Genomic DNA, 57,671 nt, shown 5'->3' on the forward strand with positions numbered 1-57,671 from the left:
TATTTTTTATACTCAGTGCGCATGTCATCATTTTCTTTTTCCGATGCCCTACTGGCTTGGTTTGATGTATACGGTCGTCATGATTTACCGTGGCAAGTGACCGATAATCCCTATCAGGTTTGGGTATCTGAAATCATGTTGCAGCAAACCCAAGTGAAAACAGTATTGCAATATTTTGAACGCTTTATTGCTCGATTTCCTACAGTAGAAGATTTGGGTCAGGCCAGTTGGGACGATGTTGCACCGTATTGGGCAGGACTTGGCTATTACGCACGTGCACGTAATTTACATAAAGCAGCGGGCATAGTGACACAACAAGGGCATTTCCCCACAACCTTGGCACAATGGATTGAACTCCCTGGGATTGGCCCGTCAACTGCAGGGGCGTTAATGTCATTGGGATTACGTCAATATGGCGTCATTATGGATGGTAATGTCAAACGTGTTTTAGCGCGTTTCTTTGCCATTGAAGATGACTTGTCCAAACCTGTGCATGAGCGTGCCATGTGGCAAATTGCAGAAAAACTTTGTCCCGTTGAACGTAATCATGACTACACCCAAGCCATTATGGACTTAGGGGCGACGGTATGTACCCCAAAAAAACCCTTGTGTTTATATTGTCCAATGCAATCGCACTGCAAAGCACATCAACAGGGACTAGAAACTGAATTACCCTTTAAAAAACCCAAAAAAGCTGTCCCTGTAAAATCTGCTCAGGTTGTCGTCATACAATGTGCTGAACAATGGTTGTGGCTACAGCGCCCGCATAGTGGTTTATGGGGGGGGTTGTGGTGTTTACCCATTATTGAAAATCCAGCTGAACTCGAACCATTATGTCAGTCTTTGGGCCTCAAGCACGTTGTGCATCATGTTGAAATTAGTCACAGTTTTACTCATTTTACTTGGCAGCTTGCAGCCATTTGCTTTGAAGTAGAACCTGACCAGCAAGAACATCTTGCCATTGAACTCAATGGAACGTGGTTAACGACACAGCTTGCAACAGAAATGGGGATTCCCACTGCCATGAAAAAATTGATCTCAGCTATAACTTTATGACATAGTCAGACACGGGAATACGGAACACTTTTAGGCTCTAAAAACAAAAAGGATGATTCGTGCGACGTTTAATTTATATTTTATTCTTGAGTTTTAGCATTTTATGGCTTGCAGCATGTACTTCTAGCCCAAAAAAACCTGTATCTGTCGTTTTACCTGCATCTCAAGTACAAAAACTTAAAAATATGCAGCTTAAACCTTCCCTGCCTATTCCAGTACAGCATATAAAAGCCAAACAATTACGTGATACTTGGGCAGCCTCACGTAGTCATGGTCGTCTTCATGAAGGCATTGATATTATGGCTCCACGTGGAACAAAAGTAATGAGTGCCACAGAAGGGCTAATTGCTGACTTACGCAATAACAATTTGGGTGGTAAAGTCATTTGGATCATGGGACCGGGTGGCAGTTGGCATTATTACGCTCATCTTGATGAACATAAACGTGGCTTAGCGGTCGGAGATTATATCAAAAAAGGTGAGCTGATTGGTTATGTTGGCAACACTGGCAATGCACGACATACTGCGCCACACTTACACTATGGCATTTACTTAAATGGTAAAGGTCGTGGTGCGGTCAATCCCTATCCTTTTTTACGTTAAATTTTAGGAACTATTCATGTCAGAAGCATTAATCAACCGTCTTGTTGAGTTTGCCGAATCGGGTAATCAGCAGAAAATTGTCTTGGCTGGACAAAGCCATCAAGGTTGGGTGATGGAAATTACTGAAGAAGCACTTTTAATCAGTACTGGTTTTGCTGAAAAAACGGGCGAAGATAAATGGATCCAATTTAGCCAACTTCCGCAAGCCGAGCTTTACTATTGGGATAATCAACACGACCAATGGGCCGAATTTAAACTTTAAAACAATTTCAGGAGCAGCAAACATGTCAATTCAACGTTGTGGTTGGTGCTCCAACGATCCGCTTTATCTCGATTATCATGACCATGAATGGGGCAAACCCAGTCGTGATGAAGCACATTTATTTGAAATGTTGTGTTTAGAAGGACAGCAGGCAGGCCTCTCTTGGATTACGGTACTGAAAAAACGTGCGTGCTATCGGCAACACTTTTTTCAATATCCAATTGCAGAATTGGCTCTATTGAAAGATGATCAACTCGAACTTAAACTACAAGATGCTGGCCTGATTCGACATAGAGCTAAACTCAAAGCCATTCGTGACAATGCCCAAGCATGGCAAAAATTAAAGCAAGATCATAATGTGGTTGAATGGCTATGGAACTTTGTTGAACAATATCCCTTACGTAACGATGTAGCGGACTATCGCCATGCACCTGCTCAAACCCCAACCAGCGTCGCACTGTCAAAAGCCTTAAAGAAACATGGTTTTAAATTCATCGGTCCAACCACTTGTTATGCTTTTATGCAAGCCGTGGGCATGGTCGATGATCATGAAAACCATTGTGCATTTAAAACGGTGACATAATTTACAACGATAATAAAAGGATTCTCTTATGAGTAATAATATCATTCATGCCTACGCAGCCATGCAAGCAGGTGCAGAACTCGAGCCTTATCAATTTGATGCAGGAGAACTACAGCCGCATCAAGTCGAGCTCAAAGTTGAATATTGTGGATTATGTCATTCGGATGTTTCCGTTATTAATAATGAATGGAATTCTTCGGTTTATCCTGTGGTGGCAGGCCATGAAATTATCGGTACAATTACTCAACTGGGGAGCGAAGCAAAAGGCTTAACAGTGGGTCAACGTGTTGGCCTAGGTTGGACGGCAGAAAGTTGCCAAGCTTGTGATCCCTGTGTTTCAGGGCAACAAGTGCTGTGTACCGGTGGTTCTACGGCAACTATTGTAGGTCATGCAGGTGGTTTTGCAGATAAAGTTCGCGCTGGCTGGCAATGGATTATCCCCCTACCAGAAAATTTAGATCCAGAGAGTGCTGGTCCATTACTGTGCGGTGGAATTACTGTATTTGATCCGCTTTTACAACATCAAATTCAGGCTACACATCATGTTGGTGTGATTGGAATTGGTGGTTTAGGCCATATGGCGATTAAGTTATTAAAAGCATGGGGCTGTGAGATTACCGCTTTTACTTCCAGTTTAGATAAAAGTGATGAACTCAAGGCAATGGGAGCTGACCATATCGTCAATAGTCGTGATACTGATGCGATTAAAGCACAATATGGAAAATTTGATTTATTGCTCAGTACAGTCAACGTAACGTTGAATTGGGCCTCGTTTATTCAGACCCTTGCACCGCACGGCACCCTTCATATGTTGGGCTTAGTACTTGAACCTTTAAAAATTAATACAGGCAGCTTAATTGGCGGTTCTAAATCGGTCACGGGTTCGCCTACAGGTTCACCTGCTGCATTACGCCAATTATTAAAATTTGCAGCTCGTAAAAATATTGCACCGCAAATTGAAGTGTTTCCAATGTCGCAATTGAATCAAGCCCTTCTACATTTACACTCAGGCAAAGCGCGTTACCGTATTGTACTCAAAGCTGATTTTGCTTAAATTTTCACTTCTTCAATTTAAAAATTTTTTAACTGCCAAACGACTCTTCGTTTGGCAGAGTTTTTAAAGATGAAGTATTTAAATCACTTAAAGATATTTGGACAATTTCTGGGTCATAAATTCGATAAATAACCGTACACGTTTGGGTAAATGTTCTTGTCGATAATAAACAGCATGGATATGTTGATAATCAATACGAATCTGCTCTTCAAATAAAGCTACCAAACGCCCTGCACGTAAATCGTCTTCGACCAGAAAACGTGATAAGCAAGTCATTCCCACACCTTGTAAAGCCAACTGGCGAACAGTTTCACCATTGGAAGCTTTAATTTTCGGATGGGCGATAAAATCTTCGCCCTTAAACTCAAGTGGCCAAGTATTTAAGTGCGTCGGTTGGCTAAAACCCAATAATGTATGGCTGTATAACTCTGCTGAAGAATGTGGCGTTCCATATTGTGCCAAGTAATCAGGACTCGCCACGATATATAGGCGGCTCCGACACAGCAATTTGGCATGTAAACTAGAATCATGTAACTCACCGAAACGAATCGCTAAGTCAGTTTTATATTCAAGTAAATCAATTACCTGATCATGATTGTTGAGTTCAATTTCAATATTAGGATAGAGCTGTATAAACTCATGCATCAACGGCACAATCACATGCAGCACAAAAGGTGTGGCAGAATCAATTCGTATTAGACCTGAAGTATCCGCATCCGCTTTTAATAACCCATCTTCAGCTTCAGTTAAATCGTTTAAAATTTTACGGGCTTTTGCAAGAAACAACTGCCCTTCTTGGGTAAGTTTGAGTTTTCTGGTGGTGCGCTCAAGCAAAGTGACATCTAATTTATTTTCAAGACGCTTTAAGGCACGACTTACGCCTGAAGTGGTTTGCTCTAAACGTTCCGCCGCCATCACAATAGAACCAGTATCGACAATGGTAACAAACGCATGTAACTCTTCAATTGTCGACTTCATCTTTATCCCATATATCAACGTCTAACCGATTATATTTTATGTAAATTCAGAGATTTTTTTAATCACCCCACAATGATCTAAAGCATTTTTTATGCAAATACATACTTTTAAAATTGTTAAACTGAATATCAAAAATTTAGCAAAAAAACTGATATCTATCCAATTGTAAAGCCTAAAAAATGAGAGATGAAGTGCTATCTTTCCCGAGTATGACAATTTTAAAAAGCCTACCTTTGCAAACTTTTCGGGCGCAATCTAACGTAAGGCTTCCGGTAAAACAGGAACACTTGAACTTTTGCCAAGCTCTGTCTTCATTTTTTGCAACATCTGATAAGGCTGCTGTTCCACAAACAAATTAACGAATTTTAAGGGAATAGAGCCTTCTGGATTGGCATAACCATAAGTCGAAACTTTGACTTTATTATTGGCTAATTTCTGAAAAGTCCAATCGCCTTGATAATCGTTCAAACGAACATAATTCGGATTTTTTGCATAGCCTTTATCAATCGCTTTATTTTTAATGCTAATGATGCCTTGGGCATTTTTTTGTATTTTACCTTGCACCACTAAATCACGATCTTTGAGCGGAAAAGGAAAATCTAGCACCATATAGAGCAAAAATTCACCTTTTTTATCATCCCGATAAAGTACTTTCACACTGCCCATGTAGGGTACCCATTTGACAGCATTCTCTACATCTAAAACCAAACTGACGGCTTTTTCTATAGACGTGTCATATACCGTTTCAGCTCTGTAAGAAAACACTGGGTTTTGACTGTTTTGATAAGTCCAAACTTTGATATTATTTTTATTAATACTCAAGGTCTGCTCAGCAGTTTTTGCCTGTGCTGTAGCAAACATAGCTACGGCACAGACCATCAAGATCACTTTTTTCATTCCATTGAACTTCTTATTTTAATTGGGTGGAGGCGTTATCCATTCTATTTAACTATTTTAAAGCTGAATATCATTAAATCCCAGTACATCTTTCATGTCATATTTTCCTGCGTCTCGTCCAACCACCCAAGCCGCAGCACGCACCGCACCTGATGCAAAATTCATGCGATTGGTGGCTTTATGGGTAATTTCAACACGTTCGCCATCACCAATAAACATAGCAGTATGCTCACCCACAATATCGCCACCACGAATGGTTTGAAAACCAATCGTTTGACGATCACGCGGTCCAGTATGACCTTCACGGCTATATACAGCCACCTCTTTTAAATCGCGTCCCAAAGTATCTGCAATGGCATCACCCATCATCAATGCGGTGCCCGATGGTGCATCTACTTTATGACGGTGATGGGCTTCAATCACTTCGATATCGACTGTATCACCAAAAACTTTAGCCGCCAGCTCTAACAGCTTAATAGACACATTTACCCCAACAGAATAGTTAGCTGCATAAACAACTGGCGTTTGTGCCGCGCTTTCATTTAAAAAAGCTTTTTGTTCGTCGTTCATGCCAGTCGTACCAATGACAATCGCAACGCCAGCTTCACGGCATAATTTTAAATGCTGCTGGGTCGCTACAGGCGCAGTAAAATCAATAATGACATCACAATCTTTTAATATGTCTTGCAAGCTCCCCACAACCTTGACACCAACAGCTCCAATCCCTGCAATTTCTCCCGCATCAGCACCAATTAAGCTACTTTCAGGACGCTCAACGGCAGCCGCAAGCTGATAACCCGCTTCTTGAACGGCTTGAATGAGGATGCGTCCCATACGACCGCCTGCACCCAATACACCAATGCGTGGAGCTGCTGACATAACATATTCCTAATGTTGATTCTAAATTGTGCTTACTATAGCAAAACTCTGTAGCGAGACTAAGTTTCTACTTGAAAAAAGTTTAACGAAAAACTGTATTTTGTGGCTTTATCATAGGCGATCAGGGGCAAATATGCGCATGATGAAGCGCTCTTAAAACTAAAGTCATCCTAGAAAACAAAACATTAAAAAATAATGCTGGAAGAGGATCTATTTTCATATCTCTGTAAACATCACTGCGCAAACTACGCAACACCAATTCAAAAAATCATGATCAGGGAATCAACATGCATCTTCACAAATTCTTAATGGGTCTTTTCACTGTAGCTTTCATGACGAGTGTCTGGGCAGAACCTGCATTACAAACAGGCGATACCTTGGAAAGTTTATCTAAGGTTCAGATTCGTACCACAGTTACGCCGTCCACCACGATGATGCTTGAAAACAAACCGCTTCAACAAACTATGCCAAGTTCGACTGAACAGCCAACTGAACCTGAAAATAATGTAGTCGATGTAAAAGAAATTGATGCACCGATCTTTGAGTAAACAGACATGAAGTACTGATTCTTCAAGATCATTCTTATAGTGCTATTTAAAATATAAGAATAAATTTAAAAAATAAGCATAAAAAAAGGGCGGTCTTTAGACCACCCTTTTTACATCTCGCAGTTTGAATTAATCAAACAAACCAAAAAATGATTTTTTCTTCGGTGATGATTTGCTGTCTTCACCATCCATCGTTTCTTGCAACTCTTTCAGCAACTCACGTTGACGGGCAGTTAAATGCACGGGTGTTTCAACTACAACGCGGCAGAGTAAATCACCTTGCATACTGGTACGCACAGGTTTAACACCTTTACCTCGTAAGCGGAACATTTTACCCGTTTGAGTCCCTTCAGGAATTTTTAAACTGACACGACCATCTAAGGTTGGAATCTGAATTTCTTTACCCAAAGCAGCATCGGCAATGCTGACAGGCACATCCATATAGAGATCCGCACCATCACGCTGGAAGATTTCGTGTTCACGTACCACGACTTCAACATACAAATCGCCTGACTGACCACCACCAATGGCTTCGCCTTTGCCCGTTAAACGAACACGATCACCATTGTCTACGCCTGCAGGAATAGTTACTTCAAGCGTTTGCTGACGGTCTTTTACACCTGAACCATGACATGTATTACATGGGTTCTTAATGATTTTACCTTGCCCACGACAAGTGCTACAGGTTTGCTGTACCGAAAAGAAACCTTGCTGCATACGCACTTGACCTGCGCCATGGCAAGTTTTACAGGTTTGGACATCATTTGGTGTTTTTGAACCTTTGCCATCACAGCTATCGCACGGTGCTGGTGCCGTAAAGGTAATGGTTTTTTTAATGCCTTTGACCGCTTCTTCAAGCGTTAATTCCATAACATAGCGAAGGTCTGATCCACGACGCGCACGTTGTTGACCGCGTCCACCGCCCCCACCGAAAGCGCCACCGAAAATATCACCAAACTGGCTAAAGATATCTTCTGCACTAAAACCACCGCCAAAGCCGCCACCGCCGCCCATACCACCTTCAAAGGCGCTATGCCCCATTCGATCATACATGCTGCGTTTTTCGCTATCCGATAAAATTTCATAAGCTTCGGCAGCTTGCTTAAATTTATCTTCAGCTTCTGGGTTGTCTGGGTTACGATCTGGATGATATTTCATCGCCAACTTACGGTAGGCTTTTTTAATTTCATCATCACTAGCGGTTTTAGCGACGCCCAAAACCTCATAATAATCACGTTTAGCCATGTCTGGCGATGCTCCTCACGGAATTTTGATAATACTTAACTGTGGTCTGAAATTGGGGGTCAAACCAAATTTTTCAAGGGCAGTTAAGAAAAAAAGTGCAGTTCTTTTAAAAAACAGCTTTGTTTTTAAAAAAACGAGAGAGGCCTTTCAGCCAAGCATTGAGTAAAAACAAAAAGGCAATCAGAGTAAATACCACACCCATCACCATACAAGCAGTGACCCAGAGCGCGCTATTCCAGTAGAAAAAAATCAATGGAATAAACCAAAGTGCAGCAAAACAGATCAAAATAGAATAAATAGCCACATTTCGCATAATCCATAAAGCTTGGGCTTGTAACCATACTTCGGCATTCTCTGTTTGCGTGATTTTTCGTGCATACCAATAAGCAAATGCACCACCAATCACAGTAAACAAAGCTAGAAACATGAAGACATAGGAAATCGCAATGGAACGGCGAAGTCGGATTAAGTTGTCTTGCTTCATGTGCATCTAAACCCCATTTACTACATGGTTAGTTTTTTAATATGTAGTAAATTACTTTATAGAAATGTATAAAAATATAAGATGCTACTATATTGAAATTTTCAATATTTCGCACCTTTTATTGATAAAAAATTATACTGGATGCGTATTTTTTTTCACTTTAAACCATTGTGCATATAAAGCGGGCAAGAAGAACAGGGTTAATAGCGTTGCCACAATTAATCCCCCCATAATCGCCACGGCCATCGGCCCAAAGAAAATACTTCGTGATAATGGAATCATGGCGAGAACCGCAGCCAATGCAGTCAGTACAATTGGACGACAACGACGCGTTGTCGCATCAATAATGGCTGACCACGAATCCTGACCAGCTTGAATATCTTGTTCAATCTGATCGATTAAAATCAATGAATTACGCATGATCATGCCCGAAAGTGCAATAGTACCGAGCATTGCTACAAAACCAAAGGGTTTATTGAACAATAATAAAAAGAGCACGACTCCAATTAAGCCCAAGGGTGCAGTTAATAAAACAATCGTGGCACGTGACATACTCTTTAATTGAATCATTAATAATGTCATGACCACCGCCAAAAAGAACGGCATGCCTGCATTAACCGAGTTTTGTCCACGTGCAGACTCTTCCACTGTTCCGCCCACCTCGACCAAATATCCACTCGGCAATGTCTCGCGTAGTTGCTGTATTTTTTCATCCAGCTCACCGACCACGCTCGCAGGCTGTAATTTGCTGCGAATATCTGCCCGAACCGTAATAGTCGGCAAACGATTACGATGCCAAATTAAACCATCCTCAAAACCATATTCAATCTGGGCAATTTGTGCCAACGGTACAGATTTACCATTTGCGGTAGGTACGGCTAAACTCGACAATGACGCCACTTCCAAACGCTCAGTTTGGTCACCGCGTAGACGAATTTCAATGAGTTCACGTTTTTCACGATACTGATTGATGGTTGCGCCACTAATCGAACTATTTAAAAAATTGGCTAAATCTACACTCGATACCCCTAATTGACGGGCACGATCCTGATCAATTTTCAAACGAATGACTTTGCTTGGTTCACCCCAATCTAAATGCACATTGCTGGTATTGGGATTATCCCCCACCACCGCAGCCACTTTTTGTGCCCACTCGCGGACAGAATGTAAGTCTTCACCTGAAATACGATATTGCAGTGGATAACCCACAGGCGGACCATTTTCTAACAGTGAGACGCGTGTACGTACATCAGGCAATAATTGACGAATTTGCTGATCTAAAGAATGACTAATTTCATCACGCTCATCTAAGGATGAAGCCAAAACCACAAATTGAGCAAAACTGGCTTGAGGCAATTGCTGATCGAGTGGCAGATAAAAACGGGTTGAACCTGTACCTACATAGGCCACATAATTTTCAATACCTTCTTGGGTTGATAAAAATTTCTCCACTTTTTTTACCGCATTTTCAGTCGAGGTTAACGATGCACCTTCTTCCAGTTTTAAATCGACCAAAATTTCTGCACGGTTTGACGGAGGAAAAAACTGTTGCGGTACCAGTTTAAACATGAGAACCGACAACACAAAAATACCTATCGTAGTCCCAATCACAGTCTTACGATAGGTCAAACAAAAATCGACCCAACTGCTAAATTTTCGATAAAACGGCGTTTGATACGGGTCATGGGCTTCGCCTGCATGATGCACAACAGGTTGCGGAGCAGGCTGTTTTCGTAAACGCGCCCAAAGCCTTTGATACCAAGGGGCTTTTTGGGACAAGTTGTTAAAATCGGGCAGCAATTTATCCCCAAGATAAGGTACAAACAGCACCGCTGCAAACCATGACACAATCAGTGCGATAGTCACCACTTGGAAAATAGAACGGGTATATTCCCCTGTACTAGAAGCTGCCGTAGCAATTGGTAAAAATCCAGCAGCGGTAATTAAGGTTCCCGTCAACATGGGAAATGCGGTGGTCTTCCATGCAAAACCAGCAGCTTCTAAGCGGCTATAACCCTGTTCCATTTTAATCGCCATCATTTCAATGGCAATAATCGCATCATCGACCAGTAGGCCTAAGGCTAAAATGAGTGCACCCAAGGAAATTTTATGCAGCCCCACATCAAACAGATGCATGCCTGCAAAAGTCATGGCGAGCACCAGTGGAATTGAAAATGCCACCACCAATCCAGTACGAAAACCTAAAGAAAAAAAGCTGACCAGTAAAACGATAATGACGGCTTCAGCCAAAACCTTCATAAACTCATTGACACTACGTTTCACAGCCACAGGCTGATCAGATACTTTTTTCAGCTGCATGCCTAAAGGTAAAGACTGTTGTAATTGTGCAAATTCGGTTTCGAGGTTTTTACCTAAGGCCAGAATATCGCCACCTTTACGCATGGAAACTGCAATACCAATACCATTTTCACCCATAAAACGCATACGGGGTTGAGCCGGTTCACTAAAGCCACGATAAATTTCAGCAACATCGCCCAATTGAATGGTTTTGCCTGCCACCAAAAGTGGCAATTGCTTTAGTTCATCGACACTTTTAAGCTGTCCACTGACCCGCATTTGTATACGGTCCGTACCTGTTTCAAAGAAACCTGCGCTGGCCACAGTATTTTGTTGTTGCAGCGCTTGTTGGATGGCCGTTACAGGAATACCCAATTGCGCAGCTTTGGTATTAGACAGTTCAATCCAGATTTTTTGGTCTTGTAACCCGACCAAATTGACCTTACCAACATCTTTTACCCGTTGAAGTTGGAGTTGTAAACGGTCTGCATATTCCTTTAAAACATCGTAGCTAAAATCATGTCCAGTCAGCACATAAATATTACCGAAAGTATCGCCAAATTCATCGTTGAAAAATGGACCTTGAACACCTGTAGGCAATTGCTGCTGAATATCACCGACTTTTTTTCGGACTTGATACCAGACATCCGGAATTTGACTCGCAGATAAAGAATCTTTGGCAACAAAAGTAACCATCGACTCACCTGGACGCGAGTAGGCCATAATCCGTTCATATTTGCCCGTGCTCATCAGTTCTTTTTCAATACGATCAGTGACCTGTAATGAAACCTCTTCAGCCGTTGCACCAGGCCAATATGTTTGAATCACCATGACTTTAAAAGTAAATGGCGGATCTTCACTTTGCGCCAATTTGGAATAGGATACGATACCGACAATGCCTAGAAGCAACATGAAATAAAGGACCAAACCTTTATTTTTAAGTGCCCACTCAGATACGTTAAAATTCATGGCCGATTTAATAGTTGGCTTCATGAAGGTGCTCCTGCCTGAATGTTTACGGCACGATTTTCTCGGTCAATTGGCTGAATTTTTTGTTTTTCACGCAATAAATGCACGCCACCAATCACCACATAATCTGTCGCTTTTAAGCCGGATAACACAGGCACACTGTCACGGCCATAAGCACCTAAACTGACAAAAACTTTATGAATACTTTGATCAGGTTTAACCACCCAAACATAGGCCTGTTTTTCTATTGCAGATACACTGGATAAAGGTACGCTCAACACGTTCTGTTCAGTATGATTAAAAAACACTCGCGCACTTTGTCCTAGTTGAATGGCAGAATTTCCTTCACGTAAGGCAACTTTTACACTGAAGGTGCGCGACTGATCTGCTGCAGGTGAGATTTCACGCACATAAGCGGAAAATTTGTCTTGCGGTTTGCTCCATAAAGTCACCCATGCAGTTTGCCCCACTTTAATGTCTGCAATGGCTTGTTCAGGTACCCCAATGACCACCTCACGATCACCGGCAATCGCAATTTGATACGCTGCCTGTCCAGCAGCAACCACCTGCCCCACTTCAATATTACGTGCAGTAATGACCCCATTCTTATTGGCCAGCAATTGGTTATAACCCGTCTGGTTTCGGCTAACGTCATAATTGGATTGTGCTTGTTTTAAGCCTGACATTGCCGATTTATATTGGTTTTCAACTGCATCATATTGCGAACGACTCACCGCATTCATGGGCAATAATTGTTTAAAACGTTTCAGCTCTGCTTCAGCATTTTTAGATGTAGATTGTGCACTTTCCAGTTGAGCCTGAGCAGCATTAAGCTGTAACTGTGCATCTTTTACATCGAGTTTCGCTAAAACTTGTCCCACTTTAACTTGATCACCGACATCAACGTAACGTTCAATAATTTGTCCACCGACCCGAAATGCCAAAGCCGTCTGTTGACGTGCCTGTACATCACCTGCATAACTTTTTTGTTCATTGTGCGTGGTCTCAGGTTGAGCGACCATGACAAAGGGAATATGTTCCGTTTCAGCTACATCTTTGCTGCATCCTGTTAAGGTTATACTGCAAATGATCACCATGCTGGTCACGAGAGTCTGAATTGTGCTCATGAAGTTCGCTCTTATTTAAAAATGATTTTTAAGGCAAAATAAGATGTATCTTAAATTGTTTATTTTTTAATTAATATACCTATTGGTACATTAATTATAATTCTAGGGTCAAATCAATGACCTTTTTCATTTTTTTGGAAAAAATTGTGCAAACACAACTCGGTCGTCCGAAAGATTTAGAAAAACGTCAGCAAATTTTAACTGCGGCAAAATGTATTTTTTTAAAATGTGGGTATCACGGTTCAAGCATGAATCAGATTGCTCAAGAAGCAGCTGTGACTAAACTGACCATTTATAATCATTTTCAAGATAAAGCCAATTTGTTTGTCTGTGCGATTGAACAAACCTGTGAAGAATCCATCCGAGCACGCACCTTAAAACTAGATGCAAATAGTGATTTTAAAAAAGAATTTATACAGGCCTGTGAATTGGCTCTAAATGTTATAAATTTACCAGAGGCCATAAAATTAGAATTATTATTACTAGAGCTGGCGGCTGAACAAAGTCCATTGGCCGAACAATTTTACAATGCCTCACATCTGCGAATGAATGCAGTTTGGGAAAACTTTTTTCAGCAAGCGATTGATCTTGGCTTTATTCGGGATGAAAATTTAAAAACGCTAAACTTGCTGATTTTATCTTTGTTACTCGGTATGCGTCACCATGAAGTACTGCTTGGAATTCGTGCGGTTCCAAATCAAGAGGAAAAGCGACAAATTGTTTTAGACAGTATCGATCTATTCCTGATGAAATATAGTCCTCTCTCCCGCTATTAAGATTCTAAATAATGCATTGCTCAAGCTTCAGGCATACTTCATAGAGATCTGATTGCTGTTTAATTCGGCAAAACTTTACATACTTTTGTATGCCCCTACTAGGAATGTAGATATTTCGCGATATAGTCGAAATAACAAGAATGGGAGAGTAAAAAAATGATTCAACAAATTGATGCTCCACTGCGTGAAGACGTGCGTCTACTCGGAAACTTATTGGGTGAAACCCTAAAGGAGCATGCAGGACAAGATTTGTTTAATCAGGTTGAACAGATTCGTGCCCTTTCTAAAGGCGCGCGCGATGGTCAAATCGAAGCAGAAAAACAACTTGAACAATTATTTTTAACCCTTGAAGATGATGAAATTCTGCCATTAACGCGTGCATTTACCCATTTTCTGAACTTTGCCAACATTGCTGAACAGTACAATGTGGTACGCAGTCGTCGCAAAAGTGAGTTTGATGGACAGGTACCGTCCCCTAATCCACTCGATCATCTTTTTCAAAAATTTAAAGACCATGATATCTCAGCCAATACCTTATTCCAGCAAATTTGTGAACTGAATATTGAGCTGGTTCTGACTGCACATCCAACCGAAGTCAGCCGTCGTACCTTAATTCAAAAATATGATGATATTAATGACTGTCTGTTTAAAGCCGATCAACAAAAACTGACACCGCGTGAACGCAAAACAATTTTGCAAGAATTAAAACAACTGGTTTGTTCTGCTTGGCAAACGGACGAGATTCGTCAACACCGCCCAACGCCTGTCGATGAAGCCAAATGGGGCTTTACCACTATAGAACAAACCCTTTGGAATGCCGTACCCAAATTCATCCGCGAACTCAATGAAATGGTCGAAGATCATTGTGGTCAGCGGTTACCCTTAAGCATTGCGCCAGTACGTTTTGCCTCATGGATGGGCGGTGACCGTGATGGCAACCCGAATGTCACCCATAGTATTACCCAAGAAGTACTGTGGTTGTCACGGTGGAAAGCAGCAGATTTGTACTTACGAGATATCGAAGATTTACGCTGGGAATTGTCGATTCAAAATTGTAGTCAAGAACTGACGGATGCGCTTGGACATGCACATGCTGAACCTTATCGTGAATATTTACGTGATACTCGTGAGCGTTTAAAAGCCACACGACATTGGCTAACCCAAAAACTACAAGGGCTCGATGCCGATGACAGTGCGGTCATCAAAAGCAAAGATGAATTATTACAGCCTTTGTTGTTGTGTTATCGCTCGCTCATCGCTTGTCATTTAACCGACATTGCCAATGGCAAACTGCTCGATTTCATCCATCGGGTCAATTGCTTTGGGATTGAATTGCTCAAACTGGATATTCGTCAGGAATCGGGTCGTCATCGCCAAGCCATTTCCGCGATCACTGAATATTTGGGCTTAGGCAACTTTGAAACATGGACTGAACAAGCACGCCAAAACTTCTTATTGCAGGAACTACAAAGCAAACGTCCATTGCTACCGAAACATTTGAATGAACCAAAACAAAGTCTGATTGAACATCCCGATGTACAAGAAGTGTTCGCAACCATGCGTACTTTGGCCGAACAGCCGAAAGAAAGCTTGGGGGCCTATATTATTTCCATGGCGGAGTATCCAAGTGATGTTCTGGCTGTTTTACTGTTGCAAAAAGAAGCAGGCATTCAACATGCTTTGCGTGTGGTTCCATTATTTGAAACCCTGAAAGATTTAGATGGTGCAGCTGACACCATGAATACCTTGTTCAATATGCATTGGTATAAACAGCATATTCAGGCCAAACATGAAGTGATGATTGGTTATTCTGACTCGGCAAAAGATGCAGGCTTTATGTCGGCCAACTGGGCGCAATATCGTGCACAGGAAGAACTGACTGCTGTGGCAAAAAAACATGCGGTGCAATTGACGTTGTTTCATGGTCGTGGCGGTTCAATTAGCCGTGGTGGTGCACCCACCCAACAAGCGTTATTCTCGCAACCCCCAGGTTCTATTTCGGGTGCTATTCGAGTGACTGAACAAGGCGAAATGATTCGCTTTAAATTCGGACTTGAAGGTATTGCAATGCAAAACTTAGAAATTTATACCGCAGCCACTTTAGAGGCGACCTTGTTGCCGCCACCTGTACCAAAAGATGAATGGCGTCAGCTCATGCACAGCATGACCGATTTATCAGTACAGGTGTATCGTCAAACCGTGCGTGAAAATCCACATTTTGTGAAATATTTACGTACCGTCACGCCTGAACTTGAATTACAAATGTTACCGTTAGGTTCACGTCCCGCAAAACGTAAAGTGAGCGGTGGGATTGAGTCTTTACGTGCAATTCCTTGGGTATTTGCTTGGACACAAATTCGTTTAATGCTACCTGCATGGCTCGGGACTGGAGCCGCGATTAATCAAATGCTGGATCAAGGACAAAAGCCTTTATTGGATGAAATGTTGCAACAATGGCCATATTTCCAAACCTTAATTGATATGTTGGAAATGGTACTCTCAAAATCAGATAGTCATGTGGCCTTATATTACGAATCACATTTAACCGATGATGAAGATTTAAAAATATTGGGTGAACAACTGCGTCAACGCTTAAAAGATGCCGTACAAACCTTATTGGCTTTAAAAGGTGAATCGCAATTGCTCAGTAGTAATGAGGTCTTGGATCAGTCCATGAAAGTGCGTAAACCCTACTTGTTGCCGCTGCATTTATTACAAGCTGAACTGATGAAACGTCGTCGACGCTATTTGGCAGAATGTCAGGCAGAGCATACCCCTGTCGATCATGCCTTAATGGTCAGTATTGCCGGCATCGCAGCAGGACTTCGTAATACGGGTTAGCTTTTTGAATGTTTGTTCAAAAGAGCATATGTAAATATGCTCTTTTTTTGTTCTAACTCGTAAGCTCAATAGACTATTATTTATCATTAAAATAAAAAATGGTTATGAATGCCAAACCTAGTTTAACTTCACATTAATAGGCTGATTTCACATCCATTTTAAATCATTAAATTTTTACCAATCGGTAAAATAATAAATAAATTCATACTATTAATTTGAATAAAATTAAATTGATCTAGATTAAATTTTCTAAAAACAGGAGTATGATGTGCACAATTTATGATTTGAGTGCTCATTTTATGTCCAGTTGGTTTCCGAAATGGCGCCCCTATGAAGGCAGTATTGACGCACGTCCTGTAGGTACAAACGAATATCTTCCGCCTGCCCAAAGTGTGGTTTTGGGGATACAACATGCATTTGCCATGTTTGGTGCAACTGTCCTTGCCCCTTTCTTAATGGGTTTCGATCCCAATCTGGCTATTTTAATGTCAGGGATTTGTACCATTTTATTTTTCCTGATCACAGGTGGCCGTGTCCCGAGTTATTTAGGTTCGAGTTTTGCCTTTATTGGTGTGGTAATTGCGGCCACAGGTTACGCAGCTTCTGGCACAGGTGCGCCGAATGCCAATCTGGCTTTGGCAGCAGGCGGTATTATGGCTTGTGGTGTGCTGTATGCCATCTTTGGTTTTATTGTCATGGCGACAGGGACAAACTGGATTGAAAAACTCATGCCACCAGTCGTCACTGGCGCAGTGGTGATGATTATTGGTTTAAATCTTGCCCCTGTCACCGTCAAAGGAGTCGCTGGCAATAACTTTAATATGTGGATGTCACTGGTTACAGTGATGTGTATGGGTTCGATTGCGGTCTTTACCAAAGGTTTACTGCAACGACTGTTGTTATTGGTGGGCCTATTATTGGCTTATCTCATCTATTACATCGTTTCAAATGTAATGGGTTATGGAACGGCCATTAATTTCACCCCCATTCAACAAGCTGCTTGGTTAGGCTTACCGACTTTTCATTCGCCTGTATTTGATTTTAATGCTATGTTAATTATTGCACCGATTGCGCTCATTTTAGTGGCAGAAAATTTGGGTCATATCAAAGCAGTTAGTGCCATGACAGGTGAAAATTTGGATCCACAGATTGGTAAAGCTTTTGTTGCAGATGGTATTGCCACGACTTTATCAGGTGGTGTCGGTGCACCAGGCATGACCACCTATGGTGAAAATATTGGTGTCATGGCAGTAACACGCGTCTATTCTACAATTATTTTTGTCTTTGCTGGTGTCTTCGCAATTTTTCTGGGTTTGTCGCCTAAGTTTGGCGCGATTATCCACACCATTCCCACTGCAATTTTAACCGGTGCATCGATTGTGGTGTTTGGCTTAATTACCATTGCTGGAGCAAAAATTTGGATCGAAAATAAAGTCGATTTTTCAAAAAATAAAAATTTAATGGTGGCTGCGGTAACCATTATTTTAGGTACAGGTGACTTTGCTTTGCAATTTGGAGGCTTTAATTTGGGTGGAATTGGCACTGCAACTTTTGCTGCGCTCATTCTTAATTGGTTCTTTAGTCTGGCCGATCCATCATAAATATAAACGTCATTTTTAAGCAGCCGACTGGCTGCTTTTTTTTTTGGCTTATATTTAAAAAATTTTAGTATGATGAAAGACATTTTATGGCAATGATATCTTCCATGCGTCTCGACTTTTTTGATCTGCAACTGTTCTTAAATATTGTCGATACTGGCAGTTTGACCAAAGGTGCTGAACGCTCTGCCATTTCTTTACAGGCTGCCAGTGAACGAATCAAGAAACTCGAACATCAGTTTGCCGTGACTTTATTTATCCGTCATTCTGCTGGGGTTAAACTGAGTATTGCAGGACAAACTTTTGCAGAACAAGCCTTAGCTTTGATTCAACAAGGTCATCAATTGCAACAGGTGATGGCAGTTTATCAAAAAGGACTGCATTCAAAGGTAACACTGTGGTGCAATTCATCTGCACAAAGTGAATATCTACCTTTTTTATTGCCTCAATATTTACTTGAAAACCCTCACGTACAGATAGATTTAAAAGAAGCAGAAAGCAATGACATTATTCAGGCTTTAGATAAAGGCACAGCACAACTGGGCATGATTTCAAGTTTTTTTAATTCTGATCATTTACACACTTTGCCTTTTTTAGATGACCCTTTGATGCTGATTAGTCCAATCGATCATGAACTTAAACATCAGTCTGCACTGCAATTGGTCGATATTTTGCATTATCCATTTGTCGGTTTAATGCAATATCACTCTTTACAACAATCAATTGAAACTCAAGCCAAAATATTAGGTTGCAATATCAATTACCGTTTACGTTTACCCAATTTTGCAGCCATTGCCCAAGTCGTGGCCAATGGCGTTGGTATTGCGATTATGCCCAAACGCGCAGCTACACGTTTGAGTTCTGATTATCCCTTGCACCATATTGAATTAACAGGTGCATGGGCAAACCGTAAGCTGTTATTAGCAGCCAAAAATTTTAATGATTTGCCTGTTTCTTATCAGCATTTTAGTCAGTTCTTACTTTCAAAAAAGTCTAAATTATCATTTTGAATTTAAGCGCACTTGCTCAATTTAAGCTTTAAATGATCCCAAACTGATGGATTAACATATAACTGCCGAAAACAACCAGACCGAAAAAGAAAACTTTGCGAAATTTTTGTTCAGAAATACGATAACGAATTTTAGTTCCAAGCCACATCCCAAGCAGGGCTGGGAATAAGGCAATCAATGACATTTTATAGTCAACAGAAATATTTCCAATTGGATTTTGCTGTAGAAATACCGCCAGACACAGCGTTGAAACAGTAAAAGCCAAACCTAAGGATTGTACCAATTCATCACGTTTTAGATGTAATGATTGTAAGAAAGGCACCACTGGAATCACCACCACGCCTGTTGCAACGGTTAAAGCACCCCCTAAATATCCCACTATGGGCGATAACCATTTTTCATAGGCGCCCAAATTAGGCATATTTTGAGCGAATAAACCGTAGAGTCCATATAGTGCAAGCATAGCACCCAGTAATGCTTCACTTTTAAATTCACCATGATCCAAAGTTGGAAAAATACTCCAGACCGAACCAACAATAATCCCCAATAATAACGGCCAAAAACGACGCACTAATTTCAACACATGCCCTTCGGCAAAGAGTTGCCAAATATTGGTCACCATTGAAGGTACGATGAGTAAGGTGGCTGCTTGAAATGGCGTGATAAAAATGGTCAACAAGCCCATAGAGACTGCAGGCAGACCCAGTCCAATCGTACCTTTAATCATCCCTGCCAGCGCAAATACGCCCATTATAAAACCAATCATCGACTACACTCGTTCAACTATGAAACTCATGCTAGGTCAAGTATGTAGATTATAAAATCATTGTTTTCCGAACTGAGCCTCAATCAAAAATTGAGGCTGGTTTAAAAAAATTGATTTATGCTTTTTCTCAAAAATGGTTTCATTTAAATGAAAACACTTACTGCGCACATCGACGAAAGAATAAAATGATGAGGCGCTTTTTAATCTCTTTTAATCAGATATTTTTAAAGTGTTTTTTTATCATTTTGAGTGCCTGATCAATACGCATTAAGGTCTAATTTCTTTTAATTCACGTTGAATAAACTGCTGAATCATTGCACGGTATAATTGTTCGACCAAATCTGGATCTATCCCTAATTCAAGCGCTTGTGCACGAACTTTTTGAATGATTTGCTCAACACGCTCTGGAGATTGTACATCTTGTATACTTTTCTTAAAACGCACTACCTGATCGACGTAAAATTGACGTGTTGCGATCATTTCAATCAGTGCAGTATCAATCGCATCAATCTTTTCACGTGCTTGCTCTAAAGACTCACATTTTTCTTTGTTCATTGTGGTTATCATCATTTTCACTTTTATATTGTTCTTCTAACACATTAGAAAAAATACTTTCAATCATCCAAACTCGATACAAGCTATTGAAGACATAACTTTGACCATCAATCCGAAGCTCAAGCACGGGAAAATCAGGTTGTGATTTCATTTCACAGAGTATGTCATTTTGTTTGAGTTTGGCAGCAATATCTTCAGTCATTAATGTATCAATATTTAAATTTTGTTTGATTTGATTAAAATGTGATTGAAAGGAAAGATCCTTTCCTTGTGTCCAAACAGCCTGCAAAATGTCATGCATAGTCTCAATTCTTTGTGCTTTCGGCACGCTGTAAAACAAGGTCGCCATTGCATGAGTCGCCTGCTGCGTAGGGCGGCAGAATGGGGTAAATTTGACTTGTGTCCGTTTTGATAACCGTGTCGCCAAGCCCCAATCAAAAAGATCACGTCCTTGGTAGGACAAAGGATAAACATTCAGCTGAATATTATAATAATTCGCCAGCTCTTCTTTAATATAAGCCAACAGCAACCATGAAACGGGGTCTTCAAGTGCAATATATAAATCTAGCTCTGGATCAAGCGCTTGAATTTTATTGAGTTCTTCGGCATCACTGATTAAATGCTCGCGCCAATCAATATGATTAATTAAAAAAATTGGATTTCCGGTCAGTAATTTTTGCTGTTTTAAACGGCGGGTCAAACGTAATAAGTCATCAACAGCCTGATATTTACGCTCGCCAAATTCAAAATAGCTCGCCAATATCGCGTCATCATTAAAAATACGTTCTGGAAAATTTTGCACATGATGATGCCGACTGGCCATGGCGTGTAAAGTCCGTAATTTGCCATACTGCTTTTGCCACAGCATATGAAACACGTCTTCTAACAAATACAAAAAATCTTGCCCACGCAAAGGGGTATGACGCAAAACAATTTCAGCTTGTTGTATCGCTTCTAAGGGGGGTTGTTCTGGCGTTTCATGAAAGCTAAAGCGGTGCTGTTTAGATAAAATTTTTGCATCATTTAAACAATAATGTTGCCACTCAAGCGCAGTCATATGATTTGGCGGTTCGGCTGTTTGGCTTGAAATAATCACTTTTAATGGTTTCAGCTCATCACTTAAAATTTCTTCAAGCTCAGGTAACTGCTGCGCTGCCAAATAGCTGTAGACATCATCTAAACGTAAATGAATACTTAAACCCTGTTCCGTAGATAGTACCGCTTGACGACTCGGTTTTTGATAAAACCAACGCGATCGAAGGGGGTCAAACCAACGGCGTAACAGTGACATGAGATTGGCCTCGAAAAAAACCCTTGTAGTGCTACAAGGGTTTATAACAATTTGTTAGAGAATGATCAATTATACATCTAAATTTAGGTCTGTAACCGCCCCTTTTTCGGCCCCTGTGGTCAATTTAGCAAACTTTGCCAACGCGCCATAGCGATAATTAGGCTGTGGTTTAATCCAAACCGCTTTACGTGCAGCCATATCTTGATCAGAGATATGTAAGGTCATTTCGCGGGTTTCGGCATTAATGGAAATTTTATCGCCATTTTTCACTAAACCAATTGGCCCGCCTTCATACGCTTCTGGGGTGACATGACCGATCACAAAACCATGACTACCGCCAGAGAAACGGCCATCTGTTAACAATGCGACCGATTTACCCAAACCCTTCCCAATAATGGCAGAAGTGGGTTTCAGCATTTCTGGCATACCTGGCCCGCCTTTCGGACCTTCACCGCGAATCACAACGACATCACCTTCTTGTACTTCTCCATCCAATATCCCACGCATGGCAGCAATTTCGCCTTCAAATACACGAGCTGGACCTTCAAAATACAAACCTTCTTTACCCGTAATTTTAGCGACAGCACCTGTAGGGGATAAATTGCCTTTTAGTATCACCAGATGCGAATCTTTTTTAATCGGGGCATTAAAAGGCAGAATAATTTGCTGACCTTCAGGATAATCTTCAACATCGGCCAAGTTTTCTGCCAGCGTTTTACCGGTCACGGTTAAACATGAACCATCCAACATACCCGCATTTAACATACGTTTCATGAGCGGTTGAATACCACCAATAGCAATCAATTCTGACATGAGATATTGACCTGATGGGCGTACATCTGCCACTACGGGAATGTCCTGACCAATTCGCACAAAATCATCCAATGACAGTTCAACGCCTGCGGTATGTGCCATCGCGAGCATATGCAGTACACCATTGGTCGAACCACCCAGTGCAATCAGCACTTTAATCGAGTTCTCAAAAGCCGCTTTGGTCATAATGTCGCGTGGTTTAATATCTAAACGCAACAAATTCATGACTGCTTCACCCGCACGATTACAATCGAGTAACTTCTCGTCAGACACCGCTTCTTGCGCCGATGAACCCGGTAAGCTCATACCAAGTGCTTCTATCGCAGATGCCATTGAATTTGCAGTATACATTCCCCCACAAGATCCAGGACCCGGTAATGCCACTTCTTCAATTTGCTTGACTTGAATGGCGCTGATTTCACCTTTGGCATGCTGACCGACAGCTTCAAACACAGAGATCATATCGGTATGGCCTGCGCCCGGTTTAATGGTTCCACCATAAATAAATAAACCTGGACGGTTTAAACGTGCCAAGCCCATAATGCAACCTGGCATGTTTTTATCACAACCGCCAATCGCAATCACCCCATCATAAGCCTGACAGCCCACCACGGCTTCAATGGAATCAGCAATGATTTCACGTGACACCAGTGAATATTTCATGCCCTCTGTGCCGTTGGAAATTCCATCAGAAATGGTAATGGTGTTAAAGATAATGCCTTTACCGCCGGCTGCATTCACGCCTTTCTCAGTTTCACGTGCCAAGCCATCAATATGCATATTGCAAGGCGTGACATTGGCCCATGTCGAAGCAATGCCAATAAAGGCGCGTTCAAAATCAGCATCTTTAAACCCAGTGGCGCGCATCATAGAACGTGCTGGAGCATTTTCTATGCCTTCATAAACAGGCGCTGAATGTTCGCGGATATTGTCTTTACTCATTATTTTCTTCCTTGGCGATGCTGAGGATTTAAACCCTACATCTTGGCAATTTATTCATATTTTGATTGTATAGAAAGCAGTTGATATGTAAACGTCTAACGCAGCTTAAGTAAATTTATCTTTTAGACCTATTTCACTGAAATTTAATCACATGATCTAGCGATATGGATGTCGCTGTTGCCCTCATGCAGCAAGGACGCTGCATGAGGGCAACGAAAGATTTGTGTTACTTTTGCTCTCTCAAAAGTCAAAGATCATCTACGCATTGCCATTTTAAAATTTCAAAGCAAAATGTGGTCGTGATATTTTCTAAAAATATTAAAAAAGCACCCCAAATGGAGTAATGCCAGTCAGTTAAGCAGACATTAGAGAAATGTAGTAAAAATGAGTGTATGTAAATACGCTTATTTTTTTATGACTTTATCTCAGAATTTAGATTTAACCCTTCAGCAATCCATGCCATCACTCACTAATTTTAGCGAGTTGATTGATTTCAACTGGATTGAAGAGAGCCTGCGTCAAACAGGTAAGGCTTCTATCAGGAGAAGAAAATTACCTGCCGAACATGTGGTATGGCTAGTGATTGGGCTTGCCCTGTTTCGAGATCAACCGATCAGGTATGTTGTAGAGCAACTAAAACTTGTGTTTGGTACAACAGAGTATTGCGTTCCCAGTGCAGCAGTACAAGCACGACAACGCTTAGGGCGGGAGCCCTTAAATACCTTATTCTCTCTGCTCAGCCAAGCTTGGTTTGAAGAATCGCAACAGCAATATTCAAACTTTCATGGTCTCAGTGTGTGTGCTGTTGATGGGGTGGTTTGGTCTATGCCACAGACCGATGATAACTTTAATCACTTTGGCTCATCTAAAGGTAAAACAGCTGCACCCCCTTATCCGCAAGTGAGAGCGACCTGTCTGGTAAATACCAACACTCATGAAATGATTGATGCCCAAATAGGCAGTATGGATCAAGGTGAACTTACACTGGCAAATCAATTATGCCCTCCATCGCATAGTATTACTCTGTTTGATCGAGCCTATTTCTCTGCTGACTTTCTAATGGGTTGGCAAACACGTGCAGAGGCAAGTCATTGGTTGATGCGAGCAAAAGACAACTTACGTTATGAGGTGGTTAAGCATCATTCCCCGCATGACTTTCATATCAGAATGCCAATATCAGCAAGAGCTAAGAAGCTTAATCCGACATTGGGAGATTATTGGGAGGCGCGTTTGATTGAGGTTGAGCATGCAGGAAAAATGAGGCGTTATATCACGTCATTAACGGATTCAAAGAGATATCCACTCACTGCCTTAGCGAAGCTTTATGCTCAGCGTTGGGAAATAGAAATGTGTTATCGGGAAATCAAAAGTGATTTACAGGATGGAAAACATTTAAGGAGTAAGCAACCTGATTTAGTTTATCAAGAATTATGGGGGGTATTGATTGCGTATAATGTCCTAAGAAGACAAATGAAGTACATGGCTCAGCGAGTAAAAGTGAGTCCTTTGAGAATCAGCTTTCATCTTGCATCCATTAGTATCCTCAATATCTTAAGATTCACCTCTTTAGATTCAGCAGGCAATTTACCTAAACATTTAGAAAGCTTACTAGGGAAAGCCAAGATGTATATCTTACCTGAGAGGAGGAAAAGAAATTGTCCTCGGGTTGTGAAGATAAAACCACAGAAATATCCAAGAAAATGCCAGTCAATTTCTTAACTGACTGGCATTACCCCAAATGGAGTGCTTTTTTTTATCTATCAAAGAAAAGATACATTAAAGTTCACGTACCGCACCTTTTGAAGCACTGGTGGTGTGCATGGCATAGGCTTTTAAGGCTTTAGAAACCTTACGTGGACGTACTTCCGCAGGCTGCCAACCTTTGGCTTCTTGCACTGCACGACGTGCTACCATCGTTGCTTCATCAACCGCCAAATGAATAGTACGGTTCGGAATATCAATTTCGATGAGATCTCCATCTTCAACCAAACCAATTGCACCACCTTCCGCAGCTTCTGGTGATACATGACCAATCGATAAGCCTGATGAACCGCCTGAGAAACGACCATCGGTGAGTAATGCACAATCTTTACCTAAACCTTTCGATTTTAAGTAACTGGTTGGATAAAGCATTTCTTGCATGCCTGGCCCGCCGCGTGGACCTTCATAACGAATCACCACCACATCACCCGCTTGAATACCACCACCTAAAATACTCTCTACCGCAGCATCTTGGCTTTCAAATACACGTGCTGTGCCGTTGAATTTTAAAATAGAATCATCCACACCCGCAGTTTTTACAATACAACCTTCGAGAGCAATGTTGCCGTAAAGTACAGCCAAACCACCATCTTGCGAAAAGGCATTGGCGACATTACGAATCACGCCACTCTCACGATCGCCATCTAGTCGGGCATAGTAACGGTCTTGTGAGAAAGCTGTCTGGGTGGGTACACCGCCGGGTGCTGAACGGAAAAATTGATAAACTTCTTCATCTTCCGTGCGGATGATATCCCATTTATCTAAGGCATCTTTGAGTGTTTTTTCATGTACGGTCGGTACAGAAGTATCGAGCAAGCCTGCACGATCAAGCTCACCTAAAATGGACATAATTCCCCCAGCACGGTGGATATCTTCCATATGTACATCTTGTTTTGCAGGTGCAACTTTACACAATACTGGCACTTGACGAGACAGACGGTCAATATCAGTCATGGTGAAATCAACTTCTGCTTCATGTGCAGCTGCCAATAAATGTAAAACAGTATTAGTTGAACCACCCATTGAAATATCCAAAGTCATGGCATTTTCAAAGGCTGCTTTGGTGGCAATTGAACGTGGTAAAACGCTGTAATCGTTTTGTTCATAATGACGTTTTGTAAGTTCAACAATCAATTGTCCCGCACGCTCAAACAATTTCTTACGGTTAGCATGCGTTGCCAAAGTGGAACCATTGCCTGGCAGTGATAAGCCTAAAGCTTCAGTCAAACAGTTCATTGAATTTGCAGTAAACATGCCTGAACATGAACCACAGGTTGGACAGGCTGAACGCTCATATTCAGCCACTTCTTCATCGCTAAAACTATCATCTGCAGCCACAATCATAGCATCAACCAAATCGATGGCTTTTTCATTGCCTCCGATTTTGACTTTACCTGCTTCCATTGGACCGCCAGAAACAAACACTACGGGAATATTCAGGCGCATAGCGGTCATTAACATGCCTGGAGTAATTTTGTCACAGTTAGAAATGCATACCATCGCATCGGCACAATGCGCATTCACCATGTATTCAACCGAGTCGGCAATCAGGTCACGTGAAGGCAATGAATACAGCATCCCGTCATGACCCATTGCAATCCCATCATCGACCGCAATCGTATTAAATTCTTTAGCTACACCGCCTGATGCTTCAATTTTTCTTGCGACCAGTTGACCCAAGTCTTTTAAATGCACATGACCGGGTACGAACTGTGTGAATGAATTGACCACGGCAATAATGGGCTTACCAAAATCTTCATCTTTCATTCCTGTTGCACGCCATAAGCCGCGTGCACCAGCCATATTTCTTCCGTGTGTCGATGTTTTTGAACGATAGTCAGGCATTGTGTATTTCCAACAAAGTATGTGCTTGAAATGAATTCTAGGATTCATTCTGGCTGAATATGACGGATAGATAAGACTAAAGCAGTCGAAAATAATTCATCTTACTCGAGCTTGGGTATTGAATCAGCTACGTTGTCTAATCAGCTCAGTAAGGTCTATTCAGATTTCGACTGGTGTCATAAAAAATGAAATTGGAAACTAATATAACGCTATCCCATCAAATTAAATACAAAACTTTCATGAATAATTTTTTAATTTTGCATTACTTTATTTTATTATTTTAGAAATTAATCTCTATAAAAAATTCCTTAAAAATCCAATCCTTTTTTAATTTCAGTTGCTTATCAGTTTGCTTACAGCATCGTAGGTCTCTGTGTACTTTTGGCTTATAATAACTTAAGTTTATTTGGAATTTCATTTTTGAAAATCATCTTTGCAGGCACGCCTAAATTTGCTGCAGTTGCTTTAGAGGCGCTGTTAAAAACTGAACATGAAATTGTAGCGGTATATACTCAACCTGACCGCAAAGCAGGTCGGGGGCAAAAACTTCACGCATCCGCGGTTAAACAGTTGGCTTTAGCGCACAATATTGCAGTTTATCAACCCTTACATTTTAAATCCTCGACTGAGGAAGGAGTTGTAGCACAACAAGAATTGGCAGCCCTTGCTGCAGATGTTATGGTCGTTGCAGCTTATGGTTTAATTTTACCGCAAGTGATTTTAGATACTCCTCAATATGGCTGTTTAAATATTCATGGTTCACTGCTTCCACGCTGGCGCGGCGCGGCGCCCATCCAACGCGCGCTTGCTACAGGTGATATCGAAACGGGTGTAACCATTATGAAGATGGCTGCAGGTTTAGATACAGGCGACATGATGTATAAAACCCGGTGTCCGATTGAAGCAAATGATACTTCTGCACGCTTACATGACAAATTAGCCCTTCAAGGTGCAAGCGCAATTGTGACCGTTTTAGAGTCTGAACAAACGCTGCTCAATTATTTGGCAAAACGTGAAGTTCAAGATGAAACCCTGACTGTTTATGCACATAAATTATCTAAAGCCGAAGCTCAAATTGACTGGTCTATCGAGGCCGTGCAAATAGACCGTAATATTCGTGCGTTTAATCCTTGGCCAGTGGCTTTTATTGTTCTCGATGCGCAAAATAATTTAAGAGTTTGGAATTCTGAGTTATCCAATCAAAGAGCAGCAAATGCTCAAATTGGCGAAATTATCGCGATTGATCAACATGGAGTACATGTGGCCTGTGCAAATCAAAGCATCATTATACTAACTGCATTACAATGGCCAGGCGGCAAACCACTGAATGCTGTACAAATTTTACAAACCCAAAAATTGACTATTGGACAAATTTTATAATGAAGCAATCTCCCCACGCCTCAGGTAAAAACCTCAACTTACGTGCTCAGGTTGTGAAAACGTTATTGGCTGTCCAAAATGGTCAATCTCTGGCATCAGTTCTTCAACAGCATATGTCTATTGTTTCTGATAAAGACCGTGCGTTGTATCATGAATTAGTGCTGGGTTGTTTGCGCCAATGGCATGCGCTTAAACAACTAACCTTACCTTTACTGGCTAAACCATTGGAAAATCAAGTGGTTGAAACTTGTTTATATGTTGGGTTATACCAATTATTATGTACTCGTGTTGCCGCTCATGCCGCTATTTCTGAAACAGTTGAAGCCGCAAAACAATTGGGCATGGAAAGCTTAAGTGGTGTGGTCAATGCCATTTTGCGCCGCGCAACACGTGAAACTGAGCAGTTCTATGATGTGCTTGAACAAGCCTCAAATTTACCAAGTTGGTTATCAAAACGCTTAAAAAAGGATTGGGGTGAAAACTTTGAGGCGTTAAGTTATGAACTTAAACAAGTCGCGCCACTCACTTTGCGCGTAAATACCCGTCAAGTCAGCCGAGATGAATATCTCGACATTTTAGAAGATGAAGGCATCGACGCACATCGTTGCGACATTTCTGACGTCGGCATTGTGATGGATGAAAGTCTGCATATTCCAAGCCTTCCTGGTTTTGAAGCGGGTGGTTTTTCGGTACAAGATGAGCATGCTCAGCTTTGCGCAACTTTATTGCCTAATCTGAATGGCAAATTTGTAATTGATGCCTGTGCAGCGCCAGGCGGTAAAACTGCACATATTTTAGAAAAATATCAACCCAAAAAATTGATTGCACTCGACCAAGATGAAAAACGCCTAAAACGTGTGTCTGAAAACTTGGAACGTTTGGTACTCGATGGTAAACATGTAGAAATTGTCACAGCAGATGCGGTGAAATGGAGTTCATCTGAACTTGCAGATTGTATTGTCTTGGATGCCCCTTGCTCAGCCATTGGTGTGATCCGTCGTCATCCAGATATTCGTTTACTACGTCAGTCAGGTGATATTGCCAAAACGGTTCAGTTGCAAAAACAAATTTTGGATAATATGTGGCAACAACTCAAAGTGGGTGGCACTCTGCTTTACGTGACGTGTTCAATTTTAAAAGCTGAAAATGAGCAGCAAATGGTCGATTTCTTTGCCCAACATGCCGATGCTCAGGAACAAAAAATTGAGGCTGATTGGGGCATTGAACAAATTCATGGTCGTCAATTGTTACCACAAGTGGGTCAAGGCGATGGTTTCTATTATTGTCGAATCGAAAAAATAGCTTAAGTGATCAAGTATTGACTGTATAAATTTAGGCCTTAACTTCGGATGAGGCCTTTTTATTTACCTGATGATCAACGTCATAAGAATAAAGTATTATTTGTAAAGCCGTTATACATTTTAGAAAACGAAACAATTATAGTACCAACTTAAAAATCACTAAACTTAAAGCTAAAGACGCCATTCCAACCACTAATCCATAGACTGTTTCATGCCCTTGAGCATAACGTTTTGCCGTTGGCAATAATTCATCTAAAGCCAAAAATACCATCACGCCGCCAATGATGCCAAATACAGCGCCATAAATACTAAAATTCATAAAGGGTGCCAAGATAAAATAGCCAAGCGCAGCGCCAAATGGCTCAGCCAAAGCAGAAATGAAACTAGCACCCAAAGCTAAATCTTTACGTCCAGTCGCCATGTACACAGGTAAAGCGATAGCAATACCTTCAGGAATATTATGAATAGCAATCGCGATGGCCAAAGGTGCACCTAAAGTCGGACTTTCTAGCGTGGCAAAAAATGTCGCCAAGCCTTCAGGTAAATTATGAGCAGTAATCGCAAACAGCGTCATTAAAGCGGTGCGCTTTAATTGCTGTTTTTCAATTTCAGCAGCATATTTCGGTTCAAGGGTTTGATGTGGATTAGGAATAAAACGATCCAATAACAACACCAAAATCATCCCAAGTAAAAAAGCAAAAGTACCCAAAGCAAAACCATATTTGGGTTCAAAAGCTTGACTGAATGAAGCAATCGATTTATTCAGAATTTCAGTCAATGAAATATAGATCATTGCACCAGCGGCGAAAGCCAAGCCGAAAGACAATACACGATAACTCGGCTGTTTAAAAAATAGAACCAATGCACCCCCAATGACGGTAGACAATCCAGCAAGGAAGGTCACTGCAAATGCAATCAAAACCTGATGGGATAAAATGATCTGCATGGACATGCCCCATTTTAAAAACAAGAAAGTCATTATCATAAATGATAATGACTTTCATTTGCATATTTTATTAGAACGACCGAGATCGTTTTTGGATTTACAGCGTATGCTGATCTTTTACATCTTCTAACACATCATCCAATTCTTCTGGGTTTTTCATTAAATGTAGAATAGATAAAGCCAATCCACCCCACAAAAACACCATCGAGATCACCATCATTACGATTGCAGAAGTATTCATCTTTTTCTCTCCTAGCGGTCTTTAACACGAGATAAAATAAAGGCTACTACTGCACAGAACATCACACAGCCCCAACCAAATAACCACTGTAGACTTAAACTATAATCGCCATAACCTTTTAACAATAAGTTATAAATGGTCATGCCCAAAGTAATCAATAAAATCAACGATGTAATAACGGTTAGAGTGAAATCCCAACCTTTGCCCAATTGCACAGTTGAAATCGCATTGACATGATTTCTAATTTCAATCAGTGCTGAACGCTTAAACCACGCAATACTGATAATTGAAAGCAATGCGCCGCCGATAATCCCGATGTTATTAATGAAATGGTCAATAATATCGACCAATTTAATCGAGTTAACACTGGAAAAGAGTACGATTGACACCAAGGCACTACCACCACCGATAATTGAAACAGCTTTTTTACGGCTCCACTTCAGTTTATCCATCATGGCAGAAATTGGAACTTCCAAAATACTGACCATGGATGAAATACCGGCAACAAACAAGGAGGTAAAGAACAAGATACCGAATAAATCTGCTCCTGCACCCAAGCTCGAAATAATTTTAGGAAAGGCAATAAAGGCCAAGCCAATACCGCCACTCACAACATCTTCAACATTAGTATTCGCAGCATAAGCCATAAAGCCCAGTGCAGCAAAAATACCAATACCCGCTAAAATTTCAGTTGATGCATTGGCAAAACCGACAATTAAGCCTGAACCGGTTAAATTGGTTTTTGGTTTTAAATAAGAAGCATAAGTCACCATAATCCCGAAGCCCACTGAAAGCGAGAAAAAGGTATGCCCATAAGCTGCCAACCACACTTTATAGTTCATCATGGCGGACCAGTTTGGCGTAAAGAAGGCATTTAAACCTTGTACCGCACCAGGTAAGCGAAGTGCCTGAATCACCAAAAGAATAAATAAAACAAACAACAACGGCATGAATATCTTATTGGAAAGCTCGACCCCTTTTTTCACACCACCATACAAAATAATTAAAGTCAGTGCCCAAATACCCGCCAGTGGCCAAAAAATATGGCTGACAAATTTCGGATCAAAACCTGATGCTTCTGAGGTTTGTAAATAAGTTTTAAAGAAGAATGCTTCTGGATCATTGCCCCACATTTGACCCACTGAGAAGTACACATAGCTTCCCGCCCAAGTCAAAACGCTGGCATAGTACAATCCAATGATAATACACACGCATACTTGCCACCATCCAAGTGTTTCACCACCTTTGAAAATGGCACGGTAGGCTTTAGGTGGAGAACGATTACTTTTATGGCCTACTGCATAATCTAAAAATAAAAGCGGTAATCCTGCAGTAATTAAAGCAATCAAATACGGAATTAAAAATGCCCCACCACCATTTTCATAGGCGACATAAGGAAAGCGCCAAATATTACCTAAACCAACTGCAGACCCAATCGCGGCAATAATAAAGCCCGATCGTGACGTCCAGTTTTCACGAGAATCTGTCATAAAATACCTAAACCTTCGGTTTTTTTCTTGCCGCTTGTTATTGATTATGTCGCGAGCAAAAAAATTCCCATTCAAAAATTAATCTTGTTATGTCTGAAGTTTAGCTTTAGCCTTTTGAGCATGATTTTCTAAATTACAAACAGGTTATCATCACAAAATCTTGCTTAAAGCCTTTTATGAGTTTTACCTTTTAATAGGTGAACAATACCCACTTTTCGGGCTTTTATCTGTAGTTTTTGCGGAAATTCTTCGCTTTTCTACGGCTAATGATCTGATTTGATCAAAATGTGACGCTTCAAGCACCTTAATTAAATAATCATGATTTATAAATATGAATAATCACGTTTTATTGGATTTAAAATAAGCCATGACTGTAGATAAAAATAATCCCATTTATATCTGTTGTGTAGCCCCATAAGCTCAAAAGTTCGATATGATGGCCTCAAAATTGAGCGCTCTCACATGTACTCAAATAAATCGAACAACTAAAACGTCACCACTTAGGTTAAGGACTTATGAAATTATTAAAAATGACATTACTCACCACAGCTTTGGGACTAAGCACTGTGGCGCAAGCAGATTTTATTGGCTTAAAAGGCGATATCAGTTATTGGATTACTGATGGTAACGTAGATATTACCCAACCTTATGCAGTACACGATAAACTTGACCGTGATGGCGCAGTTCAACTTTCTTTAGCATTTGAACATCCTGTTCCTTTCCTACCCAATGCCAAAATTAAATATGTCGATTTAGACAGTACTACACAGAATCAACTTTACAATACTGATGCCTCATTAAAAAACACCGATTACATTTTATATTACGAAATTTTGGACAATATCATCAGTATTGATTTGGGTCTCGGTCTCGCAAACTTAGACGGAGACGTGAAACAATACAACTCTCTGGATGAAATTAAATATACCATTAATGGAAATGGGGTAATCGGCTATGTCAATGTGGGCGCTAAATTACCATTCACAGGTTTAAGTGCTTCAACTGAGGCGATCTATAGCAGTTTCTCTGACGGAAAATTTACCGATCTTCAAGCCGAATTTCAATATGATTTTATCAATAACATTGCTTTGGATATCGGGGCTAAAGTGGGTTATCGTTATATGAAAGTAGACTTTGATCAATTAAAAGATCAAGATTTAAAAATCGAATTTAAAGGACCATATATAGGCTTGAATGCGCATTTTTAAAACACAGTATTTTTAATTTATTTTTTTGTAAGAAACCACTTACCTGAAAAGCGAATATTTACTTATATCAGCCTCTAACTAAATTTTATACTCTAGATTTATCAGGAATAGGGATTTCTCGAACACTAAAAAATAAGTTTGAGCGTCAGAATGTAAAATTCGCTAGGATTCAAATCTAAGCTGCATCTATAGAACAGCCCAATCAGGATGATAGGGCTATTCTAATTTTACTTCATACCTTGTAAGCTTTTTAAATACATCACAATTTCTTCATTCCCTGCCATTTCAGCCAGTTCTAAAGCGTTATAAGTCCCTCGATAAGCAATATCTACCCCCTTACTGACCAATAACTTCACCACATCTAAGTGATTATTTTCAGCTGCGGCCTGTAATGCACTATAGCCTTCTTCATCCGTTTGATTTGGATTAATTCCTTGCAAAAGTAACTCTTCGAGCTGTTCTAAATCACCTAAAGATGACCAATACACCAACTCAGGAAGATGTAATTCATCATCATCTTCAGGCATGGGGGAAAATGAGTTGAGTTTCATAATATATATCCTGTAAATTATTTTTTAACTAATGGGCTCTATCTTGCCATAAGTTCTTCCTCTGAGCGTCCTAAAATAATTGATTGTTTTTTAATTAGATAAAAGGATTATTTTTTAAAATACTGAATTTCAATGATTAAATTAAAAATAAGGACTGGCTGTTTTTATTGGTAACCAAATTGAATGCGGGTATTTTTTAAATTTATTTATTTCACTTTTTACTTTTTAAATTATGTATAGAAAAACCCCCCTCAGTCTTAAGACTGAGGGGGGTTTAGAATAATGAGCTGGCGATGACTTACTCTCACATGGGTAACCCCACACTACCATCAGCGCGAAGAGGTTTCACTTCTGAGTTCGGGAAGGGATCAGGTGGTTCACTCTTGCTATTGTCGCCAGCACAACTGTTTATGGACTTGTTCGGGTCTTATTTACGGGATTTATTTCGTAAGCCTTACTTTGTACCAAAAGAGTTATTAACAGACATTAAATTTGAGTTGAGATTTTAGTTTGTAGCGTTAACTAAATCAAGGGTATATTGCTTGGTTTTGAATCACTTAGATGATGCAATACAACTGTTTGGGTGTTGTATAGTCAAGCCTCACGAGCAATTAGTATTGGTCAGCTTCACATATCACTATGCTTCCACATCCAACCTATCAACGTCGTAGTCTTCAACGGCTCTTTAGGTGACATAAAGTCACAGGGAAATCTAATCTTGAGGTAGGCTTCCCGCTTAGATGCTTTCAGCGGTTATCCCTTCCGAACATAGCTACCCGGCGATGCAACTGGCGTTACAACCGGTACACCAGAGGTTCGTCCACTCTGGTCCTCTCGTACTAGGAGCAGATCCTCTCAAATTTCCAACGCCCACGGTAGATAGGGACCGAACTGTCTCACGACGTTCTAAACCCAGCTCGCGTACCTCTTTAAATGGCGAACAGCCATACCCTTGGGACCTGCTTCAGCCCCAGGATGAGATGAGCCGACATCGAGGTGCCAAACACCGCCGTCGATATGAACTCTTGGGCGGTATCAGCCTGTTATCCCCAGAGTACCTTTTATCCGTTGAGCGATGGCCCTTCCATACAGAACCACCGGATCACTAAGACCTACTTTCGTACCTGCTCGACTTGTGGGTCTCGCAGTTAAGCGCGCTTTTGCCTTTATACTCTACGCGTGATTTCCGACCACGCTGAGCGCACCTTCGTACTCCTCCGTTACTCTTTAGGAGGAGACCGCCCCAGTCAAACTACCCACCAGACATGGTCCTCGCTCCAGATTATGGAGCAGAGTTAGAACCTCAATATTACCAGGGTGGTATTTCAAGATTGGCTCCACCGAAACTAGCGTCTCGGTTTCAAAGCCTCCCACCTATCCTACACAAGTAAGATCAAAGTTCAATGTCAAGCTGCAGTAAAGGTTCACGGGGTCTTTCCGTCTAGCCGCGGGTACACCGCATCTTCACGGCGAATTCGATTTCACTGAGTCTCTGCTGGAGACAGCGCCCCCATCATTATGCCATTCGTGCAGGTCGGAACTTACCCGACAAGGAATTTCGCTACCTTAGGACCGTTATAGTTACGGCCGCCGTTTACTGGGGCTTCGATCAAGAGCTTCGCTTACGCTAACCCCATCAATTAACCTTCCAGCACCGGGCAGGCATCACACCCTATACGTCCACTTTCGTGTTTGCAGAGTGCTATGTTTTTAATAAACAGTTGCAGGGGCCTGGTTTCTGTGGCTGTCAACCGCTCAGGGAGTAAATCCCATCACCGTCGACAGCGTACCTTCTCCCGAAGTTACGGTACCATTTTGCCTAGTTCCTTCAGCAGAGTTCTCTCAAGCGCTTTGGTCTACTCGACCTGACCACCTGTGTCGGTTTCGGGTACGATTCCTGTGTAACTGAAGCTTAGAGACTTTTCCTGGAAGCATGGTATCAGCCACTTCACTGTACAAGTACAGCTTGCTATCAGTTCTCAGCATAGAGCACCCCGGATTTGCCTAAGATGCATGCCTACAACCTTTCACCTGGACAACCAACGCCAGGCTGACTTAACCTTCTCCGTCCTCTCATCGCATTACACAGAAGTATTGGAATATTAACCAATTTCCCATCGACTACGCCTCTCGGCCTCGCCTTAGGGGTCGACTCACCCAGCCCCGATTAACGTTGGACTGGAACCCTTGGTCTTTCAGCGTGCGAGTTTTTCACTCGCATTGTCGTTACTCACGTCAGCATTCGCACTTCTGATACCTCCAGCAGACTTCTCAATCCACCTTCATCGGCTTACAGAACGCTCCCCTACCACTTGCAATAAATTGCAAATCCGCAGCTTCGGCATATAGTTTTAGCCCCGTTACATCTTCCGCGCAGGCCGACTCGACTAGTGAGCTATTACGCTTTCTTTAAAGGGTGGCTGCTTCTAAGCCAACCTCCTAGCTGTCTATGCCTTCCCACATCGTTTCCCACTTAACTATAATTTTGGGGCCTTAGCTGGCGGTCTGGATTGTTTTCCTCTTGACTACGGACGTTAGCACCCGCAGTCTGTCTCCCGGATAGTACTCATTGGTATTCGGAGTTTGCATCGGTTTGGTAAGTCGGGATGACCCCCTAGCCGAAACAGTGCTCTACCCCCAATGGTATTCGTCCGAGGCGCTACCTAAATAGCTTTCGGGGAGAACCAGCTATCACCGAGTTTGATTAGCCTTTCACCCCTATCCACAAGTCATCCCCCGGCTTTTCAACGACGGTGGGTTCGGTCCTCCAGTTAGTGTTACCCAACCTTCAACCTGCTCATGGATAGATCACCCGGTTTCGGGTCTACACCCAGCAACTAAACGCCCTATTAAGACTCGATTTCTCTACGGCTCCCCTATGCGGTTAACCTTGCTACTGAATGTAAGTCGCTGACCCATTATACAAAAGGTACGCAGTCACCGAACAAGTCGGCTCCCACTGCTTGTATGCATGCGGTTTCAGGATCTATTTCACTCCCCTCACAGGGGTTCTTTTCGCCTTTCCCTCACGGTACTGGTTCACTATCGGTCAGTCAGGAGTATTTAGCCTTGGAGGATGGTCCCCCCATATTCAGACAAGGTTTCACGTGCCCCGCCCTACTCGTCATCATTATCTAAGCCCTTTCGTGTACAGGACTATCACCCACTACGGTTGCACTTCCCAGAGCATTCCACTAAAACTTAGATAACTTAATGGGCTGATCCCCGTTCGCTCGCCGCTACTAAGGGAATCTCAATTGATTTCTTTTCCTAAGGGTACTGAGATGTTTCACTTCCCCTCGTTCGCCTTGCATGACTATGTATTCATCATGCAATACCTACCTTATGGTAAGTGGGTTTCCCCATTCAGAAATCTCCGGATCACAGGATATTTGCCGCCTCCCCGGAGCTTATCGCAGGCTATTACGTCTTTCATCGCCTCTGACTGCCAAGGCATCCACCACATGCACTTAATTACTTGACTATACAACCCCAAACAGTCGTTAACACCCTACAAGTGATGTAACAACAGAGTCAGCCTTACGACCTTCTCATACAGTTTGTGGTCTGTAGATTTAACTACAGTACAGCTTCAATCTAAATTCATCTACCAAAACGCTTGATTCAGTTAATTTCGCTAGTTCTCAGTTCTTCTTCGTCATTGAAATGAAATACTTGCGTATTACAGTCAATGCTGAATTAGTTCTGAGTTCAAACAATTATTTCAACTCAAATTCTCAATCTGTTAATGATTAACTACGTCTTCGTCAGACCGTAGGTAACTGTGATAAATCACAGAACTTAATAAATTAAAAAATCATTTAATCATGATCTTATTTATTAAATTCTATAATCTAACTTCTTAGCTTATATATTGAAGAACAATATATGGTGGAGACTAACGGAGTCGAACCGTTGACCTCCTGCGTGCAAAGCAGGCGCTCTACCAACTAAGCTAAGTCCCCAGCTTATCACTTATTAGCTTTATGTATCTCTCGTTTGTAACTCAACTCCAAGACTCTCATCTCTTCATTATTTCAGTTAGTAGACTTGGTGGGTCTGACAAGACTTGAACTTGTGACCCCACGCTTATCAAGCGTGTGCTCTAACCAACTGAGCTACAGACCCATCGATACATCATGAAGAACAACTTGTTGTGGATTCTTACCAATCGTCAATCTTTCGTTAAGGAGGTGATCCAGCCGCAGGTTCCCCTACGGCTACCTTGTTACGACTTCACCCCAGTCATCGGCCACACCGTGGTAAGCGTCCTCCTTGCGGTTAGACTACCTACTTCTGGTGCAACAAACTCCCATGGTGTGACGGGCGGTGTGTACAAGGCCCGGGAACGTATTCACCGCGGCATTCTGATCCGCGATTACTAGCGATTCCGACTTCATGGAGTCGAGTTGCAGACTCCAATCCGGACTACGATCGGCTTTTTGAGATTAGCATCCTATCGCTAGGTAGCAACCCTTTGTACCGACCATTGTAGCACGTGTGTAGCCCTGGTCGTAAGGGCCATGATGACTTGACGTCGTCCCCGCCTTCCTCCAGTTTGTCACTGGCAGTATCCTTAAAGTTCCCGGCTTAACCCGCTGGCAAATAAGGAAAAGGGTTGCGCTCGTTGCGGGACTTAACCCAACATCTCACGACACGAGCTGACGACAGCCATGCAGCACCTGTATGTAAGCTCCCGAAGGCACCAATCCATCTCTGGAAAGTTCTTACTATGTCAAGACCAGGTAAGGTTCTTCGCGTTGCATCGAATTAAACCACATGCTCCACCGCTTGTGCGGGCCCCCGTCAATTCATTTGAGTTTTAGTCTTGCGACCGTACTCCCCAGGCGGTCTACTTATCGCGTTAGCTGCGCCACTAAAGTCTCAAAGACCCCAACGGCTAGTAGACATCGTTTACGGCATGGACTACCAGGGTATCTAATCCTGTTTGCTCCCCATGCTTTCGTACCTCAGTGTCAGTATTAGGCCAGATGGCTGCCTTCGCCATCGGTATTCCTCCAGATCTCTACGCATTTCACCGCTACACCTGGAATTCTACCATCCTCTCCCATACTCTAGCCAACCAGTATCGAATGCAATTCCCAAGTTAAGCTCGGGGATTTCACATTTGACTTAATTGGCCACCTACGCACGCTTTACGCCCAGTAAATCCGATTAACGCTCGCACCCTCTGTATTACCGCGGCTGCTGGCACAGAGTTAGCCGGTGCTTATTCTGCGAGTAACGTCCACTATCCCTAGGTATTAACTAGAGTAGCCTCCTCCTCGCTTAAAGTGCTTTACAACCAAAAGGCCTTCTTCACACACGCGGCATGGCTGGATCAGGGTTCCCCCCATTGTCCAATATTCCCCACTGCTGCCTCCCGTAGGAGTCTGGGCCGTGTCTCAGTCCCAGTGTGGCGGATCATCCTCTCAGACCCGCTACAGATCGTCGCCTTGGTAGGCCTTTACCCCACCAACTAGCTAATCCGACTTAGGCTCATCTATTAGCGCAAGGTCACAAGTGATCCCCTGCTTTCTCCCGTAGGACGTATGCGGTATTAGCATTCCTTTCGAAATGTTGTCCCCCACTAATAGGCAGATTCCTAAGTATTACTCACCCGTCCGCCGCTAAGTTAAGTAGCAAGCTACTTTTCCCCGCTCGACTTGCATGTGTTAAGCCTGCCGCCAGCGTTCAATCTGAGCCATGATCAAACTCTTCAGTTTAATATTGCTTAGTACCTATAGGGCACCAATCTTGGCTCATCAATTTTCTGACAAATATTTCTCAAATAAACTTCGAGTAATTTCTACCATTAATCAATGAAAATAATTTCGATCAATCAATCAGTAAAAATCCACACAAGTTGTTCTTCATAAGCTCTTAATGATCTCTCTTATTCCTCGTCAGAATAAGTCGCTCAACAACATAAACCTAAAAACTCAGCATCTAGCGCTTCGTACTTTCCGTCTATCTCGTCGGGATGCAGCGTATTCTATACACTTTATAACAGCACGCAACCCCTAAAATGATTTATTTTTCACGTATGCTTATTTTTTCTACCAAATCTCTCAAAAACTCTATTTTTAAGCTATTTTTTATACTTTTATTGAGTAGGAAGTTGATTTTTTCTTAGTTGAATTCGATTTTTTCTAGATAGAAATACTTCTAGTTCTTTAAAAAAAGAACTTTAGCTGTGAAGCTCTTCGACTTTTTCACATAATTGTAAGCCATAAAATAAGCTTATCGCCAAAGTGGTTATTTTAAGCTTTTAAAAAGAAAGCGATCAATCCACTCTTCTTTCGAAATCATGTGATTTATTTGTGAAATTCATCCCAGCCTATAAACCGTTTAGAGAAAAACAAGGGAGCTTACTTTTATTCTTTTACTAATTGATTTGAAAATATCCGCGCAAACCCAGATTAGTTTTTTAATTGCATAAGCTCTGTCTTGATTATTTCAAAAAGAAGAGATCAATCACCTGAGAATATGGCTTTATTATGCCAAAAACTGGCTTAAAATAAGCTGAGTTAAAATTTACTCAATTTTAAATAGAAAAAAAGAAAGAGATCTCTCCCAAAACCTCTCCCTCGGAGTTAGACCATTAACCGATCCATGCTGTCATTATTATAGTTATCTACAAAACTTAAAAATATAGAGTGTTTCACACATAACTTATATCCACGCTGCGTGGCGAATAAATCTTATCTAGAAACAAATAACATTACAAGCTTTTTGGGAAAATTTAATCTTTGTTTTTATACGACTTTTTCTGAATTTACTTATTCATAATCCAGATATATAAATAAAAAATAAAAGCAGACCGAGGTCTGCTTTTATTTCAACAATTTGACGCTTTTTTAGTCAATGAAAATAACCTTCGCAATCGCTTTTTTGCCTGCTTGAATAATATAAGTTTTATTCTCAGCAACTGAAAAGTTTGCATCCACCACTTCCCAATCTACCTTTACAGCGCCACGAGCCACGGCATCTTTGGCTTGTGCTGCATTTTTGGTTAAGCCAGCCGTACGTAAAATAGAAGCAATAAACATTTCACCGCCAAATTCTGACCGTGAAATAACCACTTCTGGCGTACCTTCAGGAAGTTCACCTTCAGTAATCAGATTCCCAGCACCTTTGTGTGCATTGGCAGCCGCATGTGTGCCATGAAAACGCTCCACCAACTCCAGTGCCAGAATCTTCTTCACTTCTTGTGGGTTACGCCCTTCTGCGACTTCTTTTAATAACACCTCAATCTCTTCAACAGATTTGAAGCTGAGCAAATCGAAATAACGCTCAATTAAGGTATCTGGCATTGAAAGGACTTTTTGGTACATTGCACCCGGTGCATCAAAGACACCAATATAGTTACCCAAAGATTTAGACATCTTGTTGACGCCATCCAAACCTTCGAGAATGGGTACTGTAATACAAACTTGCGCTTCTTGATCATAACGACCTTGTAGCGTACGACCCATCAATAAGTTGAAGGTTTGGTCTGTACCACCAAGCTCTACATCAGCCTCTAATGCAATTGAGTCATACCCTTGAACCAATGGATACAAGAATTCGTGAATCGCAATCGGCTGATGACTGTTATAACGCTTGGTAAAGTCATCACGCTCAAGCATACGGGCAACCGTTTGCTGTGAAGCCAATTGAATCAGATCAGCAGCCGTTTTTTCGGCAAACCATTCAGAGTTAAAACGCACTTTGGTTTTATTTGGATCAAGAATTTTAAAGACTTGTTCTTGATAGGTTTTGGCATTTCCCAACACTTGTTCACGCGACAAGGGTGGACGCGTTGCACTTTTACCTGTTGGATCACCAATCATGGCGGTGTAATCACCAATCAAGAACGTCACTTCATGTCCCAAATCTTGGAACACTTTTAGCTTATTAATCAGTACAGTGTGACCTAAATGCAGGTCAGGTGCTGTTGGATCAAAGCCCGCTTTAATTTTTAAGGGGCGATTTTCTTTAAGTTTCTTTAACAGATCCTCTTCAGAAATAATTTCATGAGTGCCTCGTTGAATGAGGGCAAGTTGTTCTTCAGCCGGCAGGAAATTTGACATCACAAAACCCAATACATCTGTTATACAATTTGTGCGATATACTAACACTTTTTCAGCACAATGCAGGCTTAACTATCATCATGACAGCGATCTATATTGGGGTAATGACCGGCACCAGCATGGATGGCGTTGACATCGTGGCTGCTTCCTTTGATCCTTTGCAGCTTCACGCCACTCTGACCTTGTCCTTTGATTTAGATTTACGTGATGAATTAATGGCGCTCACTTTGCCAGATGACAATGAAATTGATCGTATGGGTAAAGCAGATGTTGCTTTGGCTCAAATGATTGGGCATGGGATTAATGAGCTGATTGAAAAGAATTACTTAGATCGTAACCATATTAAAGCGATTGGTTCGCATGGACAAACCATTCGTCACCGCCCTGAACATGGCTTTACCCTTCAAATTGGCGACCCCAATATCATTACCGAAATCACTCAAATTCCTGTGATTTCAGATTTTAGACGTCGCGACATGGCTGCGGGTGGTCAAGGTGCACCTTTAGTGCCTGCATTTCATCAAGCCTTATTTCAACATTCCAGCATTCATCGCGTCATTTTAAATCTGGGTGGTATTGCCAATGTCAGTATGTTGCCTGCAAACCATCCTGAAGGTGTATTTGGTTTTGATACCGGGCCTGCCAATATTTTAATGGATGCTTGGTGCCATCGTTATACTGGACAACCTTATGATGAAAATGGCAATTGGGCTGCCTATGGTCAACCTATTCGCAGCTTACTTGACCGCTTACAATCTCATGAATATTTCTCCAAAGAACCTCCAAAAAGTACAGGTCGTGAAGACTTCAATTTAGAATGGCTCGATGAACAAATAGCTGACTGGCATAATGATACTGAATATAACGAATTAGAAGATACACCTGAAAATGTTCAGGCAACACTCTTAAAACTCACCACACGCGCCATAAAAAAAGCGATTTACCGCTCAAATATGGATACAGGTGAAGTCTATGTATGTGGAGGTGGTGCCTATAATTCATATTTACTTGAACAATTACGTTGGCGCTTACGCAAACACAATTGGTCAGTACAAACCACCTCTGTCTTAGGTTTAGCACCAATTTGGGTAGAAGCGACCGCATTTGCATGGTTGGCCATGCGTTTTATCACCCAACAGAGCGGTAACTTGCCTACGGTGACAGGTGCATCTGGATATCGTATTTTGGGAACAATGACTGCTGTATAAGAATAAATTAGTCAAAATAAAAAGGTCAGCTTCAAGCTGACCTTTTTAATGATCAAAAATTTATTGCATCATATTTTTAGCATTTTCATTGCGAATAACACTTAAAATTTGTTGTCCTGCACGTCCTGTCGAACTTAAACCCAAACGGGTTTGCTCTTGACGAATAGCTTGACGACTTTTATCACCAATTAAACCATCCACTGCACCAATGTCATAACCACGATTAATTAAAAATTGCTGAATTTCACGGCGCTCTGCTCTTGAGGTTCCCGCATCTGCTGTCGGCCAAGACTTACTAAAACCCGCTTTGCCTTGTAAACGATCAGATAAATGTGCAATCGCTAAAGCATAACTTTCCGCAGCGTTATAACTATATATAGCATCGAAATTTTTAAACACCAAGAATACAGGACCATTTGCACCCGCAGGTGCCATTAATCCCGCATTACTGCTGCTTGATAAACCAGCTTGAATCAATGAACCACCATCCGCACGAACCAAACCACGGCTCATCCAATGACTTAAAGACTTTTTATTACGACGCCCTTCACCATTTATTGACATTGCCTCAGGAATTCGAACCTCAAAGCCCCAAGGTTGCCCTGTTTGCCAACCACGTTTTTTTAAGAAATTTGCAGTAGAAGCCAAGGCATCTGAGGTACTCGAAACCAAATCACGACGGCCATCGCCATCAAAGTCAACGGCAAGCTCTTCATAAGTAGATGGCATAAATTGGGTATGACCAAACGCACCCGCCCAAGAACCTTTCATTTGAGATTCACTTAAATCACCGCGTTGTAAAATTCGCATGGTGGCAAAAAACTCGCCACGAAAATAACTTTGACGACGCCCCTCACAACTTAAAGTACCCAAAGCCTGCAATAAAGGATAACTTCCCGAAATTCCACCAAAATTACTTTCAACACCCCAAACAGCCACCACTTTTTCAGCAGGCACTCCATATACAGATGCAACGCGATTGAGTACATCCCGATGTTGAGATAGTTTTTGCTGCCCCAGCTGTACCCGTTCCTCATCAACCAAACCAGACAAATAATCCCAAATAGGTGTAGAAAACTCAGGTTGATAATTCAATTTATCAATCACTGAATAATCAGGCATTAAGTTTTGGGTATAACGATCATATGTCGAACCATTTACCCCTGAGGCGATTGCCTGAGAACGCAAATTTGCAATGCATTGCTGAAAATTATTTTGTGCAGAAAAACTCGGTGCTGGAGAAAGATTAGAACTTGCTGGTTGGCCATTAATAATCAGCTCAGCATGGGCTTGAGTCATTGCAAGAAAAACTGAACCTAAAACAGAAGCTAAGCGAATCATCATATCCTTTACAACATTTGAATTTAAATTATGTTTTTACCATACCATCAACCTTTCATAATTTCTGAATCAAATCGTAAATTTAAATTCATTTTCCTTCATTTTAAATTCATATTCTGTTTTTGAATTTAAAAACTTATCCATAATTCATATTTTTAAAAATTTTAAATTCAAAGATACTCAATATATGAATTTAAATTTATTGCTTTAAATTTAAAAGATTCTTTTTAAATCCAAACATCTGTGGATAAGTTTATTATCTTTGTTTTCATATCTTTAAATAAGTAAAAATTTAAATTCAAAACTGTATTTTTAAATTTAAAAGTTTAAATTCATATTCTCCAAAACACTTTGAATTCATATTTTTAAATTCAAAAATAAACCCTGCTGTTTAAATTCATAAACTTTGAATTCATTTTTAATGATTTGAATTTAAAAGCTATGCTGGTTAGTTTCCAGTAATGTAAGAACACCGCAAAAATTTTGAATGATTATATTTTTAATATAAGAGCTTAACTTACATCGCCTATTTTTTTATTCTGCCCCGATCCATGATGCTTTCTCTTAAAAAGGGCGCAATCATGCCCGAACTTCAGACCTAAAAAAAGCGCTCATAAACATGAACGCTTTTTTTGTATTCAATCTCAGGATTAAATGTTCATATCTTGAGTCAATGCTAAAGGTTGAGGCAAAATTTTTGCCAATTGACGACATAAACGGGTCAATTCGATGCTGTCATTTGGAAGCAGCGTAATATGACCAATTTTACGACCTTCACGCTCCGTTTTATTATACAGATGTAAGTGTGCGCCATTCAGTGCCAAGATATCTTCCGTTTTTGGATGCTGACCAATAATATTGACCATCACACTTGGACGAATCACATCCGTTGAACCTAAAGGTAAACCAGCAACCGCACGAATGTGATTTTCAAACTGTGAACATACCGCACCTTCAATCGACCAATGTCCTGAATTGTGCACGCGGGGTGCCATTTCATTGGCAAATAGGCCTTTATCTGTGACGAATAACTCTAAAGTCAGCACACCGACATAATTTAAATGATTGAGTAGGCGAGTAATATAATCTTGCGCAACCGGTTGTAAATCTAAGCTTTTTGGTGCCGGTACAATCGAATGCGATAAAATACCATTGTGATGATGATTTTCAGCCAATGACCAAGTTTTAACTTCACCATTTTGCCCACGCACCGCAATAATGGACACTTCACGCGAAAAATTCACAAAACTTTCCGCAACAAGCGAACCTGCTGGCCCAAGTTCGAGCCATGCTTGCTGCATTTGATTGCTGCTACGCACTACAAACTGACCTTTGCCATCATAACCACCTGTGGTAGTTTTCAGGACAATCGGTAAACCCAGTTCTGTCACGGCTTGTTCTAAACTTTCTAAAGAATTGACCGCTTTATACGGTGCAACAGGAATACCGAGCTCATCAAATAATGCTTTTTCAAGCAAGCGGTTTTGGGCAATCGCCAAAGCCTGACGCGATGGATATAATTCTTTTTGTTTGGTGAGTACATCAACATCTGCAAGAGGCGTATTTTCAAACTCAAGGCTAAAAACATCTGCACTTTGAATAAACTGATTTAATCCATTTTCAGCTTTAGGAGAAATGACCTGACCCAATGCAACCGATGGACAATCTGCATTCGCTTCAAAGAAAGTACATTGAATATTTAGGGGAAGGGCAGCTTGTGCCATCATACGGCCAAGCTGACCTCCTCCAAAAATACCGATGGTCTTATCCATAATATATGTCTCGTTTTAAGCTTGACCTGGGATATTGTTACTGGCGACTTTATCTGTTTGTGCAGCACGAAATGCTGTCACATTTTGGGCAATCTCAGGACGGGTTAACCCCAAGATTTGAGCTGCCATAATGGCAGCATTGGTTGCACCCGCAGGGCCAATCGCCAATGTTCCGACTGCAATACCCGCTGGCATTTGTACAATTGAAAGCAATGAATCTACACCATTTAAAATCGAAGATTTTACGGGTACGCCTAAAACGGGTAAATCGGTTTTTGCTGCGCACATCCCTGGTAAATGTGCTGCACCACCAGCACCCGCAATAATCACCTGAATACCACGATCACGCGCTGTTTCGGCATATTCAAATAAACGATCAGGTGTACGGTGTGCAGAAACCACTTCCGCTTCAAATGGCACGCCCAGCTGTTTCAGCATATTGGCGGTATGTTCTAAAGTTGCCCAATCAGATTGAGAACCCATGATAATTCCAACGAGAGGTGTGTTTTGTGCAGCAGCCGTATTCATTGCAAATATTCCATAAACGAATGTAAGGAAGGAAAAATCTTGACCCATGCCAAGCTTTAAATGAATTACAAGCCCGCTATTATAGACTGAAAATTCGTCTCGCCAAAATTTAACAGTTCGTGTAGCGCGATATTTTCGCTATTTTTAGAAAAATAATAAATAAATTGATTTCAAAAACTAAAACTAAATTGATGCTTAGGAATGTTATTCGTAAACTGAGCAATCAATAGAGTAATTTTGTAGCATAAGCCAAGAATGTACTGAATAAGCAAAGTTTCTGTAATTGATAGAATTTTCGGCCTATTTAATGATTTTTGCGTATAGCATGCCTATGCTTACTTTTCCCCAATAAAACTCAGTCGAACCCAATTTATTTCCAGAATTGAATAACCATTGAAAAGATTCTGTTGTACAAACTATATCTAGTTTTTATCAGCTTAAATTTTACTGGCTTCTAAACACAAAATAGACGCAGCCTAAAAGACACAAACCTGCCCAAATATAATCCAATTTAAACGGTTGCTTGAACATCAAAAGCATAAAAGGAATAAAAACCAGTAAAGTCACCACTTCTTGGGTAATTTTCATTTGCCCAACTGCCCAACCTTGTTGTGCTAAAAGTCTAGTGGCAGGGATCATTAAACTGTATTCAAATAGGGCAATGACCCAACTCAATAGAATCGCTTGCCAAAGTGGCGCATCATGAGGTAAAAATTTTAAATGACCGTACCATGCAAGTGTCATAAAACAGTTAGCAAAAATCAATAACAATAAGGGAAATAGCATGGCAGATAGATCAAGGGCAAGACTTTATATTTTACGTTTTTCACTCTAAAAAGTATGTTATTTCACTTCATATTTCTGCTTAAAAATAAAAATATATTCCAATATAACCGCTGTCTAGATTGCAATGAATAAGATACAAGAAAGACTATCTTTTCGGTAAAACCCTTGATATCGTTGCTTCCAAATCGAATAAATCATGACAACAGCACGCCTGAATATGTGATGTGTCAAAATAATAGTGGAGTTAAAATCAATGCATCTGCATATTTTGGGTATTTGCGGCACTTTTATGGGTTCGCTTGCATTATTAGCACGAGATTTAGGACATACCGTGACGGGTTCAGATGCAAACGTCTATCCACCGATGTCAACCCAATTGGAAAATGCAGGCATTACCTTAATGCAAGGTTATGATCGTAGTCATTTACAACCCCATCCAGATTTAGTGATTGTGGGGAATGCCATGAAACGTGGTATTGATGCCATTGAATATATGCTGAATGAAGGTTTAGCCTATATTTCAGGTCCACAATTTTTAGCAGATTATGTACTGCAAGGTAAACACGTTTTAGGTGTGGCAGGGACTCATGGTAAAACCACAACAACCACAATGTTGGCATGGGTGCTCGATCAAGCGGGTTTAAATCCGGGGTTCTTGATTGGTGGCGTACCACTGGGTTTTAGCGAAAGTGCACGTTTAGGAGGTGGACAATATTTTTGTGTAGAAGCCGATGAATACGATTCTGCATTCTTTGATAAGCGTTCCAAGTTTGTACATTACCACCCTAAAACGGCTATTTTGAATAATCTGGAATTTGATCATGCCGATATCTTTGATGATTTGGCTGCTATCCAAAAACAATTCCATCATTTGGTGCGTACTATTCCAAGTGAAGGCCGTATTATTGCACCGATCACTGAAACCCATATTGATGAAGTTCTAGAACAAGGCTGTTGGACACCTGTGGTTCGAACAAGTTTAGAAGCCCATCCACAAGCGGTACTTTCAGCCGAGCAATTGAGCGCTGATGGCTCACATTTTAAAGTGCTTGAAAATGGGATATTAAAAGGCGAAGTTAAGTGGAATATGACTGGACAGCACAGCGTTGCGAATGCTTTAGCAACCATTGCCGCGGCAGAGCATGTCGGTGTTGCGATTGGAACTGCATGTGAAGCACTTTCAAACTTTGGCGGAGTCAAGCGCCGTATGGAATTATTAGGTACGGTGAAAGGTATAGAAGTTTATGATGACTTTGCTCACCATCCCACAGCCATTGAAACGACTTTAGACGGTGCCCGTAAACGCTTAGGTGAACGCAAACTTTGGGCGATTATTGAGCCTCGTTCCAATACGATGCGTATGGGCAGTCATAAAGATGGACTTGCACATTCTGCGCGTTTGGCAGATGAGGTGATTTGGTATCAGCCAGAAGGTTTAGACTGGGATTTACAGCCTGTTATTGATGCGGCATCTAACAAAGCCATTATTGTACGTACTCTAGATGAGATTCTTCATCAGATTGTGGCTGAAGCAGGTGAGGGCGATGCGGTAGTCATCATGTCAAATGGCGGCTTTGGTGGTTTACATCAAAAATTGATTGCCGCGTTAAAAGCCTAATTTATTTTTATAAAAGCCCGCGAAAGCGGGCTTTTTTATCAAAATCATGCGGGTTTTTTAAAGGTCAATAAAATGCCTTTGTTTTTCTAGATCATTTCAGCATTTTCCATCAACTTCTTAATTTGAGGACATTCAGCTCAAAGCTTAAATTCTTTAAATCAGATATTGGGAATGTAATATTGCTTGAGAACACTATATTTTTGATCCGCCCGCTTTATCCAAATGAGTTCAGGTTTGTGTTTAAGCGACTACATCCGCCAAACTTTGATCACGTTTAAACATCACATCGACATAAGAACAGGTCGGAATAATTTTTAAATGTTTTTCACGTGCAAATTCAACCAATATATCGAGTAACTGACGTGCTACGCCTTGGCCACGTAAAGAATCGTCCACCCAAGTATGATCTGCAATAATGGTATGTTCATTACGCCAAACATAACTGATTTCTGCAATACGCTTACCTGTCTCATCAAAAGTAAAAAATTCGCCTTTGTGTTGATTAGCTTGATGTTGGAATTGCATAAATTCTCCTTAATCTGATTCACTTTTACCTCATTCAGAATACGTTAAATATATCTTCTTTTAAAACCTCTTTTTGCTGCTTCATTTTTAAAAAACTAAACCTATATCGTATTCATTTTTGTTTATGTTACTGACCACTGTTAGCTAACGATGATTCAAAAGCATTTTTTCGTCTTTATTTTTAAACTTAACAAATGACATGTTTAAGCCTAAACTTTAGCATTCTTTTGTAAATTATCTGACCATGTCATCCTTATCTCCCGAACCATTATCCAATCCAACGCGGCAATGGATGTGTGTGATTGGCTTAGCCTTTGCTGCATTTATTTTTAATACCACTGAATTTATCCCTGTGGCATTACTCAGTGATATTGGACAAAGTTTTAATATGCAAGCGACAGATGTGGGTCTCATGATCACGCTGTATGCTTGGGTTGTCGCTCCTATTTCTCTGCCGTTGATGTTAATCACTCGTAATATTGAACGGCGTTTTTTACTCATTGCACTGTTCAGTGTTTTTATTGTCAGTCATGGCTTGTCTTACTTTGCCTGGAATTTTAATGTTTTATTAATCAGCCGAATTGGGATTGCGTTTGCACATGCATTATTTTGGTCAATTACCGCCTCTTTAGCAGTCAGGGTCGCGCCTAAAGGCAAAGAATTTCAAGCCCTCGGCTTATTGGCGACAGGTACAGCTTTGGCCATGGTCTTGGGCATTCCATTTGGGCGTATGATTGGAGAAGCTTATGGCTGGCGCAATACTTTTGCTCTAATTGCACTCGGTGCCGCCATCATTTGTATTATTTTAGCCAACCTACTACCCAAACTTCCCAGTATCAATTCAGGCTCTATAAAAAGTATTGGTGTTTTATTCAAACGCCCAAGCTTGGTGCTGGTATTTATACTTACGGTGATTATTATTACCGCACAATTTACGGCTTATAGTTATATTGAGCCCTTCAGTTTAAATATCGCCCATTTTAGCTCTGCACAAACCACCAGCTTATTACTGATTTACGGCGGCGCAGGCTTTTTAGGTTCTTACTTATTTGGAAAATTTGGTCCACGGCATCCTAAAGTTGCCATTCCTTTAGCTGCCTTCTGTCTGGCCATTTCAATGTTGCTGTTACTCCCTTTAGCACAAGGTATGAGCCATTTATATTTGATCAGTTCATTTTGGGGAATGGGGATTATTGCCATGAGTTTAGCCTTGCAAGCCAAAACATTAAGTCTGGCTTCAGATGCAACCGATGTCGCCATGGCCATTTATTCAGGGCTTTATAATGTTGGCATTGGTGGTGGTGCTCTATTGGGTGGCATGGTCACAGCTCATTTTGGTTTAAGTTATATTGGTATAGTGGGCGGCTTGCTTGCCGTGATTGCCACCTTATTTGCGTTGGTATTGGTCACACGCAAGGACTTTATGGGTACATAAAAAATAAGATAAAATTTGCACAATGCTCATAAATATGCGATTCTTCAACCACATTTGGATTTAATCCAAAACAAAATTGAGTTGAACAAGGGGAGTAGCCTCCTCCAAACCTAAGCTTTTTAACAACTTAAAATCTGTTGAAACTTAGGTGTCAGACTATCGTCATTACACTTTGAAAAAAGTCGGTATCTGAGCATCTAAAATACGCAATATACGTATTTAGATGTAGGCAAGACCTTGATCATGTTGAAACAGATGTTTAATTCATCTGGCAACTGGTCAAGGTTTTTTTATGCCGAATCCATTTGCCCGATGTGGAGATTTTTATGGAAACCATCGGCAACCCTGGGTTGTATTTAGCATTTTTTGCGATTGTGGCAGTCATGCTGATTATCGACTTTATAGGCTTTAAACAAAAAGAAGGCCAACCTGTCCAAATTAAAACGGCAGCCTACTGGAGCATTGCTTGGGTCAGTGTTGCAATGCTATTTGCAGGTGGCTTATGGCTGTATTTACAGCAAACCGCTGGTGTTGTATTAGCCAACCAAAAAACCATGGAATATATTGCGGGTTATTTACTCGAAAAATCACTGGCTATTGATAACGTGTTTGTCTGGTTAATGATTTTTGCAGCCTTTGCAATTCCCCCTGCATTACAGCGTAAAATTTTACTCTACGGTGTATTGGGTGCAATTGTACTTCGTACTTTATTCATTTTTATTGGTGCATGGTTCGTTCAAGAATTCTCTTGGGTACTTTATATCTTCGGTGCTTTTCTGGTCTATACCGGTTATAAATTTCTTCGCGGTCATGAAGAAGATCCCAATATTGAAGAAATGCCGTTGCTGAAATGGTTACGTAAACATATGCGTATTACCCCACAGCTTGAAGGAGAAAAATTCTTTGTTCGTCAAAATGGGCTATTGTGGGCAACGCCGTTATTTTTGGTGCTAATTTTAGTCGAAGCGTCGGATGTCATTTTCGCTGTTGATTCAATTCCTGCCATTTTTGCTGTAACTTCCGATCCATTTATCGTGTTAACTGCAAACTTGATGGCAATTTTGGGTTTACGTGCGATGTTCTTCTTACTGGCAGGTGCAGCGTCTAAAATGCATTATCTGCCTTATGGCTTAGGTATTATCTTGCTCTTCATTGGTTTCAAAATGTTGATGTTAGACGTATTCCATATGCCAATTTGGATCTCTTTAGGCTTTATTGTCATCGTATTGGCGATTACTGCTTGGTTATCCGTTCGTTATAATAAGAAGCAAGAGCAGCTTTAATAATTCAATAGCATAGGAAGCCTTTCATCTTTAGGTGAAAGGCTTTTTTATTGAATCAATAAAACGTAACTGAAAATATTGAATGGCAATATAGTCTTCACTCAAATCAATGATTTAAGCCTACAACAAAAAATTGGCAAAATTCTTGCTTAAACAAATAAAAAAAGCCAATTTTTGATCCAACTGCACAGTGTTGGCGCACACTCAAATACTCTATGCTAAAAATTAATGTATCTCATTCTTTATCATCATGTCTTCACTCCAATCGCTTGCCCACAAATCAAGTGAATACTGTTTAAAACCATACATTCAGGTACAATCAATCGAAAAAATGAAAAGTTAAAGGTATTGTATGTCTCCCATTCAAGCTCAACACGCCGTTCGTGGTCGCTTTCTCGATATTCAGCACAGTGTTTCTCAAGCCTCCGATATTGCACAAGCGGTACGTTACATTGAAGATGGTTTACTCATCACCGTCGATGGAAAAATCACATGGTTTGGCACATGGCAAGAAGGGCAAGCTTTACTGAATAAAGACGTGATTTTTAAACACTATCCTGAACAGTTGATTGTCCCTGGATTTATTGATACCCATATCCATTTTCCCCAAACAGAAATGGTCGGTGCATATGGCGAACAACTTTTGGAATGGTTAAATACCTATACTTTTCCGACTGAGTTACAGTTTAAAGATAAAGCCTATGCCGACCAAATCGCACAATTTTTTGTTCATGAACTGCTTAAAAATGGCACCACCACTGCTTTAGTGTTTTGTAGCGTCCACACCGCATCGGTTGATGCCTTATTTGAAGCAGCAGAACAGCACCAAATGCGTTTAATTGCAGGCAAAGTGATGATGGATCGTCATGCACCAGCAGAGCTTTGCGACACGCCAGAAAGTGCCTATCAAGACTCGAAAAAATTAATTGAAAAATGGCATGGTAAAGGACGCAATCTCTATGCAATTACCCCGCGTTTTGCACCTACATCAACGCCTGAACAACTAGTCAAAGCAGGGCAGTTGAAAGCCGAATATCCCGAGGTATATGTTCATACCCATTTAAGTGAAAATAAAAATGAAATTGCTTGGGTGAAAGAATTATTTCCAGAACAAAAAGGGTATTTGGATGTCTATCATCATTATGGTTTAACAGGCCAACGCTCGGTATTTGCGCATTGTGTTCATTTGGAAGAACAAGAATGGGATTGCATGCATGAAACTAATTCCGCAATCGCTTTCTGCCCAACCTCGAATTTATTCTTAGGGAGTGGTTTATTTCCGCTGAAAAAAACGTGGGAAAAACAGGTGAAAGTTGGCTTAGGTACAGACATCGGAGCAGGTACGTCATTTAGTCAACTCCAGACCTTAAATGAAGCCTATAAAGTCCAACAACTTCAGGGCAATAAACTTTCAGCCTTTGAGTCTTTGTATCATGCGACACTAGGTGGAGCCAAAGCTCTAGATCTACACGATAAATTGGGCAATTTTAATGTGGGTAAAGAAGCCGATTTTATTGTTTTAGATTTAAATGCCACAGCACTACAAACGCTGCGCCAACAACGTACACAAGGTATTGAAGATGCATTATTTGCGCTGATGACCATGGGCGATGATCGTAATATTCAAGCCACCTATGTCTATGGAGAACGGGTTTATGTCAAAAAATAACAGCAATAAGCAACCGGCTAAAAAGTTTTTTGTATTGATTGGCATCGCCATTATTTGTACGCTGGTGCTTAAACGCGATAGTGCAGCTCCGCAGAGTTGATACATTTTGAAAAGCAAAAAAGGTGCATCAATTGACCAGATGTATTAAAATTAAGATGTCTTTTGAGGTGTTGCTGGTCAACACCTTTTTTATTTTTTGATTTTTTTTAGGTATCTACCCATGACCGTTCAAATGAGCGTAATGATTTCGGCTGAAGAAATTCAAGCCAAAGTCAAAGAGCTTGGCGCAAAAATTGATGCTCACTATGCCCATAGTGACAAAGAACTTGTTTTGATTGGTTTACTTCGTGGTTCTGTGATTTTTATGGCAGATTTATGTCGTGTCATCAGCAAGCCGCATGAACTCGATTTTATGACTGTATCAAGTTATGGTGGGGGTATAGTTTCAAGCCGTGATGTTAAAATTTTGAAAGATTTGGATGGTGAGATTCGTGGCAAAGATGTGCTGATTATTGAAGATATTATTGACTCAGGTAATACCCTCAGCAAGGTTTTAGAAATACTTGAAACTCGCCAACCAAACTCTATTGAACTTTGTACTTTAGTCAGCAAACCTTCACGCCGTGAAATTGAACTTAAGGTCAATTTTTTAGGCTTTGAAGTTGCAGATAAATTCATTGTGGGTTATGGATTAGACTATGACCAGAAATATCGTCACCTACCTTTTATTGGTGAAATCGGTCTATAAAATTTTTCTCAATTTTAAAGTGGCTGATAGCCACTTTTTTATTAGCCAAACTTCTCTAAGAACAAAAAAACAACAGTTATTAGCATGATTCATCTATTCGTTTTGTCATAAATCATGAATGATTACTTTTAAATCTTGATGAAAATATATAAACAAAAGATAAATGGAGAACACTTATGTGGACACTAATCGTTGCCATCGTAGTAGGTTTTATTGCGGGTTTAATCGCGCGTGCCATTCATCCTGGTAATGATAAATCTGGATTTATTGTGACCACATTATTAGGTATTGCAGGTTCTTTACTGGCCACTTATGCAGGTAGGTTGCTCGGACTCTACGACCAAAACTCTGCAGCTGGATTCATCGCATCAGTGATTGGCGCCATTATTATTCTGTTTATCTATAATTTAATGACCAAAAAATCTCGTGTTTAACCAATCAATATTCAATTGAAATAAAAGCACCTTTCAATAAGGTGCTTTTTATTTGATATTTATTTTGTAGAAACTGCAATACTTTATAAACCCAGTTCTTTCCAAATTTTCTCTATTTCTAAAGCAGGGTAGGCACCCATCGCTTTAAAGCCATTTGAAAAAATAATCGTGGGTGTACCGTTTAAACCTAAAGATTTTCCTAGATTTAAATTACGTTCAACGGGATTGGCACATGCTTTTATTGAACGGGGTTGAATCCCTTTGCCTATTAAATTTGACCAAGCTAAAGCAGGATCTGACTCACAAAAAATCTGTTTTGATATTGCAACCGATTGTGTTTTGATCGGATAAATAAAAGTATAAATAGTGACGTTGTTTAATTTATTTAATTCAGTCTCAAGCTGTTTACAATACGGACAATTTGGATCAGAAAAGACTGCAATCTGGCGTTTCCCATTACCTCGCACTATTTTCACAGCATCTTGTAAAGGCAATTTTTTCCAATCAATACTGTTTTGTTTAAGCACTAAATCTTTGGTGATATTTTTTTGATCACTGAGGCGAAACATAGAACCAATCAGGATATGCTGCGCATCTTCGCCCATATAAACCACTTGATTATCCATCAATCCACTATAGATACCTTTCATTTCAGTGGTTTGAATATTTTCAATCTTCAGTTTTGGATGTAGTTGAGTCAAATTGGTTTTCACCGTATTCACATCTGCCCAACTTAAACTTGAGATAACACTGACTAAGACGAATAACCATGTTTTTTTAATCATGTTAAATATCACTTATAAATATTGCAGCCAATTCTACTGAAAATTTAATTTTTAAAGGCGTTATTTTAAGAACTGATTACCGAAAAACCACATATTTATCTGTTAAAGTTTCACGTGGAACATCTAAAATTTTTCATCGTGGATTATTTTTATTCATTGTTCAGTGATACAGCCCAGATTTATCAAAATGGGAATAAAATATGATGGCTTAATACACTGACAGATAGCCTCATTTCTGCAAGATATTTTCCAACCCTTTTACTTGACTCTGAAAGCGAATTAAATTTTGGATAAAAGATTAAATTTTTCAGAATTATTAAAAACTTACCACTGTAATATTTACATGTTATAAATTGACGATAGCACGCTCAAAGAATTACTCTATGATTCTCCCTTTCCTCTAAAAGTATTCATTTTTTGACCAAATGGTGAATCTTTCTGTGAGCTTACATGATGAGTCAGCAATCATGGCGACCCTTTTTAATGGTGAGCCTGGCACTATGTATTGGTACGATCGGCACGGCTCTGGCCAGTCCTTTATATCCGATTTATCAAGAACTGTGGCATCTTTTACCTAGCCATATTACTTATATTTTTGTGGCTTACATGTTCGGTTGTTTGGCAACCTTGTTGTTTCTAGGGCGAACCAGTAATAGTGTTGGATTTTTACGCACCCTGCAAATTGGGATTGTTTTTGTAGTCATCGGGTTGCTGTTATCTGCTATAGCCTCTAATGCACTTTGGCTCGGTCTAGGGCGGTTTATTATTGGGATTGCCTCTGGACTCATCAGCACCTCTGCAATGCTTGGCTTAATCACCACCATTCCAGATAGCCATAAAAAAAATGCACCTCAATTAAGTTCTATTATTACCGTGATTGGTTTCGGCTTAGGGCCTTTTATCGGCGGATTAATTGCACAATTTTCTTATGAACCTTTAGTTACGCCCTATTTACCCATTATTGTAGCTGCAATTTTATGTTTTTTCGGTTTATATCGCGTCAAGACTCCTCAATTTAAACCTCAGCCATTTTCGATAGCACCACATTTAGAAATTCCAGCACCTCAATACAAATCTGAATTCTTTATTGCAGGATTAACTGCTTTTTGTGCCTTTGGCGTGTTTGGCCTATTTGCTTCTTTATCGCCTTCATTTGTTAAAGATTTA

Annotated in this window: 46 protein-coding genes, 2 tRNA genes and 3 rRNA genes (1 of these 51 running past the window's edge); 22 read left to right on the top strand and 29 right to left on the bottom strand. The window is 40.7% G+C overall.

The window, feature by feature from the left end:
- Positions 1–21 precede the first annotated feature (21 nt).
- The 5 genes from mutY to ahr are packed head-to-tail and all read left to right on the top strand — an operon-like array spanning position 22 to position 3,557.
- Positions 22–1,056, top strand: a complete 1,035-nt coding sequence (mutY, locus tag H0S58_RS13495) for an A/G-specific adenine glycosylase (protein WP_195726772.1) — start codon at positions 22–24, stop codon at positions 1,054–1,056.
- Positions 1,057–1,115: 59 nt separating this feature from the next.
- Positions 1,116–1,658 carry a M23 family metallopeptidase gene (locus tag H0S58_RS13500; protein WP_193890159.1) on the top strand — a complete coding sequence of 181 codons (543 nt, stop codon included), beginning with the start codon at positions 1,116–1,118 and terminating at the stop codon, positions 1,656–1,658.
- Positions 1,659–1,674: 16 nt separating this feature from the next.
- Entirely contained in the window at positions 1,675–1,920 is a 246-nt protein-coding gene (locus H0S58_RS13505; RefSeq protein ID WP_053579118.1) for a hypothetical protein, read from the top strand.
- Between the two features lie 22 nt (positions 1,921–1,942).
- The gene (locus H0S58_RS13510) at positions 1,943–2,503 is read left to right on the top strand and encodes a DNA-3-methyladenine glycosylase I (protein ID WP_195726773.1); all 561 of its coding nucleotides are present in this window, start codon (positions 1,943–1,945) and stop codon (positions 2,501–2,503) included.
- Between the two features lie 28 nt (positions 2,504–2,531).
- Positions 2,532–3,557, top strand: a complete 1,026-nt coding sequence (ahr, locus tag H0S58_RS13515) for an NADPH-dependent aldehyde reductase Ahr (RefSeq protein WP_195726774.1) — start codon at positions 2,532–2,534, stop codon at positions 3,555–3,557.
- An 87-nt stretch (positions 3,558–3,644) separates the two neighbouring features.
- On the opposite strand, the gene H0S58_RS13520 is transcribed toward ahr, so the two are convergent.
- The 3 genes from H0S58_RS13520 to dapB all read right to left on the bottom strand — a co-directional run bounded on the left by H0S58_RS13520 (position 3,645) and on the right by dapB (position 6,311).
- Positions 3,645–4,535 carry a LysR family transcriptional regulator gene (locus H0S58_RS13520; RefSeq protein ID WP_195726775.1) on the bottom strand — a complete coding sequence of 297 codons (891 nt, stop codon included), beginning with the start codon at positions 4,533–4,535 and terminating at the stop codon, positions 3,645–3,647.
- A gap of 255 nt (positions 4,536–4,790) precedes the next feature.
- On the bottom strand, positions 4,791–5,432 hold the full coding sequence (locus H0S58_RS13525) for an START domain-containing protein (RefSeq protein ID WP_195726776.1): 642 nt from the start codon (positions 5,430–5,432) through the stop codon (positions 4,791–4,793).
- A 57-nt stretch (positions 5,433–5,489) separates the two neighbouring features.
- Positions 5,490–6,311, bottom strand: a complete 822-nt coding sequence (dapB, locus tag H0S58_RS13530) for a 4-hydroxy-tetrahydrodipicolinate reductase (RefSeq protein ID WP_195726777.1) — start codon at positions 6,309–6,311, stop codon at positions 5,490–5,492.
- Between the two features lie 287 nt (positions 6,312–6,598).
- Between dapB and H0S58_RS13535 the strand changes: the two genes are divergently transcribed.
- Complete coding sequence (locus H0S58_RS13535) at positions 6,599–6,859, top strand: hypothetical protein (RefSeq protein WP_193890200.1); 261 nt, start codon at positions 6,599–6,601, stop codon at positions 6,857–6,859.
- Positions 6,860–6,988: 129 nt separating this feature from the next.
- On the opposite strand, the gene dnaJ is transcribed toward H0S58_RS13535, so the two are convergent.
- The 4 genes from dnaJ to H0S58_RS13555 all read right to left on the bottom strand — a co-directional run bounded on the left by dnaJ (position 6,989) and on the right by H0S58_RS13555 (position 12,982).
- A complete protein-coding gene (gene dnaJ, locus H0S58_RS13540; RefSeq protein WP_193890168.1) occupies positions 6,989–8,104 on the bottom strand; it encodes a molecular chaperone DnaJ in 1,116 nt (371 codons plus the stop codon).
- Positions 8,105–8,210: 106 nt separating this feature from the next.
- Complete coding sequence (locus tag H0S58_RS13545; RefSeq protein ID WP_092720471.1) at positions 8,211–8,588, bottom strand: hypothetical protein; 378 nt, start codon at positions 8,586–8,588, stop codon at positions 8,211–8,213.
- A gap of 132 nt (positions 8,589–8,720) precedes the next feature.
- Complete coding sequence (locus H0S58_RS13550; RefSeq protein ID WP_193890198.1) at positions 8,721–11,855, bottom strand: efflux RND transporter permease subunit; 3,135 nt, start codon at positions 11,853–11,855, stop codon at positions 8,721–8,723.
- Between the two features lie 20 nt (positions 11,856–11,875).
- Positions 11,876–12,982, bottom strand: coding sequence for an efflux RND transporter periplasmic adaptor subunit (locus H0S58_RS13555; protein WP_053579126.1), 1,107 nt, complete (start codon positions 12,980–12,982; stop codon positions 11,876–11,878).
- 146 nt (positions 12,983–13,128) lie between these two features.
- Here H0S58_RS13555 and H0S58_RS13560 point away from each other — a divergent pair, with 146 nt between their 5' ends.
- Together H0S58_RS13560 and ppc are read left to right on the top strand one after the other, a co-directional pair.
- Positions 13,129–13,758: a TetR/AcrR family transcriptional regulator gene (locus tag H0S58_RS13560; protein WP_195726778.1), complete on the top strand. Its 630-nt coding sequence runs from the start codon at positions 13,129–13,131 to the stop codon at positions 13,756–13,758.
- A gap of 156 nt (positions 13,759–13,914) precedes the next feature.
- A complete protein-coding gene (ppc, locus tag H0S58_RS13565; protein ID WP_195726779.1) occupies positions 13,915–16,599 on the top strand; it encodes a phosphoenolpyruvate carboxylase in 2,685 nt (894 codons plus the stop codon).
- A gap of 158 nt (positions 16,600–16,757) precedes the next feature.
- Here the strand turns inward: ppc and H0S58_RS13570 are convergent, their stop codons facing one another.
- Complete coding sequence (locus H0S58_RS13570; protein ID WP_195726780.1) at positions 16,758–16,895, bottom strand: hypothetical protein; 138 nt, start codon at positions 16,893–16,895, stop codon at positions 16,758–16,760.
- Between the two features lie 3 nt (positions 16,896–16,898).
- Here H0S58_RS13570 and H0S58_RS13575 point away from each other — a divergent pair, with 3 nt between their 5' ends.
- Both H0S58_RS13575 and H0S58_RS13580 read left to right on the top strand, forming a co-directional pair.
- A complete protein-coding gene (locus H0S58_RS13575) occupies positions 16,899–18,200 on the top strand; it encodes a solute carrier family 23 protein (protein ID WP_053579128.1) in 1,302 nt (433 codons plus the stop codon).
- A 104-nt stretch (positions 18,201–18,304) separates the two neighbouring features.
- Entirely contained in the window at positions 18,305–19,207 is a 903-nt protein-coding gene (locus tag H0S58_RS13580; protein WP_195726781.1) for a LysR family transcriptional regulator, read from the top strand.
- Between the two features lie 28 nt (positions 19,208–19,235).
- Here H0S58_RS13580 and H0S58_RS13585 read toward each other — a convergent pair whose 3' ends face one another.
- The 4 genes from H0S58_RS13585 to ilvD (H0S58_RS13600) all read right to left on the bottom strand — a co-directional run bounded on the left by H0S58_RS13585 (position 19,236) and on the right by ilvD (H0S58_RS13600) (position 23,574).
- On the bottom strand, positions 19,236–19,973 hold the full coding sequence (locus H0S58_RS13585; RefSeq protein WP_195726782.1) for a sulfite exporter TauE/SafE family protein: 738 nt from the start codon (positions 19,971–19,973) through the stop codon (positions 19,236–19,238).
- A 267-nt stretch (positions 19,974–20,240) separates the two neighbouring features.
- Positions 20,241–20,528 (bottom strand): chorismate mutase, encoded by a 288-nt coding sequence (locus H0S58_RS13590; RefSeq protein WP_195726783.1) that lies wholly within the window; start codon positions 20,526–20,528, stop codon positions 20,241–20,243.
- Complete coding sequence (locus H0S58_RS13595; RefSeq protein ID WP_092720438.1) at positions 20,509–21,819, bottom strand: hypothetical protein; 1,311 nt, start codon at positions 21,817–21,819, stop codon at positions 20,509–20,511. The genes H0S58_RS13590 and H0S58_RS13595 overlap by 20 nt, the downstream gene beginning before the upstream one ends.
- A 69-nt stretch (positions 21,820–21,888) precedes the next feature.
- A complete protein-coding gene (ilvD, locus tag H0S58_RS13600; RefSeq protein WP_195726784.1) occupies positions 21,889–23,574 on the bottom strand; it encodes a dihydroxy-acid dehydratase in 1,686 nt (561 codons plus the stop codon).
- A gap of 414 nt (positions 23,575–23,988) precedes the next feature.
- Here ilvD (H0S58_RS13600) and H0S58_RS13605 point away from each other — a divergent pair, with 414 nt between their 5' ends.
- A complete protein-coding gene (locus H0S58_RS13605) occupies positions 23,989–25,293 on the top strand; it encodes an IS4 family transposase (RefSeq protein WP_195727626.1) in 1,305 nt (434 codons plus the stop codon).
- A gap of 57 nt (positions 25,294–25,350) precedes the next feature.
- On the opposite strand, the gene ilvD (H0S58_RS13610) is transcribed toward H0S58_RS13605, so the two are convergent.
- Entirely contained in the window at positions 25,351–27,180 is a 1,830-nt protein-coding gene (ilvD, locus tag H0S58_RS13610; RefSeq protein ID WP_195726785.1) for a dihydroxy-acid dehydratase, read from the bottom strand.
- Positions 27,181–27,600: 420 nt separating this feature from the next.
- On the opposite strand from ilvD (H0S58_RS13610), the gene fmt reads away from it, so the two are divergent.
- Positions 27,601–28,560, top strand: coding sequence for a methionyl-tRNA formyltransferase (fmt, locus tag H0S58_RS13615; RefSeq protein ID WP_195726786.1), 960 nt, complete (start codon positions 27,601–27,603; stop codon positions 28,558–28,560).
- On the top strand, positions 28,560–29,867 hold the full coding sequence (gene rsmB / locus H0S58_RS13620; RefSeq protein ID WP_195726787.1) for a 16S rRNA (cytosine(967)-C(5))-methyltransferase RsmB: 1,308 nt from the start codon (positions 28,560–28,562) through the stop codon (positions 29,865–29,867). The genes fmt and rsmB overlap by 1 nt, the downstream gene beginning before the upstream one ends.
- A 130-nt stretch (positions 29,868–29,997) precedes the next feature.
- Here the strand turns inward: rsmB and zupT are convergent, their stop codons facing one another.
- From zupT to H0S58_RS13635, 3 genes are all read right to left on the bottom strand, one after another.
- Positions 29,998–30,807 (bottom strand): zinc transporter ZupT, encoded by an 810-nt coding sequence (zupT, locus tag H0S58_RS13625; protein ID WP_195726788.1) that lies wholly within the window; start codon positions 30,805–30,807, stop codon positions 29,998–30,000.
- A gap of 97 nt (positions 30,808–30,904) precedes the next feature.
- Positions 30,905–31,048 carry a methionine/alanine import family NSS transporter small subunit gene (locus H0S58_RS13630; RefSeq protein ID WP_005012345.1) on the bottom strand — a complete coding sequence of 48 codons (144 nt, stop codon included), beginning with the start codon at positions 31,046–31,048 and terminating at the stop codon, positions 30,905–30,907.
- An 11-nt stretch (positions 31,049–31,059) separates the two neighbouring features.
- On the bottom strand, positions 31,060–32,538 hold the full coding sequence (locus H0S58_RS13635; RefSeq protein ID WP_195726789.1) for a sodium-dependent transporter: 1,479 nt from the start codon (positions 32,536–32,538) through the stop codon (positions 31,060–31,062).
- 515 nt (positions 32,539–33,053) lie between these two features.
- On the opposite strand from H0S58_RS13635, the gene H0S58_RS13640 reads away from it, so the two are divergent.
- The gene (locus H0S58_RS13640; RefSeq protein ID WP_195726790.1) at positions 33,054–33,746 is read left to right on the top strand and encodes a TIGR04219 family outer membrane beta-barrel protein; all 693 of its coding nucleotides are present in this window, start codon (positions 33,054–33,056) and stop codon (positions 33,744–33,746) included.
- Between the two features lie 227 nt (positions 33,747–33,973).
- Here the strand turns inward: H0S58_RS13640 and H0S58_RS13645 are convergent, their stop codons facing one another.
- From H0S58_RS13645 to tyrS, 7 genes are all read right to left on the bottom strand, one after another.
- Complete coding sequence (locus tag H0S58_RS13645; RefSeq protein WP_053579138.1) at positions 33,974–34,297, bottom strand: ankyrin repeat domain-containing protein; 324 nt, start codon at positions 34,295–34,297, stop codon at positions 33,974–33,976.
- Between the two features lie 285 nt (positions 34,298–34,582).
- Positions 34,583–34,697, bottom strand: a 5S ribosomal RNA gene (gene rrf / locus H0S58_RS13650).
- A 190-nt stretch (positions 34,698–34,887) separates the two neighbouring features.
- A 23S ribosomal RNA gene (locus tag H0S58_RS13655) occupies positions 34,888–37,781 on the bottom strand.
- A 405-nt stretch (positions 37,782–38,186) separates the two neighbouring features.
- Positions 38,187–38,262 (bottom strand) — tRNA-Ala (locus H0S58_RS13660).
- An 86-nt stretch (positions 38,263–38,348) separates the two neighbouring features.
- Positions 38,349–38,425: transfer RNA gene (locus H0S58_RS13665), tRNA-Ile, on the bottom strand.
- A 58-nt stretch (positions 38,426–38,483) separates the two neighbouring features.
- Positions 38,484–40,023, bottom strand: a 16S ribosomal RNA gene (locus H0S58_RS13670).
- The 16S, 23S and 5S rRNA genes sit together here with 2 tRNA genes alongside, the layout of an rRNA operon.
- Positions 40,024–41,157: 1,134 nt before the next feature.
- On the bottom strand, positions 41,158–42,372 hold the full coding sequence (gene tyrS, locus H0S58_RS13675; protein ID WP_195726791.1) for a tyrosine--tRNA ligase: 1,215 nt from the start codon (positions 42,370–42,372) through the stop codon (positions 41,158–41,160).
- An 80-nt stretch (positions 42,373–42,452) separates the two neighbouring features.
- On the opposite strand from tyrS, the gene H0S58_RS13680 reads away from it, so the two are divergent.
- Positions 42,453–43,580 (top strand): anhydro-N-acetylmuramic acid kinase, encoded by a 1,128-nt coding sequence (locus H0S58_RS13680; RefSeq protein WP_195726792.1) that lies wholly within the window; start codon positions 42,453–42,455, stop codon positions 43,578–43,580.
- Between the two features lie 60 nt (positions 43,581–43,640).
- On the opposite strand, the gene H0S58_RS13685 is transcribed toward H0S58_RS13680, so the two are convergent.
- The 4 genes from H0S58_RS13685 to H0S58_RS13700 all read right to left on the bottom strand — a co-directional run bounded on the left by H0S58_RS13685 (position 43,641) and on the right by H0S58_RS13700 (position 48,007).
- On the bottom strand, positions 43,641–44,921 hold the full coding sequence (locus H0S58_RS13685) for a lytic murein transglycosylase (protein WP_195727627.1): 1,281 nt from the start codon (positions 44,919–44,921) through the stop codon (positions 43,641–43,643).
- 650 nt (positions 44,922–45,571) lie between these two features.
- Entirely contained in the window at positions 45,572–46,693 is a 1,122-nt protein-coding gene (locus H0S58_RS13690; RefSeq protein WP_195726793.1) for a 5-(carboxyamino)imidazole ribonucleotide synthase, read from the bottom strand.
- A gap of 15 nt (positions 46,694–46,708) precedes the next feature.
- Entirely contained in the window at positions 46,709–47,221 is a 513-nt protein-coding gene (purE, locus tag H0S58_RS13695) for a 5-(carboxyamino)imidazole ribonucleotide mutase (protein WP_193892076.1), read from the bottom strand.
- A 444-nt stretch (positions 47,222–47,665) separates the two neighbouring features.
- Positions 47,666–48,007 carry a DMT family protein gene (locus tag H0S58_RS13700; RefSeq protein WP_053579178.1) on the bottom strand — a complete coding sequence of 114 codons (342 nt, stop codon included), beginning with the start codon at positions 48,005–48,007 and terminating at the stop codon, positions 47,666–47,668.
- Between the two features lie 253 nt (positions 48,008–48,260).
- Here H0S58_RS13700 and mpl point away from each other — a divergent pair, with 253 nt between their 5' ends.
- Positions 48,261–49,625, top strand: coding sequence for a UDP-N-acetylmuramate:L-alanyl-gamma-D-glutamyl-meso-diaminopimelate ligase (gene mpl / locus H0S58_RS13705; RefSeq protein ID WP_195726794.1), 1,365 nt, complete (start codon positions 48,261–48,263; stop codon positions 49,623–49,625).
- A 240-nt stretch (positions 49,626–49,865) separates the two neighbouring features.
- Here the strand turns inward: mpl and H0S58_RS13710 are convergent, their stop codons facing one another.
- Complete coding sequence (locus H0S58_RS13710; protein WP_195726795.1) at positions 49,866–50,150, bottom strand: GNAT family N-acetyltransferase; 285 nt, start codon at positions 50,148–50,150, stop codon at positions 49,866–49,868.
- Between the two features lie 244 nt (positions 50,151–50,394).
- Here H0S58_RS13710 and H0S58_RS13715 point away from each other — a divergent pair, with 244 nt between their 5' ends.
- From H0S58_RS13715 to H0S58_RS13735, 5 genes are all read left to right on the top strand, one after another.
- Positions 50,395–51,585 carry a sugar transporter gene (locus H0S58_RS13715; protein WP_195726796.1) on the top strand — a complete coding sequence of 397 codons (1,191 nt, stop codon included), beginning with the start codon at positions 50,395–50,397 and terminating at the stop codon, positions 51,583–51,585.
- 326 nt (positions 51,586–51,911) lie between these two features.
- Positions 51,912–52,868 (top strand): TerC family protein, encoded by a 957-nt coding sequence (locus H0S58_RS13720; RefSeq protein ID WP_195726797.1) that lies wholly within the window; start codon positions 51,912–51,914, stop codon positions 52,866–52,868.
- Between the two features lie 352 nt (positions 52,869–53,220).
- Positions 53,221–54,537 (top strand): guanine deaminase, encoded by a 1,317-nt coding sequence (guaD, locus tag H0S58_RS13725; protein ID WP_195726798.1) that lies wholly within the window; start codon positions 53,221–53,223, stop codon positions 54,535–54,537.
- Between the two features lie 220 nt (positions 54,538–54,757).
- Positions 54,758–55,285 (top strand): hypoxanthine phosphoribosyltransferase, encoded by a 528-nt coding sequence (hpt, locus tag H0S58_RS13730; protein ID WP_092721140.1) that lies wholly within the window; start codon positions 54,758–54,760, stop codon positions 55,283–55,285.
- Between the two features lie 176 nt (positions 55,286–55,461).
- Positions 55,462–55,719 carry a GlsB/YeaQ/YmgE family stress response membrane protein gene (locus H0S58_RS13735; protein WP_053579171.1) on the top strand — a complete coding sequence of 86 codons (258 nt, stop codon included), beginning with the start codon at positions 55,462–55,464 and terminating at the stop codon, positions 55,717–55,719.
- 83 nt (positions 55,720–55,802) lie between these two features.
- Here H0S58_RS13735 and H0S58_RS13740 read toward each other — a convergent pair whose 3' ends face one another.
- The gene (locus H0S58_RS13740; protein WP_195726799.1) at positions 55,803–56,504 is read right to left on the bottom strand and encodes a DsbC family protein; all 702 of its coding nucleotides are present in this window, start codon (positions 56,502–56,504) and stop codon (positions 55,803–55,805) included.
- A 453-nt stretch (positions 56,505–56,957) separates the two neighbouring features.
- Between H0S58_RS13740 and H0S58_RS13745 the strand changes: the two genes are divergently transcribed.
- A protein-coding gene (locus tag H0S58_RS13745) for an MFS transporter (protein WP_195727628.1) crosses the window boundary here: on the top strand, positions 56,958–57,671 show its 5' portion. It continues 465 nt past the right edge of the window; only the first 714 of its 1,179 coding nucleotides appear in the window; it begins with the start codon at positions 56,958–56,960; its stop codon lies beyond the right edge, outside the window.

The sequence above is a fragment of the Acinetobacter sp. TTH0-4 genome, assembly GCF_015602665.1.
Classification (GTDB): domain Bacteria; phylum Pseudomonadota; class Gammaproteobacteria; order Pseudomonadales; family Moraxellaceae; genus Acinetobacter; species Acinetobacter albensis.

Coding starts and splice junctions, on each gene's coding strand:
- mpl (WP_195726794.1), top strand. CDS start 48,261: ATGCATCTGCATATTTTGGGTATTTGCGGCACTTTTATGGGTTCGCTT.
- H0S58_RS13505 (WP_053579118.1), top strand. CDS start 1,675: ATGTCAGAAGCATTAATCAACCGTCTTGTTGAGTTTGCCGAATCGGGT.
- H0S58_RS13645 (WP_053579138.1), bottom strand. CDS start 34,297: ATGAAACTCAACTCATTTTCCCCCATGCCTGAAGATGATGATGAATTA.
- H0S58_RS13715 (WP_195726796.1), top strand. CDS start 50,395: ATGTCATCCTTATCTCCCGAACCATTATCCAATCCAACGCGGCAATGG.
- H0S58_RS13555 (WP_053579126.1), bottom strand. CDS start 12,982: ATGAGCACAATTCAGACTCTCGTGACCAGCATGGTGATCATTTGCAGT.
- H0S58_RS13605 (WP_195727626.1), top strand. CDS start 23,989: ATGACTTTATCTCAGAATTTAGATTTAACCCTTCAGCAATCCATGCCA.
- H0S58_RS13635 (WP_195726789.1), bottom strand. CDS start 32,538: ATGACAGATTCTCGTGAAAACTGGACGTCACGATCGGGCTTTATTATT.
- H0S58_RS13640 (WP_195726790.1), top strand. CDS start 33,054: ATGAAATTATTAAAAATGACATTACTCACCACAGCTTTGGGACTAAGC.
- H0S58_RS13585 (WP_195726782.1), bottom strand. CDS start 19,973: ATGATTGGTTTTATAATGGGCGTATTTGCGCTGGCAGGGATGATTAAA.
- H0S58_RS13680 (WP_195726792.1), top strand. CDS start 42,453: ATGACAGCGATCTATATTGGGGTAATGACCGGCACCAGCATGGATGGC.
- hpt (WP_092721140.1), top strand. CDS start 54,758: ATGACCGTTCAAATGAGCGTAATGATTTCGGCTGAAGAAATTCAAGCC.
- H0S58_RS13685 (WP_195727627.1), bottom strand. CDS start 44,921: ATGATTCGCTTAGCTTCTGTTTTAGGTTCAGTTTTTCTTGCAATGACT.
- purE (WP_193892076.1), bottom strand. CDS start 47,221: ATGAATACGGCTGCTGCACAAAACACACCTCTCGTTGGAATTATCATG.
- guaD (WP_195726798.1), top strand. CDS start 53,221: ATGTCTCCCATTCAAGCTCAACACGCCGTTCGTGGTCGCTTTCTCGAT.
- H0S58_RS13740 (WP_195726799.1), bottom strand. CDS start 56,504: ATGATTAAAAAAACATGGTTATTCGTCTTAGTCAGTGTTATCTCAAGT.
- H0S58_RS13700 (WP_053579178.1), bottom strand. CDS start 48,007: ATGCTATTTCCCTTATTGTTATTGATTTTTGCTAACTGTTTTATGACA.
- H0S58_RS13535 (WP_193890200.1), top strand. CDS start 6,599: ATGCATCTTCACAAATTCTTAATGGGTCTTTTCACTGTAGCTTTCATG.
- H0S58_RS13545 (WP_092720471.1), bottom strand. CDS start 8,588: ATGAAGCAAGACAACTTAATCCGACTTCGCCGTTCCATTGCGATTTCC.
- H0S58_RS13575 (WP_053579128.1), top strand. CDS start 16,899: ATGTCCAGTTGGTTTCCGAAATGGCGCCCCTATGAAGGCAGTATTGAC.
- zupT (WP_195726788.1), bottom strand. CDS start 30,807: ATGCAGATCATTTTATCCCATCAGGTTTTGATTGCATTTGCAGTGACC.
- H0S58_RS13510 (WP_195726773.1), top strand. CDS start 1,943: ATGTCAATTCAACGTTGTGGTTGGTGCTCCAACGATCCGCTTTATCTC.
- H0S58_RS13735 (WP_053579171.1), top strand. CDS start 55,462: ATGTGGACACTAATCGTTGCCATCGTAGTAGGTTTTATTGCGGGTTTA.
- dnaJ (WP_193890168.1), bottom strand. CDS start 8,104: ATGGCTAAACGTGATTATTATGAGGTTTTGGGCGTCGCTAAAACCGCT.
- mutY (WP_195726772.1), top strand. CDS start 22: ATGTCATCATTTTCTTTTTCCGATGCCCTACTGGCTTGGTTTGATGTA.
- H0S58_RS13720 (WP_195726797.1), top strand. CDS start 51,912: ATGGAAACCATCGGCAACCCTGGGTTGTATTTAGCATTTTTTGCGATT.
- ppc (WP_195726779.1), top strand. CDS start 13,915: ATGATTCAACAAATTGATGCTCCACTGCGTGAAGACGTGCGTCTACTC.
- H0S58_RS13630 (WP_005012345.1), bottom strand. CDS start 31,048: ATGAATACTTCTGCAATCGTAATGATGGTGATCTCGATGGTGTTTTTG.
- rsmB (WP_195726787.1), top strand. CDS start 28,560: ATGAAGCAATCTCCCCACGCCTCAGGTAAAAACCTCAACTTACGTGCT.
- ilvD (WP_195726785.1), bottom strand. CDS start 27,180: ATGCCTGACTATCGTTCAAAAACATCGACACACGGAAGAAATATGGCT.
- H0S58_RS13690 (WP_195726793.1), bottom strand. CDS start 46,693: ATGGATAAGACCATCGGTATTTTTGGAGGAGGTCAGCTTGGCCGTATG.
- H0S58_RS13580 (WP_195726781.1), top strand. CDS start 18,305: ATGCGTCTCGACTTTTTTGATCTGCAACTGTTCTTAAATATTGTCGAT.
- ahr (WP_195726774.1), top strand. CDS start 2,532: ATGAGTAATAATATCATTCATGCCTACGCAGCCATGCAAGCAGGTGCA.
- ilvD (WP_195726784.1), bottom strand. CDS start 23,574: ATGAGTAAAGACAATATCCGCGAACATTCAGCGCCTGTTTATGAAGGC.
- H0S58_RS13590 (WP_195726783.1), bottom strand. CDS start 20,528: ATGAACAAAGAAAAATGTGAGTCTTTAGAGCAAGCACGTGAAAAGATT.
- H0S58_RS13570 (WP_195726780.1), bottom strand. CDS start 16,895: ATGAGCACTCAAATCATAAATTGTGCACATCATACTCCTGTTTTTAGA.
- H0S58_RS13595 (WP_092720438.1), bottom strand. CDS start 21,819: ATGTCACTGTTACGCCGTTGGTTTGACCCCCTTCGATCGCGTTGGTTT.
- tyrS (WP_195726791.1), bottom strand. CDS start 42,372: ATGTCAAATTTCCTGCCGGCTGAAGAACAACTTGCCCTCATTCAACGA.
- H0S58_RS13710 (WP_195726795.1), bottom strand. CDS start 50,150: ATGCAATTCCAACATCAAGCTAATCAACACAAAGGCGAATTTTTTACT.
- dapB (WP_195726777.1), bottom strand. CDS start 6,311: ATGTCAGCAGCTCCACGCATTGGTGTATTGGGTGCAGGCGGTCGTATG.
- H0S58_RS13525 (WP_195726776.1), bottom strand. CDS start 5,432: ATGAAAAAAGTGATCTTGATGGTCTGTGCCGTAGCTATGTTTGCTACA.
- H0S58_RS13520 (WP_195726775.1), bottom strand. CDS start 4,535: ATGAAGTCGACAATTGAAGAGTTACATGCGTTTGTTACCATTGTCGAT.
- H0S58_RS13550 (WP_193890198.1), bottom strand. CDS start 11,855: ATGAATTTTAACGTATCTGAGTGGGCACTTAAAAATAAAGGTTTGGTC.